Source organism: Staphylococcus coagulans (assembly GCF_002901995.1).
GTDB classification, from domain to species: domain Bacteria; phylum Bacillota; class Bacilli; order Staphylococcales; family Staphylococcaceae; genus Staphylococcus; species Staphylococcus coagulans.
On record NZ_PPQN01000047.1, the window covers coordinates 1 to 50,299 of the forward strand.

General features: G+C 35.7%; 43 protein-coding genes and 1 pseudogene. 42 read left to right on the top strand and 2 right to left on the bottom strand.

Annotation, left to right across the window (positions count from 1 at the left end; translation table 11 throughout):
- Window positions 1-404 precede the first annotated feature (404 nt).
- The 17 genes from rbfA to rny all read left to right on the top strand — a co-directional run bounded on the left by rbfA (window position 405) and on the right by rny (window position 20,323).
- Window positions 405-749 (top strand): 30S ribosome-binding factor RbfA, encoded by a 345-nt coding sequence (rbfA, locus tag CD118_RS09510; protein WP_050331176.1) that lies wholly within the window; start codon window positions 405-407, stop codon window positions 747-749.
- An 80-nt stretch (window positions 750-829) separates the two neighbouring features.
- Window positions 830-1,747, top strand: a complete 918-nt coding sequence (gene truB / locus CD118_RS09515; RefSeq protein WP_103356623.1) for a tRNA pseudouridine(55) synthase TruB — start codon at window positions 830-832, stop codon at window positions 1,745-1,747.
- 15 nt (window positions 1,748-1,762) lie between these two features.
- A complete protein-coding gene (gene ribF / locus CD118_RS09520; protein WP_016424927.1) occupies window positions 1,763-2,734 on the top strand; it encodes a riboflavin biosynthesis protein RibF in 972 nt (323 codons plus the stop codon).
- Between the two features lie 102 nt (window positions 2,735-2,836).
- Window positions 2,837-3,106 carry a 30S ribosomal protein S15 gene (rpsO, locus tag CD118_RS09525; protein WP_016424928.1) on the top strand — a complete coding sequence of 90 codons (270 nt, stop codon included), beginning with the start codon at window positions 2,837-2,839 and terminating at the stop codon, window positions 3,104-3,106.
- Window positions 3,107-3,255: 149 nt separating this feature from the next.
- Entirely contained in the window at window positions 3,256-5,355 is a 2,100-nt protein-coding gene (gene pnp / locus CD118_RS09530) for a polyribonucleotide nucleotidyltransferase (protein WP_060830015.1), read from the top strand.
- A 369-nt stretch (window positions 5,356-5,724) separates the two neighbouring features.
- Window positions 5,725-7,398, top strand: coding sequence for a ribonuclease J2 (gene rnjB, locus CD118_RS09540; RefSeq protein ID WP_016424930.1), 1,674 nt, complete (start codon window positions 5,725-5,727; stop codon window positions 7,396-7,398).
- 136 nt (window positions 7,399-7,534) lie between these two features.
- A complete protein-coding gene (locus CD118_RS09545; protein WP_060830014.1) occupies window positions 7,535-9,898 on the top strand; it encodes a DNA translocase FtsK in 2,364 nt (787 codons plus the stop codon).
- A gap of 3 nt (window positions 9,899-9,901) precedes the next feature.
- Entirely contained in the window at window positions 9,902-10,618 is a 717-nt protein-coding gene (locus CD118_RS09550; RefSeq protein WP_103356624.1) for a GntR family transcriptional regulator, read from the top strand.
- Window positions 10,619-10,654: 36 nt separating this feature from the next.
- The gene (gene yfmF / locus CD118_RS09555) at window positions 10,655-11,920 is read left to right on the top strand and encodes an EF-P 5-aminopentanol modification-associated protein YfmF (protein ID WP_103356625.1); all 1,266 of its coding nucleotides are present in this window, start codon (window positions 10,655-10,657) and stop codon (window positions 11,918-11,920) included.
- Between the two features lies 1 nt (window position 11,921).
- Window positions 11,922-13,211: an EF-P 5-aminopentanol modification-associated protein YfmH gene (gene yfmH / locus CD118_RS09560; RefSeq protein ID WP_060830011.1), complete on the top strand. Its 1,290-nt coding sequence runs from the start codon at window positions 11,922-11,924 to the stop codon at window positions 13,209-13,211.
- Window positions 13,208-13,912 (top strand): elongation factor P 5-aminopentanone reductase, encoded by a 705-nt coding sequence (gene ymfI / locus CD118_RS09565; protein WP_103356626.1) that lies wholly within the window; start codon window positions 13,208-13,210, stop codon window positions 13,910-13,912. Before yfmH ends, ymfI begins: the two co-directional genes overlap by 4 nt.
- Window positions 13,913-13,966: 54 nt before the next feature.
- Entirely contained in the window at window positions 13,967-14,812 is an 846-nt protein-coding gene (locus CD118_RS09570) for a DUF3388 domain-containing protein (RefSeq protein ID WP_050345715.1), read from the top strand.
- Between the two features lie 20 nt (window positions 14,813-14,832).
- Window positions 14,833-15,228: a helix-turn-helix domain-containing protein gene (locus tag CD118_RS09575; protein ID WP_050331159.1), complete on the top strand. Its 396-nt coding sequence runs from the start codon at window positions 14,833-14,835 to the stop codon at window positions 15,226-15,228.
- Between the two features lie 40 nt (window positions 15,229-15,268).
- Complete coding sequence (pgsA, locus tag CD118_RS09580) at window positions 15,269-15,856, top strand: CDP-diacylglycerol--glycerol-3-phosphate 3-phosphatidyltransferase (RefSeq protein ID WP_050345714.1); 588 nt, start codon at window positions 15,269-15,271, stop codon at window positions 15,854-15,856.
- A 258-nt stretch (window positions 15,857-16,114) separates the two neighbouring features.
- A complete protein-coding gene (locus CD118_RS09585) occupies window positions 16,115-17,263 on the top strand; it encodes a CinA family nicotinamide mononucleotide deamidase-related protein (protein WP_103356627.1) in 1,149 nt (382 codons plus the stop codon).
- Between the two features lie 165 nt (window positions 17,264-17,428).
- A complete protein-coding gene (gene recA / locus CD118_RS09590) occupies window positions 17,429-18,472 on the top strand; it encodes a recombinase RecA (RefSeq protein ID WP_037559108.1) in 1,044 nt (347 codons plus the stop codon).
- A gap of 291 nt (window positions 18,473-18,763) precedes the next feature.
- Window positions 18,764-20,323: a ribonuclease Y gene (gene rny, locus CD118_RS09595; RefSeq protein WP_060830007.1), complete on the top strand. Its 1,560-nt coding sequence runs from the start codon at window positions 18,764-18,766 to the stop codon at window positions 20,321-20,323.
- A gap of 121 nt (window positions 20,324-20,444) precedes the next feature.
- Here rny and CD118_RS09600 read toward each other — a convergent pair whose 3' ends face one another.
- Entirely contained in the window at window positions 20,445-20,663 is a 219-nt protein-coding gene (locus CD118_RS09600; RefSeq protein WP_050331152.1) for a hypothetical protein, read from the bottom strand.
- A gap of 198 nt (window positions 20,664-20,861) precedes the next feature.
- Here CD118_RS09600 and CD118_RS09605 point away from each other — a divergent pair, with 198 nt between their 5' ends.
- The 19 genes from CD118_RS09605 (at window position 20,862) to hfq (ending at window position 44,010) form a co-directional block, all read left to right on the top strand.
- On the top strand, window positions 20,862-21,245 hold the full coding sequence (locus CD118_RS09605; protein WP_103356628.1) for an ArsR/SmtB family transcription factor: 384 nt from the start codon (window positions 20,862-20,864) through the stop codon (window positions 21,243-21,245).
- Window positions 21,229-23,391: a heavy metal translocating P-type ATPase gene (locus tag CD118_RS09610; protein WP_060830005.1), complete on the top strand. Its 2,163-nt coding sequence runs from the start codon at window positions 21,229-21,231 to the stop codon at window positions 23,389-23,391. Before CD118_RS09605 ends, CD118_RS09610 begins: the two co-directional genes overlap by 17 nt.
- A 329-nt stretch (window positions 23,392-23,720) precedes the next feature.
- The gene (locus tag CD118_RS09615; protein WP_050331147.1) at window positions 23,721-24,515 is read left to right on the top strand and encodes a TIGR00282 family metallophosphoesterase; all 795 of its coding nucleotides are present in this window, start codon (window positions 23,721-23,723) and stop codon (window positions 24,513-24,515) included.
- Between the two features lie 149 nt (window positions 24,516-24,664).
- Window positions 24,665-26,425 carry a 2-oxoacid:acceptor oxidoreductase subunit alpha gene (locus CD118_RS09620; RefSeq protein WP_103356629.1) on the top strand — a complete coding sequence of 587 codons (1,761 nt, stop codon included), beginning with the start codon at window positions 24,665-24,667 and terminating at the stop codon, window positions 26,423-26,425.
- Complete coding sequence (locus CD118_RS09625; RefSeq protein ID WP_103356630.1) at window positions 26,426-27,292, top strand: 2-oxoacid:ferredoxin oxidoreductase subunit beta; 867 nt, start codon at window positions 26,426-26,428, stop codon at window positions 27,290-27,292.
- A gap of 357 nt (window positions 27,293-27,649) precedes the next feature.
- The gene (locus tag CD118_RS09630; RefSeq protein ID WP_016424948.1) at window positions 27,650-27,952 is read left to right on the top strand and encodes a thiamine-binding protein; all 303 of its coding nucleotides are present in this window, start codon (window positions 27,650-27,652) and stop codon (window positions 27,950-27,952) included.
- A gap of 99 nt (window positions 27,953-28,051) precedes the next feature.
- Complete coding sequence (miaB, locus tag CD118_RS09635) at window positions 28,052-29,599, top strand: tRNA (N6-isopentenyl adenosine(37)-C2)-methylthiotransferase MiaB (protein WP_060830001.1); 1,548 nt, start codon at window positions 28,052-28,054, stop codon at window positions 29,597-29,599.
- A 1-nt stretch (window position 29,600) separates the two neighbouring features.
- Window positions 29,601-29,954, top strand: a complete 354-nt coding sequence (locus CD118_RS09640; RefSeq protein ID WP_060830000.1) for a YlbF/YmcA family competence regulator — start codon at window positions 29,601-29,603, stop codon at window positions 29,952-29,954.
- Between the two features lie 139 nt (window positions 29,955-30,093).
- Window positions 30,094-30,609, top strand: a complete 516-nt coding sequence (gene thiW, locus CD118_RS09645) for an energy coupling factor transporter S component ThiW (protein ID WP_060829999.1) — start codon at window positions 30,094-30,096, stop codon at window positions 30,607-30,609.
- Between the two features lie 162 nt (window positions 30,610-30,771).
- On the top strand, window positions 30,772-33,372 hold the full coding sequence (gene mutS / locus CD118_RS09650; RefSeq protein ID WP_425353207.1) for a DNA mismatch repair protein MutS: 2,601 nt from the start codon (window positions 30,772-30,774) through the stop codon (window positions 33,370-33,372).
- 12 nt (window positions 33,373-33,384) lie between these two features.
- A complete protein-coding gene (gene mutL / locus CD118_RS09655) occupies window positions 33,385-35,328 on the top strand; it encodes a DNA mismatch repair endonuclease MutL (protein WP_103356631.1) in 1,944 nt (647 codons plus the stop codon).
- Between the two features lie 22 nt (window positions 35,329-35,350).
- Complete coding sequence (locus CD118_RS09660) at window positions 35,351-35,884, top strand: glycerol-3-phosphate responsive antiterminator (RefSeq protein ID WP_060829996.1); 534 nt, start codon at window positions 35,351-35,353, stop codon at window positions 35,882-35,884.
- A gap of 22 nt (window positions 35,885-35,906) precedes the next feature.
- Window positions 35,907-36,968, top strand: a complete 1,062-nt coding sequence (locus CD118_RS09665) for a S66 family peptidase (protein ID WP_342587137.1) — start codon at window positions 35,907-35,909, stop codon at window positions 36,966-36,968.
- Window positions 36,969-37,256: 288 nt separating this feature from the next.
- The gene (locus CD118_RS09670) at window positions 37,257-38,072 is read left to right on the top strand and encodes an MIP/aquaporin family protein (protein WP_060829994.1); all 816 of its coding nucleotides are present in this window, start codon (window positions 37,257-37,259) and stop codon (window positions 38,070-38,072) included.
- Between the two features lie 226 nt (window positions 38,073-38,298).
- Window positions 38,299-39,801 (top strand): glycerol kinase GlpK, encoded by a 1,503-nt coding sequence (gene glpK / locus CD118_RS09675; RefSeq protein ID WP_060829993.1) that lies wholly within the window; start codon window positions 38,299-38,301, stop codon window positions 39,799-39,801.
- 125 nt (window positions 39,802-39,926) lie between these two features.
- The gene (locus CD118_RS09680; RefSeq protein ID WP_103356633.1) at window positions 39,927-41,597 is read left to right on the top strand and encodes a glycerol-3-phosphate dehydrogenase/oxidase; all 1,671 of its coding nucleotides are present in this window, start codon (window positions 39,927-39,929) and stop codon (window positions 41,595-41,597) included.
- 317 nt (window positions 41,598-41,914) lie between these two features.
- Window positions 41,915-42,865: an alpha/beta hydrolase gene (locus CD118_RS09685; RefSeq protein WP_103356634.1), complete on the top strand. Its 951-nt coding sequence runs from the start codon at window positions 41,915-41,917 to the stop codon at window positions 42,863-42,865.
- On the top strand, window positions 42,855-43,811 hold the full coding sequence (gene miaA, locus CD118_RS09690) for a tRNA (adenosine(37)-N6)-dimethylallyltransferase MiaA (RefSeq protein WP_060829990.1): 957 nt from the start codon (window positions 42,855-42,857) through the stop codon (window positions 43,809-43,811). Before CD118_RS09685 ends, miaA begins: the two co-directional genes overlap by 11 nt.
- Window positions 43,804-44,010 carry an RNA chaperone Hfq gene (gene hfq, locus CD118_RS09695; protein ID WP_016424961.1) on the top strand — a complete coding sequence of 69 codons (207 nt, stop codon included), beginning with the start codon at window positions 43,804-43,806 and terminating at the stop codon, window positions 44,008-44,010. Before miaA ends, hfq begins: the two co-directional genes overlap by 8 nt.
- A 238-nt stretch (window positions 44,011-44,248) precedes the next feature.
- Here the strand turns inward: hfq and CD118_RS09700 are convergent, their stop codons facing one another.
- Window positions 44,249-44,722 carry a glutathione peroxidase gene (locus tag CD118_RS09700; RefSeq protein ID WP_050331124.1) on the bottom strand — a complete coding sequence of 158 codons (474 nt, stop codon included), beginning with the start codon at window positions 44,720-44,722 and terminating at the stop codon, window positions 44,249-44,251.
- A gap of 104 nt (window positions 44,723-44,826) precedes the next feature.
- Between CD118_RS09700 and hflX the strand changes: the two genes are divergently transcribed.
- The 6 genes and pseudogenes from hflX to CD118_RS12385 all read left to right on the top strand — a co-directional run bounded on the left by hflX (window position 44,827) and on the right by CD118_RS12385 (window position 50,282).
- Complete coding sequence (hflX, locus tag CD118_RS09705; protein WP_103356637.1) at window positions 44,827-46,056, top strand: GTPase HflX; 1,230 nt, start codon at window positions 44,827-44,829, stop codon at window positions 46,054-46,056.
- 17 nt (window positions 46,057-46,073) lie between these two features.
- Window positions 46,074-47,318, top strand: a complete 1,245-nt coding sequence (locus tag CD118_RS09710) for a methionine gamma-lyase family protein (RefSeq protein ID WP_103356635.1) — start codon at window positions 46,074-46,076, stop codon at window positions 47,316-47,318.
- A 177-nt stretch (window positions 47,319-47,495) separates the two neighbouring features.
- Complete coding sequence (locus CD118_RS09715) at window positions 47,496-47,864, top strand: MerR family transcriptional regulator (protein WP_060829988.1); 369 nt, start codon at window positions 47,496-47,498, stop codon at window positions 47,862-47,864.
- A gap of 23 nt (window positions 47,865-47,887) precedes the next feature.
- Window positions 47,888-49,228 (top strand): type I glutamate--ammonia ligase, encoded by a 1,341-nt coding sequence (gene glnA, locus CD118_RS09720; protein ID WP_016424966.1) that lies wholly within the window; start codon window positions 47,888-47,890, stop codon window positions 49,226-49,228.
- Between the two features lie 271 nt (window positions 49,229-49,499).
- The gene (locus tag CD118_RS09725; RefSeq protein ID WP_142380868.1) at window positions 49,500-49,715 is read left to right on the top strand and encodes a hypothetical protein; all 216 of its coding nucleotides are present in this window, start codon (window positions 49,500-49,502) and stop codon (window positions 49,713-49,715) included.
- Between the two features lie 379 nt (window positions 49,716-50,094).
- Window positions 50,095-50,282 (top strand): annotated as a pseudogene (locus CD118_RS12385) (hypothetical protein).
- Window positions 50,283-50,299 lie beyond the last annotated feature (17 nt).

The window sequence follows — 50,299 nt, forward strand, 5'->3', positions numbered from 1 at the left end:
AGATGTGTATAAGAGACAGAGTATATACTGCGCTTATGGTTAAGTAAGTGCAGTTTTTACGTGAGAAAATAAATTAAAACAAAGACTAACAAGCTGAAAGGATAAATGTAAAATAAATTATAATAAATGAAGGAAGTAAAAACGACGAACAAATAGCATGATAATGTATAAATGAGTTATAGCAATACACTTTTCTGTTTGTTTAATATGTTTACAATACAGGAAAGTGTATTTTTTAATGTGAAAGTTCAAGTCTGACTTTAGTGCAGAATATAAAAGATGAGCTACTATCTATTTCAAGGCAGACTAGGGCGATGGTAAACTAGATTGACGCATATTTAGGATGTCCTTTATAATGTGTAAATGAGGAAAACGCTACGAATAAAGTGAAAGGAGGCATAACTATGAATATGAGAGCAGAACGTGTTGGTGAACAGATGAAAAAAGAGTTAATGGACATTATCAATAACAAATTGAAAGATCCAAGAGTTGGATTTTTAACAATTACTGATGTTCAACCTACAAATGATTTATCATTAGCAAAAGTTTATTTGACTGTTTTAGGCAATGATAAAGAACGTGAAGATACTTTTAAAGGTCTTGAAAAAGCAAAAGGTTTTATTAAATCAGAAATTGGTCAACGTATGCGACTTAGAATTGTACCCGATTTGCAATTTGAATATGACGCATCCATTGAATACGGTAATCGTATTGAGCAGTTGATTCAAGATTTAAACAAGAGAGATTAACAACATGCGCTAGAATACGTAGCCTGATTCTCTGAAGGAATCAACGTATTCTAGTTTTTTTGTGAAAAGGAGTAGATGAAATGTACCACGGCATTTTACCAGTAAATAAGCCACGCGGATTAACCAGTCACGATGTCGTTTTTAAGTTGCGTAAAATTCTAAATACAAAGAAAATCGGCCATACTGGCACATTAGATCCTGAAGTGGATGGTGTTTTGCCCGTTTGTATTGGACAAGCCACAAAGGTCAGTGACTATGTCATGGAAATGGGTAAAACGTATCATGCTGAGGTCACACTCGGTTTATCCACAACGACTGAAGATCAAACTGGTGATGTATTAGAGCAAGTTAGATTACAACCATCCGATATTAATGCTAAGCAAATTGATAAAGTTTTGCAAAAATTTGAAGGTTGGACGACACAGATTCCTCCGATGTATTCTTCAGTAAAAGTAAACGGAAAAAAACTCTATGAGTATGCAAGAAAAGGTGAAACCGTAGCGCGACCGGAAAGAAAAATTTATATTGAACACATTGCACGGTTGTCAGAGTTGCATTTTGAAGATGCAATGATACGTTTTGAAATTGAAGTGACATGTGGTAAAGGAACGTATATCCGTACACTAGCTACAGATATTGGAAAAGCATTAAATGTCCCAGCACATATGTCACGTCTGACCCGAACGGTGAGTGGTGGTTTATCTTTAGAACAAGCCTTAAGTTTGAGTGAAATTGAAATGCTACATGAAGAAGAACGTTTACAAGAAAAACTGTTGCCGATCATCTATGGTCTGAAAGCTTTACCTATATATCAAGTCATGGATGAAGTTTTAAAATTAAAAATTAAAAATGGACAGAAGTTTTTAAAAAATGCATTTGATGTTTCTTTTGACTCCCAAATTGTTATGATAGATGGTGAAACAGGTCGTGTTATGGCCATTTATGAAAGACATCCATCTCGTCAAGAGGAAATAAAGCCTAAAAAGGTTTTTAATTAAAGGAGATTATCGATTATGGAAGTTATTGAAATTACACATCCCATCCAACCCAACCAATATATACAAGAAGATATTGCGTTGGCTTTGGGATTTTTTGATGGCCTACACCGTGGTCATCAAGCACTTTTAGAACAATTAGAAGCGACTGCAAAAGAAAAGGGACTCAAAAAAGCGGTTATGACATTTGATCCACATCCATCAGTTGTATTGAATCCAAAACAAAAAAGAACTACTTATTTAACCCCTTTAGATGACAAAGTTGCTTTATTGGGCGAATATGATATTGATTACTGTCTCGTGGTTAACTTTTCATCTCGTTTTGCAGAAGTATCGCCTGATGAATTTGTTCAGTCTTATTTAGTAAAAAATCATGCACGCGCAATTATTGCAGGCTTTGACTTTACATTTGGTAAATATGGCAAAGGGAACATGGCGATGATGCAAGAATATCAATCGCAATTCGAATGTATTACAGTAGGAAAAAAAGAATTGAATGATGAGAAAATATCAACGACTGCTATACGAAACGCGTTAAAATCAGGTGATTTAGCAAAGGCCAATGAACAACTTGGATATCGTTATCGTATTAAAGGAACAGTTGTTCAAGGAGAAAAACGAGGCAGAACGATTGGTTTCCCAACTGCTAATATTGAACCGAGTGATGATTACGTTCTTCCTACAAAAGGCGTTTACGCAGTGAGTCTAGTCATTGGTTCGAAAGAAAAAGTGTATAGAGGGGTATGCAATATTGGTGTGAAACCTACATTTCACGAAGATTTGCCTCAAGTCGTTATTGAAGTAAATATTTTTGATTTTGAAGAAAATATTTATGGCGAACGTGTCACTATTTATTGGCATCATTTTATTCGACCAGAGCTGAAATTTGATGGCATAGACCCGCTTGTTGCCCAAATGAATCAGGATAAAGAACGTGCAAAATATTTATTGGCTGTTGATTTTGACGATGAAGTATCTTATAATAGTTAAGTCTATTGATATTAGGACAGAGACCTTTATCTTGGTAGGTTGAGACTCCGACGCCTGACTCAGATAGAGGCACAATTAACAATTAAAGGAGGAAATTGACAAATGGCAATTTCACAAGAACGTAAAAATGAATTAATTAAAGAATATCGTACACACGAAACAGATACAGGTTCACCTGAAGTACAAATCGCTGTATTAACTGCAGAAATCAGTGCATTAAACGATCACTTACGTATTCACAAAAAAGACCACCACTCACGTCGTGGTTTATTAAAAATGGTTGGTCGTCGTCGTCACTTATTAAACTACTTACGTGACAAAGACATCCAACGTTACCGTGAATTAATTAAATCATTAGGTATCCGTCGCTAATTTTAGAGAGTTAAATTAAGACGAATCAATGGGGCTGGGACAATTATCGTACCCGGCTCTTTTTTTTACTATTAAATGGCAAAAATGTAAGCTATAATATTGATAGTAAAAGGGTACGAAATGTAAAGAGGTAGGAGAGGAGATTTATCATGTCTCAAGAAAAAAAGGTTTTCAAGACGGAATGGGCAAACCAACCGTTAACAATAGAAACTGGACAATTGGCGAAACAAGCAAATGGTGCTGTACTCGTTCGATACGGTGATACCGTTGTACTATCTACAGCAACAGCTTCAAAAGAGCCACGTGATGGTGACTTTTTCCCGTTGACTGTTAATTATGAAGAAAAAATGTATGCGGCTGGGAAAATTCCGGGTGGATTTAAAAAGAGAGAAGGACGTCCAGGTGATGAAGCTACATTAACTGCACGTTTAATTGATCGTCCGATACGACCATTATTTCCTGATGGCTATCGTCATGATGTCCAAATCATTAACACAGTATTAAGTGCAGATCCAAATTGTTCTCCTGAAATGGCAGCAATGATTGGTTCTTCAATGGCACTGAGTGTTTCTGACATCCCATTTCAAGGTCCTATCGCAGGGGTAAATGTCGGATTAGTTGATGGCCAATATGTCATCAATCCAAACTTAGAGCAAAAAGCAGTATCACGTCTAGACTTAGAAGTTGCAGGCCATAAAGATGCTGTTAACATGGTTGAAGCAGGTGCAAGTGAGATTACTGAAGCTGAGATGCTAGAAGCGATATTATTTGGTCACGAAGAGATTAAACGCTTATGTGCATTTCAAGAAGAAATCATTGCACATTTACAACCAGAAAAACAAGAATTTATTCCAGAAGAAAAAAATCAAACGCTTATTGATTCTGTAACTGAAATGACTCAAAATGAAGGACTAAATCAAGCGATTCAAACGGTTGAAAAACAAGAGCGCGAAGAAAACCTTGATATGATTAAAGAACGTGTCCTTGCAAACTTTGAAGACGAAGAAGATCCTGAAAATGAGGCTTTATTAAAAGAAGTTAATGCGATTATTAATACGTTAATCAAAGAAGAGGTAAGAAGATTAATTGCGGACGAAAAAATCCGTCCAGATGGTCGTAAGCCAGATGAGATTCGACCTTTATCATCAGAAGTTGGTTTATTACCACGTGCCCATGGATCTGGCTTGTTTACACGAGGTCAAACACAAGCGTTATCTGTTTTAACACTAGGTTCAATTTCAGAATATCAAATCATTGATGGTTTGGGTGAAGAAGAGCATAAACGTTTTATGCATCATTATAACTTCCCGAACTTCTCTGTAGGTGAAACAGGTCCTGTTCGAGCACCGGGGAGACGTGAAATTGGTCATGGTGCTTTAGGTGAACGTGCATTGAGATATATCATTCCAGATGAAAAAGATTTCCCATACACTGTGCGTATTGTAAGTGAAGTTTTAGAATCTAATGGTTCTTCATCACAAGCTTCTATTTGTGGTTCTACTTTAGCTTTAATGGACGCAGGAGTGCCGATTAAAGCACCAGTTGCAGGTATTGCAATGGGTCTTGTCACACGTGATGATCAATATACGATTTTAACGGATATCCAAGGCATGGAAGATGCTTTAGGTGATATGGACTTCAAAGTAGCGGGAACGACTGAAGGTATCACAGCGATTCAAATGGATATTAAAATAGATGGTTTAACTAAAGAAGTGATTGAAGAAGCGCTTGAACAAGCACGTAAAGGACGTTTAGCGATTTTAGATCATATGATGCAAACCATCAATCAACCTAGAACAGAACTAAGTGCTTATGCACCTAAAGTTGAAACAATGCAAATTAAGCCTGAAAAAATTCGAGACGTAATTGGACCAGGCGGTAAACAAATCAATGAAATTATTGATGCGACGGGTGTTAAATTAGATATTGAACAGGATGGTACAGTATTTATAGGCTCAACGGAACAAGATATGATCAATCAAGCGCGTAGTTGGATTGAAAATATTGTCAGAGAAGCAGAAGTCGGACAAATTTACGATGCGAAAGTTAAACGTATTGAGAAATTTGGCGCTTTTGTTGAGTTATTCCCAGGTAAAGATGCTTTAGTTCATATTTCTCAAATTTCAAACGAGCGTATTAATAAAGTAGAAGATGTATTAAAAATCGGCGATACATTAAATGTAAAAGTGACTGAAATTGACAAGCAAGGCCGTGTGAATGCATCTCATAAAGTGTTAATTTCACAATAAGTTTTTAGAAATACATTGGTGTGTCAAACCACCAACGTCGTTTCTGTTTAGCGAACCCCTAAAGCTGAAGTGCATAATTTCAGCTTTAGGGGTATTTATATTACATCGAAAAAACAAATTAAAGTAACTATGGATGAAATCATTGATAGCGCTAACTTGATCAAAAGCAAATACAAACAACAACGCTGTAATGATTTTAAAAACATTTCGATGACAACATACGTTATGCTTGATGGGTTCAGCGGCAGAAAGCAAATCATTTTCTGTTCCACTCGTAACACTTTAATAGTGTACAGAGTTTGTATAATCAACTATAATAAAATATGAATGTAAAATGGACGGGCTATATATTGAGTAGGAGGTAAAATTTTGAATTTAGTAAAAAAGAAAAATAAAGATATACGAATCATACCGCTAGGTGGTGTAGGAGAAATTGCCAAAAACATGTATATCATTGAAGTTGATGATGAAATGTTTATGTTAGATGCAGGATTAAAGTTTCCTGAAGATGAAATGTTAGGTATCGATATAGTGATTCCTGATATTCAATATGTATTAGAAAATAAACATAAATTAAAAGGTATTTTTCTAACACATGGTCATGAACATGCGATTGGCGCGGTTTCATACGTATTAGAACAAGTAGACGCACCGGTATATGGTTCGAAATTAACAATAGGACTTGTAAAAGAAAACTTAAAAGCACGTCAAATTAATAAAAAAATTAGATATTATGTAGTTAATAATGAATCGGTGATGCGTTTTAAAGGTGTAAATGTGACATTTTTCAACACAACACATAGCATTCCGGATAGTTTAGGTGTATGTATCCATACATCTTACGGTGCAATTGTTTATACAGGTGAATTTAAGTTTGATCAGAGTTTACATGGCCAATATGCCCCGGATATGAAAAAGATGGCAGAAATCGGCGAAAATGGTGTCTTTGCACTTTTAAGTGACTCCACTGAAGCGGAAAAACCAGGTTATAATACGCCAGAAAATGTCATTGAAAGCCATATGTTTGATGCATTTGCAAAAGTAAAAGGGCGTTTAATTGTCTCATGTTATGCTTCTAACTTTATTCGTATACAACAAGTTTTAAATATTGCGAGCAAATTAAATAGAAAAGTATCATTTCTAGGCCGTTCATTAGAAAGTTCATTTAGCATTGCTCGTAAAATGGGATATTTTAATATTCCAAAAGACTTGTTAATACCGATGAGTGAAGTCGAAAACTATCCTAAAAACGAAGTCATAATTATTGCAACAGGTATGCAAGGTGAGCCAGTTGAAGCGTTGAGTCAGATGGCACGCCAAAAACATAAAATCATGAATATTGAAAAAGGCGATTCAGTCTTTTTAGCTATTACAGCTTCTGCCAATATGGAAGTGATTATCGCAAATACACTTAATGAGTTAGCGCGTGCAGGTGCATATGTGATTCCAAATAATAAAAAAATTCACGCTTCAAGTCATGGTTGCATGGAAGAATTAAAATTAATGTTAAACATGATGAAGCCGGAATATTTTATACCGATTCAAGGTGAGTTTAAAATGCAAATTAGTCACGCTAAACTCGCTAGTGAATCAGGCGTCAACCCAGAAAAGATATTTTTAGCTGAAGCTGGAGATGTTATTTATTTTGATGGGGAAGACATGGCATTAAATGAAAAAGTTAATGCTGGTAATGTTCTAATCGACGGTATCGGTGTTGGAGATGTCGGAAATATTGTTTTACGCGATAGACATTTGTTAGCAGAGGATGGTATTTTTATTGCTGTCGTAACACTTGATCCAAAGAAACGACGCATTGCAGCCGGTCCAGAAATTCAATCAAGAGGTTTCGTTTATGTTCGTGAAAGTGAAGCTTTATTAAAAGAAGCAGAAGATAAAGTGCGTGAAATTGTGGAAGCGGGATTACAAGAGAAACGTATTGAGTGGTCTGAAATGAAACAAAACATGAGAGATCAGGTAAGTAAACTGCTCTTTGAAAGCACACGAAGACGTCCAATGATTATTCCTGTGATTTCAGAAATATAAACGTTTAAACCAGTGTGATGTTCAAACAAGAAAACGAATCTTACTCTTTGAAATACTCGCATTTTAAAGAGTAGATTCGCTTTTTTCATCATACAGGTATTTTACATATTTAATAGAAAGTAGAAGGTGACGATGAATGCCGCAAACGAAAAAACGAAAATCACAAACGTCTCGCAGCAAGAAACGAACTTCTAAAAAAAAGCAAAACGATACACCACTCAGATTTATTTTGTCTATTGTTTTTGTAGTTATTTTAACTTTAGGTATTTTTCAATTAGGATTAGTGGGTATTGCAATTGATAGCTTTTTTAATTATCTGTTTGGCGTAACACGTTATCTGACCTATCTATTGTTATTACTAGGGACAGGTTTTTTTGCTTATAATGGAAAGTTACCTAAAACAAGAAGGCTAACGGGGTCAATCATTTTACAAATTGCACTATTATTTGTAGCCCAATTGCACTATATGATGATTGGGGATGCAGCAGCGAGACGTCAGCCTGTTTTATCTTATATATACCACACATATGAGAAGGATGGTTTTAACTATTTTGGTGGCGGTTTGCTTGGCTATATGTTTATTCATATTTTAACGCCATTGATTTCTATCGTAGGTATCGTCATACTCACATTAATATTATTAATTTCGAGTGTCATTTTGTTATTGAAAAAACGTCATAGAGATGTTGCAAAGATTGGATTAGAAAATATTAAGCAGACGACAACACATGTGTATGATCGTTATGGTCATCATCGAGAGCAACGACGCTTACAAAAGCAAGAGAAAAAAGAACAAAAACGACTTGCTGATGTACAATCCAAAAATGAACAAATCAAAGACGTATCTGATTTTCCAGAGGTTTCGTCAGCAGAAGATGAAATACAAACAGATTATCCTTCAATTCCAATTTTAGGACATAAAACGGCTTCGAATGTCGGGCATCAAACATCTAAAAATGAACAAGAAAACAACACAAAATCTAATCCAATTCAAAGGATTAATCAGGCAGATGAAAATGTTGACATCCCTTCAGACCAAACAGATGCTGAAGGCAGTATATCTGAAGCGGGCGAGGTGGCCAATCATGCGTATGAACTTCCGCCGCTTTCTTTATTAGATGCCCCAAAACAACAACAGACGACTTCAAAAGCAGAAGTCCAACGAAAAGGAAGATTGTTAGAAACAACTTTGAAAAATTTTGGTGTCAATGCGAAAGTGACGCAAATTAAAATCGGTCCAGCTGTGACACAATATGAGGTACAGCCTGCACAAGGTGTGAAAGTAAGTCGAATCGTTAATTTACATAACGATATCGCTCTAGCATTAGCGGCAAAAGATATTCGAATTGAGGCACCTATCCCAGGAAAATCAGCTGTCGGTATTGAAGTACCTAATAATAAAATTGCGTTGGTAACTTTAAAAGAAGTATTAGATGAAAAATTCCCAACACAAAATAAATTAGAAGTAGCATTAGGCCGTGATATATCTGGAGAACCGATTACTGCAGAACTTAATAAAATGCCACACTTATTAGTCGCAGGTTCAACAGGAAGTGGGAAATCGGTTTGTATCAATGGCATCATCACAAGTATTTTATTGAATGCAAAGCCACATGAAGTAAAACTTATGATGATTGATCCAAAAATGGTAGAATTAAATGTATACAATGGAATTCCACATTTATTAACTCCCGTTGTAACTAACCCACATAAAGCGGCACAAGCATTAGAAAAAGTGGTTGGAGAAATGGAAAGAAGATATGATTTATTCCAACATTCAGGTACACGTAATATTGAAGGTTACAACGCATTAATGAATCAAAAAAATAATGAGTTGGATGAAAAAGAACCATTATTACCCTATATTGTCGTAATTGTAGATGAACTTGCAGATTTGATGATGGTAGCAGGTAAAGATGTTGAAACGGCTATTACACGCATCACACAAATGGCGCGTGCAGCTGGTATTCATCTCATTATAGCGACACAACGACCTTCAGTAGATGTCATTACAGGTTTAATAAAAAATAACATTCCATCACGTATCGCGTTTGCGGTGAGCTCTCAAACGGACTCACGAACAATTATCGATAGTGGTGGCGCGGAAAAACTGCTCGGTAAAGGGGACATGTTATTTATTAAAAATGGTGGCTCTACGCGTACGCGCGTGCAAGGTGCATTTTTAAGTGACAATGAAGTGCAAAAAATCGTTTCATACGTCGTCGCACAACAAAAAGCGAATTACGTTAAAGAGATGGAGCCAGATGCACAAGTGGATGAAGCGGATATGGAAAGTGATGATCCATTATACAAAGATGCTTATTTATTTGTTATTGAGCAACAAAAAGCAAGTACCTCGTTATTACAACGCCAGTTTCGAATTGGTTATAATCGAGCATCGAGAATCATGGATGATCTAGAACGAAATCAGGTCATCGGACCACAAAAGGGGAGCAAGCCAAGACAAATTTTAGTTGATTTAAATGATGGAGAGGTGTAAGACATGTCGGTAAATCCTGACGTTAATATTGTGAAAGAATGGATACTTAAAGAAATTGAAGAAGAGCGCATTAAACCTGGTGAATCTTTACCGGGTTTATTGGCACTTGCACGCACATGTAATGTAAAGACAGATGACGTTCAGGTTGCGATTCATGAACTCGTCACTGAACAAATTGTCACACAAAATTTTGAAGAGGGCGCAAGAGTTAAAGTACCTCAGCCGTTCTTTTATCCTTTAGATGAATTAATGAGTATTGGACGCATGATATCTGATAAAGGTTATGAAAATGGTACCGTCTTTTTAAGCCTCGATGAAGAAGAAGCATCGCTTGATGATTGTAAAGTGATGAACCTCGAACCTAAATCACAAATTACTGTTGTTGAACGTATTCGAACGGCTAATGGTCACCCAGTTGTCTATTGTTTAGATAAAGTAGCGACCAATGTATTTGAACATTTTGGTACGCATCATCAACAGACTTCTATTTTGAAAGCGGTTGAGACAGTGAGTCAAAAGAAAATTGCTTATGCAGAAACTGAGATGGAAGCGATTAGTTACGAACCTTATATCTCAGATGCCCTTGAGTCAGACCCGCAAGATGGATTAATGCTTTTACGCCAAGTTCATTTCACTGAAGACGGCACACCTATTTTATACTCTTTAAACTATTTCAAGAGTAGCCTTGTGAAGTTTCGGACGATAAGAAAACGTCTATAACATAATAATTATAGTTTTTTAAAAGGAGGAGTTGCTTTGAAACAGCTTCAACAAGAACCATCAAATTCAATTTCTGTCATGTCAACGCACAAATTTAAAACGACGACAGTGACTTTTAAATTTATGGCGCCATTAGATGTTGAGACGATGACACAACGTGCATTATTGAGTAAATTATTAGTTCGCGCGACACAAAACTATCCTACTGATAAAGCATTTAACCAATATTTGTCAGAATTATACGGTGCTTATGTGAACAGCTATGTATCTAAATATAAAGATCGACATGTGATCACCATCAGTTTAGAAATCGTGAATGAACGTTACCTATTAGATGATGAGCCTTTATTTGAAAAAGGTGTCGCTTTATTAAAAGAGGTCATTTTAAATCCGTTTGTTTCTCATGAAGCTTTTAATGAAAACTTTCTAGCGCAAGAAAAGCGTTTATTAAAGAAAAAACTTAAAGCCATTGAGGACAATAAATCACAACTTGCATACTTGCAGTTACTTAAACATATGTTTGGTGATCATCCTTATCGTTATATGGCGGCAGGAGAGCTTGCAAATATTGATGACATATCAGTAACAGATATTTATCATACATATCAATCTATGCTAGAAAATGATTACTGCTCAGTTTACGTCGTAGGTAACGTAGATGAAGAAGCTACAGTACAACATATTCAATCTGAGTTCAATATTCAACCTTTTACATATGCGTCAACTTCATTTGGTCAAGATATAAACCAAGATCAACCTGTAAAGGAAATCGTTGAGACTGATCAAGTCGATCAAGCCAAATTAAATATAGGATTTAGATTTCCAACCCAATACGGTGAGCCTGATTATTACACGCTTATTGTTTTTAATATGATGTTTGGTGGCGATCCTTCGTCTGTATTATTCAATGAAGTGCGTGAACAAAAAAGTTTAGCCTATTCCATCCATTCGCAAATAGACGGTAAAAATGGCTTCTTATTTGTATTAAGTGGCGTTTCAGTTGATGATTATGAACTCGCAAAAGAAACGATTATCGAAGCATTCAATAGATTCAAGTCAGGAGATTTTACGGAAGATAAAATGGCATTGGCCAAAAAAATTATTTTATCGAATCGTAAAGAAGCAAAAGACCGACCTAAGCATATGATTGAAACGATGCATAACCAATTGTTACTTAAAGAACCGGAAAGTGAGTCTCAATTTGAATCTCGCATTCAAGCGGTGACACGTCAAGATGTTCAACGTCTATGTCAAAATGCACATTTAGATACCATTTATATTTTGACAAAGGGGGAAGCTTAATATGAACCATACGTATTATCAGCAAATTGATGAAACAGTTTATCATACAACATTAGAAAACGGACTCAACCTTTTTGTCATTCCAAAAAAAGATTTTCAAAAAACATTTGTGACGTATACAACACAATTTGGGTCGCTTGATCATCGATTCAAACCACATCAGTCAGACCAATTTGTTAGTGTACCCGATGGGGTTGCGCATTTTTTAGAACATAAATTATTTGAAAAAGAAGAAGGCGACTTGTTTACGGAATTTGCTGAGCACGATGCGCAAGTCAATGCATTTACGAGCTTTGATCGTACAAGTTACTTATTTAGTGCAACAAATCACATTGATGACAATATTTTGAGATTGTTGAAAATGGTGGAAACTCCTTATTTTACTGAAGAATCAGTGGAAAAAGAAAAAGGCATTATTGCTGAAGAAATAAAAATGTACCAAGAGCAGCCAGGTTATCGCCTAATGTTCAATACTTTACGCGCAATGTACCATGATCATCCTGTTAAAGTGGACATCGCAGGCTCAGTCGAAAGTATTTATCAAATTACTAAAGAAGATTTATATCTTTGTTATGAAACTTTTTATCATCCGTCAAATATGGTTTTATTTGTCGTTGGTGATGTTGAACCGACACATATAGGGCAATTGGTGAAACAACATGAAGATGCACGTGCAATTGAGGCACAGCCGGAAATTGAAAGAGATCCGCTCAATGAAAGTAATGAAGTCGTCCAGGCTAATGTCAGTGAGCGCATGCATATTCAATCACCTCGATTAATGATTGGACTTAAACACCCAGTTGATGATTTCACAGAACACCAACGTGTTAAAGAAGATATTGAAATGTCATTTTTCTTTGAGATGATTTATGGCGAAGAGACGAATTTCTACCAAGCCTTACTTAATCAAGACTTGATTGATGATACATTTAATTATCAAACGGTGATAGAACCCTCATATAGTTTTTCATTAATTACTTCTGCAACATCAAAACCTGAGCAATTAAAAAAATTATTGATTGATGAGTTAACAACAAATATGGGCCAAGTCAAAGATCAAAAAGCATTTGATTTATTGAAACGTCAATTTATAGGGGAGTATATTTCAAGTTTAAATGCCCCTGAATATATTGCGAATCAATCTACAAAGTTTTATTTTGATGGTGTTAGTTTATTTGAATTGTTGGAAATCATTGAAGGTATTACGCTAGAAACGATGAATGCGACTATTAAAAAACGTGTTCAATTAGATGCGATAGTCGATAGTCGATTGGAGATGGAAAAATCGTGAAAGCTTTAGTTGTTGGTGGATCGGGCAATATAGGTCGTGCAATTACGCATGACCTTCTTTCACGTGGCTATGAAGTTATAGTGACTTATCATAATACATCTATTGATGAGTTAGTCACAATGTACGAAAACCAGCCGGTTCAATTTGTGCAACTCGACTTGACAAAATCCATTCAACTTGAAGAAAAATTAAAATTTATTCAAAATTTAGATGTGTTAATTTATACGAGTGGACAAAGTTTATTTGGCATGCTCCAAGATATGACAGATCAGCAAATTCACGATGCTTATATGGTGCATGTATTTCATTTTATTAAAATGTCCCAATTTTTTGTAGATCAATTGCGACAAAGTGAGAATGGGCGTATTATCGTCATTTCATCTATTTGGGGTGAAATGGGGGCGAGTTTTGAAACCATATATTCCTCTATGAAAGCAGCGCAAATCGGATTTGTCAAAGCACTCGGACAGGAATTATCTCGAACGAACGTGACAGTGAATGCGATTGCGCCGGGCGTTGTTGCAGGACGTATGACGGATGCGTTATCAGAAGAAGCGCGTGAGGATTTACTCGAATCATTGCCACAGCACCGATGGATAGACCCAACAGAAATTGCACATGCAACGCAATACTTACTATCTTCTGAGGCGAAAAGCATTACGGGTACAGTTCAACGTATTAATGGTGGCTGGTATTGTTAATTTGCTATAATATGAATAAATAACGTATAGGCAAGCGTTGCAAGGGGGTTTTTTATGATTACACGTGAAAAGAGGGAATGGTATCTAGAGTATAGTATCAATATTAATAGAGCAGGTTTGTTAGGTGATATTTCAAGTTTACTTGGGATGATGGGAATTAATATTGGTGCAATTAACGGTATTGATAAGTCCATTCGTGCTTTTATTATTAGATCCGATAGTGAAGAGAAAGTAAAACGCTTTGAAACTTTACTTAAAGAAATTGATGACATTTCCCTGAGAGTCTTGCGTGAGCCAGAATTAAAAGACAGGCTTGCTGTGAGACATGGCCGTTTTGTAAAACAAGATGAGCATAATAAAAAAATATTTCGTTTTGAAAGAGACGATTTAGGTTTACTCGTTGATTTTATGGCTGAATTATTTAAAGAAGAAGGTCATAAATTAATTGGGATTCGAGGTATGCCACGTGTTGGTAAAACGGAATCTATTGTAGCTGGCAGTGTATCTGCGCATAAGAGATGGTTATTCATCAGTTCAACTTTAATTAAACAAACGGTTCGCAGTTCACTAATTAAAGGTGAATACGATAAAGATCATGTGTATATTATTGATGGTGCGGTTACTGCAAGAGAAACAAATCCAAAGCACCAAGAGCTTGTTAAAGAAGTCATGACGTTGCCATCAGTAAAAGTCGTTGAACATCCTGATTTATTTGTTGAAGCAAGCGATTATATTATGGATGATTTTGATTATATTATTGAATTAAGAACCGAAGAAAATCAGACCATCGAATATGAAGAAATGAAAAAGCAAACCGTTAGAAGTAAAAATAACTTAGATTTTGGAGATACATTTGGTGGTTTCGGAGACGGCTTTGGTGATGGTTTTGGTTCGTTCTAACGTTTGGAGGAGAGCACAAGTTGAAAACAATCGGTGAAGTACTGCAAAGTAAAAGAGAAGGTTTAGGAATGACTTTAGCTGAATTAGAAAAAAGAACACAAATTCAGCGACAAACATTAGTTGCCATTGAACGCAACCAATTTGAGCAATTTGAACATCCCAATCATATACGAGGTTTTATACAAAAATATGCGCAATCCGTGAATGTTGATGGTTCATTACTCATGGATAAGCATAAAGAAGAGTTGCCTTCCATGACACACCAAGCCCATGATATTTTACAACAAATCTCACAAAATCAAGATGCATTAGTATTTTCTAATACAGATGTGCAACCGAAAAAAGTTGCGATTATTATTGGTATGCTGATTGGTATCACAGCTGTACTTTGGGGGCTATTAACCATTGTGCTATAATAGTAATAAGAGAAACAGATAAGTGGAGAGAGGAATAATTATGAATATACCTAACCAGATCACATTGTTTCGAGTCATCTTAATTCCAATATTTATGTTGTTTGCACTTGTTGATTTTGGAATGGGAAATGTTTCTTTCATAGGGGGACACTCGATTCGAATTGAATTTTTAATTAGTGGAATCATTTTTATTATCGCATCATTAAGTGATTTTTTAGACGGCTATTTAGCACGTAAATGGCAAATTGTAACAAATATGGGGAAATTTCTAGATCCACTTGCTGATAAACTTCTTGTTTCTGCAGCTTTAGTTGTTTTAGTAGAACTTGGATTGACGAATTCTGTCGTTGCCATCATCGTTATTGCACGTGAGTTTGCGGTGACAGGATTGAGACTCTTACAAATTGAACAGGGCTTTGTTAGTGCGGCAGGTCAACTTGGAAAAATTAAAACGGCAGTAACGATGGTTGCCTTAGTTTTCATTTTACTAGGTGAACCTTTGAGCCAGTGGATTGGTTTTTCTTTAGGTCAAATATTATTGTATATTGGTGTCTTTTTTACAATTTTATCAGGTATTGAGTATTTCTATAAAGGTAGAGATGTTTTTTTGCAAGATAAAAAAGCTTAATTTTATGATTACCTCAAGGATGAATAAACTTTTAAGAGTGAAACAAAGAGAACAATGTTGAATTGGGCTGTTTGTTTTACTCTTCTTTTATTTTGCTTGTAACAACAAGCTCATATATGGATCAAGTCTTCTGTAATGAAGACTTAGTTGAAAAGGATTATTCTGTAAAACAAAAAACGGTTTAGTTCCATTTCAAAGGGATATCAAGCTATAATAAAGTTGTGAATAAGATTTTGTAGGCAGAAAGAAGGCAATATTATGAAAGTCTGTATTATCGCAGTAGGGTCAGAGTTACTTTTAGGCCAAATTACAAATACGAATGCTCAATTTTTATCACAAAAGTTGAATGAAGCAGGTCATCATGTCTTGGAGCATATCGTGGTCGGTGACAATGAAAAAAGACTTGAAACTGTCATAAAAAGAGCGATAGAGCAATATGATGCACTAATTTTCACGGGTGGTTTAGGACCCACAAAAGATGATTTAACAAAACAAACGGTTGCAACTGTTTTAAATAAAAAACTCGTAACAGATCAAGAAGCGCTCAATTACATTGAAGATTATTTCAAGCAACATGAAAAAGAAATGACGCCGAATAATAAGCAGCAAGCACTTGTGATTGAAGGTGCAAAAGTGTTACCCAATCGTGTAGGGATGGCGCCTGGTATTTATTTGAATGAAAATAATAAGCACATTGTTATGCTACCAGGACCACCGAAAGAAATGCAACCGATGGTCGTGAATGAACTCATGCCTTACTTTTCACAAGGTGGAAAAACAATTTTCTCTGAAGTGTTACGTTTTTGTGGGATAGGTGAATCACAAGTTGAAACAGAATTACTTGACTTAATCGATGCGCAAACAAACCCAACAATTGCACCACTTGCAGGTACGCACGAAGTCACAATCAGATTGACAGCAAGCGCGGATGATGAAAAAGCGAGTCAACAGTTAATAGCGCCGATAAAAGATGAAATATTAAGTCGAATGGGTCGTTATTATTATGGTTCCAATGACACGACACCTGAGCGCGCTGTTATGGCGTTACAAAAGAAATCATTTGCGATATATGATCAAGTGACAGAAGGTTTACTTTACTCTAGATTAAAAAAAGAGGATCAAACACATCTATTAAAAGGGTATATGATGCATCATCCTCAATTTGTAGATGAAACAGCTACAATTGAGAACCAATTATATGCATCAGCAGTATTTGTGCAATCTTTATATGACACTGAACAGGCGATGAGCCTTCTTTCACATGGCAATACAATCTATATTGGTTTTCTAGATCATGATCGCTTCCGAGTTGAAACATTTAAAATGAGTCATCACAGAAATTTACAACGTGATCGAAGTCAAAATTATGTACTGATTGCATGGCTAAATGAACTAAAACAGCACTAATATTATATGGTTTTGAGCAAAACACAAGCACATGCGTTCTATTTTGTTGGTATTTAAATCACAAAATAGCGAACAAATATTCGTAAAATGCTTGTAATTTTAATTGAAAGCATGTATAGTAGAATTAAATTAAAAGGAAATTTTTATTTATTAGGGGGTCCTATATTGGATAATGAACGTCAAAAAGCACTCGACACAGTAATAAAAAATATGGAAAAGTCATTCGGTAAAGGTGCCGTTATGAAACTAGGTGAAAATAAAGATCGCCGTGTTTCTAGTGTTTCAACAGGTTCTGTTACATTGGATCATGCATTAGGGGTTGGCGGCTATCCAAAAGGTCGTATTATTGAAGTTTATGGCCCTGAAAGTTCTGGTAAAACGACTGTAGCGTTGCACGCGATTGCTGAAGTGCAAAAAAATGGCGGTATTGCTGCGTTTATCGATGCTGAACATGCGTTGGATCCTGTCTATGCTGAAGCGCTCGGTGTGGATATCGATAATCTATACCTTTCTCAACCTGACCACGGTGAACAAGGTTTAGAAATTGCTGAAGCGTTCGTTAGAAGTGGCGCCGTGGACATTGTTATTGTGGACTCTGTTGCAGCCTTAACACCTAAAGCAGAAATCGAAGGTGAAATGGGTGATACACATGTAGGTTTACAAGCGCGTCTTATGTCTCAAGCATTACGTAAACTTTCAGCAGCCATTTCAAAATCAAATACGACTGCAATTTTCATTAACCAAATTCGTGAAAAAGTAGGTGTTATGTTCGGTAATCCTGAAACGACGCCAGGTGGTCGTGCGTTGAAATTCTACAGTTCTGTCCGCTTAGAAGTAAGACGTGCAGAACAATTGAAACAAGGCCAAGACATCGTAGGTAACCGTACGAAAATCAAAGTCGTGAAGAATAAAGTAGCACCACCATTTAAAGTTGCTGAAGTCGATATCATGTATGGTCAAGGTATCTCTCGTGAAGGTGAATTAATTGATTTAGGTGTGCAATATGACATTGTAGACAAATCTGGTGCATGGTATTCTTATAACGGCGAACGTATGGGCCAAGGTAAAGAGAATGTAAAACAATTCTTAAAAGAAAACCCACAATTAGAAGATGAAATCGATCGAAAACTCCGTGAAAAATTAGGTATTTTTGACGGTGATGTGGAAGAAAAAGAGCAAGAAGAGCCACAAACATTATTTGATGAATAATCGTATTTCGATATAAAATTAAAAGTGAAACATGGATCTAAATCAAAATGAGATTCGGTTTCACTTTTTGTTTTGGAAAGGCTAATTGCAACAAAATTTCAAATAGAATATGATATCATGATGATTTTTCGTTTTGAAATGTATCATCTTTTTTATTCAATAGTGTTGGATACCTTGATTTTTCATTGTTCAAAACGTACAATTGAACTTGTATGATTCTTATTTTTAGTCATATAATCATATAGATTGGTTAACATACAGAACGAAATCCTAGAAAAAGGAGGTGTTTGTGTGAATTTATTAAGCCTCTTACTCATTTTGCTGGGTATAATTCTAGGAGTTGTTGTAGGGTATTTAATCGCCCAGAATTTAATATATCAAAAGCAGTCACAAGCCAAACGTACTGCTAAAGATATTATTGAACAAGCAAACAAAGAAGCAGAGAATCTTAAAAAAGAGAAATTAATCGAAGCTAAAGAAGAAAACCAAGTTCTAAGAGAGCGCATCGAAAGCGAACTAAGGGAACGACGTGGAGAGCTTCAAAGGCAAGAATCCCGACTTCTTCAAAAAGAGGAGAACTTGGAGCGAAAATCTGATCTACTCGATAAAAAGGATGAGATTTTAGAGCAAAAAGAATCTAAACTTGAAGAAAGACAACAACAAGTAGACGCAAAAGAGAGTAGTGTTCAATCAATAATAATGAAGCACGAACAAGAATTAGAACGCATCTCCGGTCTCACACAAGAAGAAGCACGTAAAGAGCAATTGGAACGTGTAGAAGAAGAGTTGTCACAAGATATTGCAGTACTTGTTAAAGAAAAAGAGCGTGAAGCTAAAGAAAAAGTAAACCAAAAAGCAAAAGAATTACTCGCTACGACAGTGCAACGTTTTGCTGCTGATCATACTTCAGAGTCAACAGTGTCAGTTGTTAACTTACCTAATGACGAGATGAAAGGACGTATCATCGGTCGTGAAGGTAGAAATATTCGTACATTAGAAACATTAACGGGTATTGATTTAATCATTGATGATACACCTGAAGCGGTAATTTTATCAGGTTTTGATCCTATTCGAAGAGAAATCGCCAAAACAGCGTTAATCAACCTTGTTTCTGACGGTCGTATTCATCCAGGGCGTATTGAAGATATGGTAGAAAAATCAAGACGAGAAGTCGATGAAATTATTCGTGATGCAGGTGAACATGCAACATTTGAATTAAATATTCATAATATGCATCCTGATCTCGTTAAAATTTTAGGGCGTATGCATTATCGAACAAGTTATGGACAAAATGTGCTTAAACATTCTATTGAAGTAGCATATTTATCTGGAATGCTCGCTGCAGAATTGAACGAAGATGTAACACTGGCTAAAAGAGCTGGTTTATTACACGATATTGGTAAAGCGATTGATCACGAAGTTGAAGGAAGCCATGTTGAAATTGGTGTCGAATTAGCTAAAAAATATGGCGAACCTGAGACGGTCATCAATGCAATTCATTCACACCATGGAGAGGTTGAGCCGACATCGATTATATCTATTTTAGTCGCTGCTGCAGATGCTTTATCAGCTGCAAGACCTGGCGCTAGAAAAGAAACGTTAGAGAATTATATTAAACGTTTAGAACGATTAGAGGACATCTCTGAAAGTTATGATGGCGTGGAAAAAGCTTTTGCTATACAAGCAGGTCGTGAAATACGCGTGATTGTATCACCAGAAGAAATAGATGATTTAAAATCTCATCGCTTAGCGAGAGATATTAAAAATCAGATTGAGGATGAACTACAATATCCGGGTCATATCAAAGTGACAGTTGTTCGTGAGACGAGAGCAATTGAATATGCGAAGTAACAGTGTATGAAATAAAAACAGGTTTCCTAATGTCATGGACATTACGAAACCTGTTTTTTTGTTTATATTCATATCCTAAATGATTAATTTTTCCATTTGAACTTTCAGTCATCAATCAAAGTTATTTACAGAGATGAAGTTCAGTTTCTTTTAATTCTTCTAAAGCACTAGATGTGTCATAACTACTTGAGGAAATATTTGCATAACGTTCTGCCATTCGATACGCATTGATGTATAACTCGATACTTTCTTTTGCAATATCTTCAGGGTTTTCTTTTTTAGATGGATTCGCGCTCAAAACAAGTTCTGCAAATTTTTCAGGATCAATATTAATTGACATAAGTTAATAAACAACTCCTAATGTTTTTATGAAAATCCATACTTATTGATTATTAAACAATAAGCATTCCTAATTTTTTCAATACCCCAACTGATAATATTTAATCATATGTTTTTACATTCAAATATATACTTGAATAAAGAAATGAACCGAGTTATAATTTATTCAAACGAATACTTGAATGAAAGTGTGAGATAAATGACAAAACAACAAATTCCAACATGTGACACATTTAGTATAGATGCTGAAGTCGTACGCGAAGCCAAGCAGGAAATTGAAAATTCTAATATTGAACATGTGAGTCAAATGTTTAAAAGTATTGCTGATGTCAATCGTGCAAAAATTACATTTGCTTTGTGTGAACATGAAGAGCTGTGTGTTTGTGATATCGCAGAAATACTCAATATTACTGTTGCAAATGCGTCGCACCATTTAAGATCTTTGTACAAAAATGGTATCGTGACCTATCGGAAAGAAGGTAAACGTGCTTTTTATCGCTTATATGACGAACATATCCGTCAAATTATGACAATATCTATTGAGCATAAGAAAGAAGTGGATGAAGATGGTACAAAATCATAAAACATATCGAATCGAAGGGTTATCGTGTGCCAATTGTGCGGGTAAATTTGAAAAGAATGTGAACAAGTTGACTTCAGTGGAAAAGGCACAAGTTAATTTTGGCGCTTCGAAAATTTATGTAACGGGACAACCTACTTTAGATGAATTAGAACATGCGGGTTCATTTGAAAATCTAAAAATTATTCCTGACGATCAGCAAGTGAATGCTCAATCTCGTACGATGCATTCACCTGTCAAAGAGAAGCACTTTTTAGATAAAATCAAAACATTTTATCATCAACATGAAACGATTATCTTTGCTGCGATTCTTGTTATTCTCGGTTATATTTCACAATGGATAAACAGTGCGAACAATGCTATGACGCTCATATTGTTTACGCTATCTATCGTCTTAAGTGGGAGCCAGTTGATTATTCAAGGGGTCAAAAATCTCCTACATTTTGAATTTGATATGCGCACTTTGATGACGATTGCGATTACCGGGGGCGTATTAATCGGTCAATGGGGAGAAGTTGCTGTTGTAGTCATATTGTTTGCAATCAGTGAAGCGTTAGAACAATTTTCTATGGATAAAGCCCGTCAATCTATGGCTTCTTTAATGGAAATTGCGCCTGATGAGGCGACAATACTTAGACAGGGTCAATTATTACGCTTAGCTACAGAAGAAGTTGAAGTTAATGATACTTTGTATGTTAAGCCGGGTCAAAAAATCGCTTTAGATGGTATTGTTATTTCAGGTCATGCTTCAGTCAATCAAGCTGCCATTACTGGTGAATCAATGCCAGTTGATAAACGAGAAAGCGATGAAGTCTATGCAGGGACTTTAAACGAAGATGGCGTTCTTGAAGTCAAAGTAACAAAAGCATCCAAAGATACGGCATTAGCAAAAATGATTCAATTGGTAGAAGCGGCTCAAGTTGAAAAAGCACCCGCCCAAGCCTTTGTAGAGAAATTCGCAAAATATTATACGCCTTGTATTATGATGATTGCTTTCTTAGTAGCCATCCTTCCACCCTTATTATTAAATGATGCTTTTTTACCATGGATATATCAAGGGCTTTCTGTTTTAGTCGTAGGCTGTCCTTGTGCTTTAGTTATTGCGACTCCGATTTCTATTGTTTCAAGTATAGGAAATGCTGCTAAAAATGGCGTTCTTATTAAAGGCGGGATTTACCTTGAGCAATTGAGCAAAGTTCAAACACTCGCGTTTGATAAAACAGGCACATTAACAGTGGGTCATCCAGTTGTTACAGAGGTCATCCATTTAAATCAAAACCAAAAAGAAAAAATAGATACATTAGGTTATCTTTCTGCTGTTGAAAACCTATCAAATCATCCTATCGCGAGAGCAGTGATCGCATACGCAACAGAAAAGCATATTGACTATCAACAATATCAGGTTAAAGGTTTTCTATCTAAAACAGGACAAGGGGTTCATGCTATTATTGAAGGGAACGATATTTTAATCGGTCAACCCCAATTATTTCATATCAATACCAATGAGGAACTTGTTGAACAAATCAATGATATGCAAAAGCAAGGCGACACCGTTATTTTAATGTCGATTAACCATACTTTAACCACTTTAATTACTGTTCGAGATCAAGTACGTGAACAATCTCAAAAAGCCATTGAAGCACTTCAAAAATTAGGGATTCAACACACAGTTATGCTGACAGGCGATAATTTAAATAGTGCGCAAGCGATTAATCGAAAATTGAAATTGACAAATGTTGAAGCAGATTTAATGCCAGAAGATAAATTAAAGCATATAGAAAAATTAGAAGCTTTAAATGGTCCAGTAGGAATGGTTGGTGATGGTGTGAATGATGCACCCGCTCTAGCGCGAGCTTCTATCGGTATTGCAATGGGCGGGGCAAGTACAGATACAGCACTTGAAACTGCTGACATCGCTTTACTCGGTGATGATATGTCTAAATTGCCATTTACTTACCGGTTAAGTCGAAAAACGATGAATGTGATCAAAGCCAATATTGTCTTTGCGATTGGTATTAAATTAATTGCCTTACTCTTAGTTATACCTGGTTGGTTAACGTTATGGATTGCTATTTTTTCAGATATGGGTGCAACTTTGATTGTGGCATTAAATGCGATTCGTTTGCTCTATGTGAAAGATGAGGTCTAATCATGTAGAACGGTTGACATCTCTATTGAGAAAGATACAATAATAGATAAATCAACATCGTTAAATACTATACAATCTTTTCAAATAGAAATAACTTTTCGCGAATGCACCACAATCGTTATGTCTAGCATTGATGAATGAAATGCATACTTTTAATATATCATTATGAGACGAGATGAGAATGAACAATGCCAAGAGTTTGTATGGAAGGTTGTTCTTTTCATAGCTCGTCTTTTTTATATGTTGCGTATGCTTTCTATATAGAATTTTTAAATAATGATACAGTTGAAATATACATAAATGCCCATTTTTAGAGAGGACGAAACATAATGAGAATTTTATTTATAGGAGATATTGTCGGAAAAGTTGGACGCCAAGCGATATCAGAATGGTTGCCAAAATTGAAACAACGTTATCATCCGACCGTGACGATAGTGAATGCAGAAAATGCGGCGCACGGTAAAGGCTTAACTGAAAAAATATATAAAGAACTATTACGTAATGGCGTTGATTTTATGACTATGGGAAACCATACTTATGGCCAACGAGAAATTTACGATTTTATACAAGATGCAACACGCCTTGTGAGACCTGCAAACTTTCCTGATGAAGCACCAGGGATTGGTATGCGTATTATTAATTTAAATAATAAAAAGCTAGCAGTTATCAATTTGCAAGGACGTAGTTTTATGCCAGATATTGATGATCCTTTTAAAAAAGCCAATCAATTAATTGAAGAAGCTCAAAAAGAAACGGACTATATTTTTATTGATTTTCATGCTGAAACCACTTCTGAGAAAAATGCAATGGCTTGGTTTTTAGATGGACGTGCGAGTGCTGTAGTTGGAACGCATACTCATATTCAAACATCAGATAATCGCATTTTACCTCAAGGGACTGCTTTTATTACCGATGTAGGTATGACAGGCTATTATGATGGTATTCTTGGCATTAATCGCGATGAAATTATTAAGCGATTTCTTACTAGTTTACCTCAACGTCATGTTGTTCCTGATGAAGGACGAAGTGTGTTGTCGGGCGTTATAGTTGATTTAAAAGAAGATGGAACAGCTAAAAATATTGAACGCATTTTAATCAATGATGATCATCCGTTCGAAGCGTAATTTCATTTAACGTTAATAGACCTAATAAAGGATATAAGCCTTATCCGCCATTAGTATGAATTTTTTTAAAACCCATTATTTAATAGAGCAAATAATGGGTTATTTTGATATGATAAATAGTGAATTTAATCGTGTAGGAGGCTAAATCTATGAAAGCTCAATTGTCATGGAAAGTAGGAGGTCAGCAAGGCGAAGGAATTGAATCAACGGGAGAAATTTTCGCCACTGCAATGAATCGAAAAGGCTATTATTTGTATGGGTATCGTCATTTTTCAAGCCGAATTAAAGGAGGCCATACCAATAATAAAATCCGTGTCTCTACAACACCTGTTCACGCAATTAGTGATGACTTAGATATTCTTGTTGCATTTGATCAAGAAACAATTGTTTTAAATCATCATGAAATGCGAGAAGACAGTGTCATCCTAGCAGATAGCAAGGCTAAGCCTGAAAAACCAGAAAACTGTAAAGCGCAATTGATTGTGCTGCCCTTTACAGAAACAGCAAAATCATTAGGGACTACATTAATGAAAAATATGGTGGCCATTGGTGCAACAGCAGCGTTAATGGATTTAAATACTGACACATTTGAAGCGCTCATTACAAATATGTTTGAGAAAAAGGGAGAAAAAGTCGTTGAACTTAATATTCAAGCATTGAATGAAGGTTATCGTATTATGCAAGATGAGTTGGCTGGTATTCATGGGGATTTTATGCTTGAAGAAAGCGCAGGTACGCCTCACCTTTATATGATAGGGAATGATGCCATTGGCTTAGGAGCAATCTCAGGAGGCTCTAGATTTATGGCTGCTTATCCGATAACGCCGGCTTCTGAAATTATGGAATATATGATTGAAAATTTACCGAAAGTGGGCGGAACAGTCATTCAAACCGAAGATGAAATCGCAGCCGCAACGATGGCAATTGGTGCGAACTATGGTGGTGTTCGTGCTTTTACTGCTTCTGCTGGTCCAGGTCTATCGTTAATGATGGAGGCGATAGGTTTGTCTGGGATGACTGAAACACCATTAGTCATCATGAATACGCAACGTGGTGGACCTTCTACAGGTTTACCGACAAAGCAAGAACAATCTGACTTAATGCAGATGATATATGGAACACACGGAGATATTCCTAAAATTGTCGTTGCGCCAACGGATGCAGAAGATGCTTTTTACCTTACAGTAGAAGCATTTAACTTAGCGGAAGAATATCAATGCCCGGTTATTTTATTAAGTGACTTACAACTTTCCTTAGGTAAGCAAACAGTCAAAAACTTAGATCATTCAAAAATTGAGATTCGACGTGGTTCAACGATTACAGAGGATATCGAGCGCGATCCAGAAGATAAAGAGTACTTCAAACGCTATGCCTTAACAGAATCAGGTGTCTCACCACGACCTATTCCTGGTGTAAAAGGTGGTATTCATCATGTTACGGGCGTTGAACATAACGAAGAAGGAAAACCTAGTGAAGCCGCTCAAAACCGTCAAGATCAAATGGAAAAACGTATGCGTAAGACGGAACATTTATTGATTGAAAAACCTGTAGAAGGTCAATTGAAATATGAAGATGCGGATATTTTATTCCTTGGTTTCATTTCAACGAAGGGCGCAATTCAAGAAGGTGTTGCTAGACTTGAAGCGCAAGGAGCTAAAGTAAACCATCTCCAAATTCGTCAACTTCATCCATTTCCAACTCAAACGATTCAAGCAGCTGCTGATAAAGCGCAAAAAGTTGTTGTTGTTGAACATAACTATCAAGGCCAGCTTGCAAGCATTATCAAAATGAATGTTAACTTAGGCGATAAACTTGTTAAGCAAACGAAATATGACGGAACACCGTTTTTACCTTATGAGATTGAAGAAAAAGGTTTAGAAATCGTAAATGCATTAAAGGAGAGAGTGTAATTGGCTACTTTTAAAGATTTTAGAAATAATGTAAAACCGAATTGGTGTCCAGGTTGTGGTGATTTCTCTGTACAAGCGGCGATTCAAAAAGCAGCTGCAAATGTGGGACTTGAGCCTGATGAGGTTGCTCTAATCACTGGGATTGGTTGTTCAGGGCGACTTTCTGGTTACGTAAATTCATACGGTGTGCATTCGATTCACGGTCGTGCATTACCTCTCGCACAAGGTGTTAAAATGGCCAATCGTGATTTAACTGTCATTGCATCAGGTGGAGATGGAGATGGCTATGCTATTGGTATGGGACATACTATTCATGCGTTACGCCGAAACATGAACATTACTTATATTGTTATGGATAATCAAATTTATGGTTTAACAAAAGGGCAAACTTCTCCGTCTTCAGCACCAGGATTTGTTACAAAAACGACACCAAAAGGGAATATCGAACAAAATGTTGCACCTCTTGAATTAGCTTTATCATCAGGAGCAACGTTTGTAGCGCAAGGTTTTTCAAGCGATATTAAAGCTTTAACAAAAATGATTGAAGATGCGATTAATCATGATGGCTTCTCATTTGTAAATGTTTTTTCTCCATGTGTGACGTACAATAAAGTGAATACGTACGATTGGTTCAAAGAGAATTTAACAGCAATTGAGGATATAGAGGGCTATGATGTGACAGATAAACAAGGCGCTATTCAAACCGTGCTACAATATGATTCATTAATTAAAGGTATTGTTTATCAAGATACTGAAACGCCATCATATGAATCTCAAATTGAAGCGTTAGGCGATACACCTTTAGCAAAACATGATTTAAGTTTAAGTGAAGCACAGTTCAAATCTTTTACAAAACAATTTGTATAAAGCTTTATCTATAAAGTTTGCTGATTTGATTATAAAATATATTCTGCATAAGCAACGGCACATTGAGGTGTCGTTGTTTTTTGTTTTTTTCAATTAAAGTATAAGTATAAAGATTCAATTTCATCATTAAAGGTTGAACAGTCTTATCAAGATGACAAAAAATGCTTTGATATTTATAAATCTAAAAGTTTGCAGAAAAATTGATAGTTAAGAAAGAGCATGTTTATTAAAAGGCTACAATCAAGATTAGATTATAAAATGTATTTTGAGTGCAGGTTGATTTTCACCACAAACTTAGGGATATTTTTTATTTTAATTGTAATCAGGTATAATATAAAAAAAGAGGAGGTTTTGTCATTGGTTGATACATTGATGAGTATACAAATCATTCCGCAGACACCTCACGGAGAGGATGTCATTCCTTTTGTTGATGAAGCAATTAAAGTGATTGAGGCATCGGGGTTGAAATATCGTGTTGGTGCATTAGAAACAAATGTCGAAGGCGATATGAATGCCTTGCTTATTTTGATCCAAAAAATGAATGATCGGATGGTTGAATTAGAAGCACCTAGTGTTATTCATCAAATAAAGTTTTATCACGTTCCTGAAGGTATCAGTATTGAAACACTAACTGGTAAATATGACGATACTGAAAAATAGTGTAACGATTTATATTGACTTCGAAAAATATCATTTTGCACTTTGTCTAGAATTTTAATATAATGAACTAATGATATATGGGCAGAAAGGGTTTTGTATGTGAACGAAGAACAAAGAAAAGCTGGGACGATTGATGTTTTAGCACAACGTAATAATAAAGAAAAAGATTATAGTAAATATTTTGATTTTGAGCATGTTTATCAACCGCCAAGCTTAAAAGAAGCCAAAAAGCGTGGAAAAGAATCAGTTCAATATAATCGTGATTTTCAAATCGATGAAAAGTATCGCGGTATGGGGAAAGGACGCACTTTCCTAATTAAAACATATGGTTGTCAAATGAACGCACATGATACAGAGGTAATGGCGGGAATTTTTACTGCCTTAGGTTATACACCTACTGAGGATATCAATTTGGCAGACGTCATTCTATTGAACACATGTGCGATTAGAGAAAATGCTGAAAATAAAGTGTTTGGAGAAATTGGGAATCTAAAACACATTAAACAAGAACGCCCAGATTGTTTAATCGGTGTGTGTGGCTGTATGTCACAAGAAGAGTCTGTGGTAAATAAAATTTTGAAATCATATCAAAATGTGGATATGATTTTTGGAACACATAACATTCATCGTTTACCTCAAATTTTGGAAGAAGCCTATCTTTCTAAAGCAATGGTTGTGGAAGTATGGTCAAAAGAAGGCGACGTTATCGAAAACCTTCCTAAAGTAAGAGACGGCAAAATTAAAGCATGGGTCAATATCATGTATGGATGTGACAAGTTCTGTACATACTGTATCGTGCCATTTACACGAGGAAAAGAACGTAGTCGACGTCCAGAAGACATCATTGAAGAAGTACGTGATTTAGCACGTCAAGGTTATCAAGAAATTACGTTATTAGGTCAAAACGTGAATGCTTACGGTAAAGATTTAGAAGGTATCACTTATGGTTTAGGTGATTTAATGGCTGATATTTCGAAAATAGATATCCCGCGTGTCCGTTTTACAACAAGTCATCCTTGGGACTTTACAGATCGTATGATAGAAGTCATTGCTGAAGGCGGAAATATCGTGCCGCATATCCACTTACCTGTTCAATCTGGTAATAATGACGTATTGAAAATTATGGGGCGTAAATATACAAGAGAAAGCTATTTAGATTTAGTGGATAGAATTAAGGCTGCCATTCCAGATGTTGCGCTTACAACAGATATTATCGTAGGGTATCCAAATGAAACAGAAGCACAATTTGAAGAAACTTTATCCTTATATGAAGCGGTTGGATTCGAGCATGCCTACACATATATTTATTCTCAACGTGACGGTACACCTGCTGCTAAAATGAAGGATAATGTACCGAATGAAGTGAAAAAAGCGCGTTTACAACGTTTGAATCGTTTAGTAAGCGAATATTCTTCACGTACGTTAGCGGCTTATGAGGGACAAACTGTTCGTGTATTATGTGAAGGCGCAAGTAAAAAAGATGATGAAGTATTAGCAGGTTATACAGAAAAAAATAAACTTGTTAACTTCCGAGCACCTAAATCAGTTATCGGTAAAATTGTAGATGTTAAGATTGTTGAAGCAAAACAATTCTCACTTAATGGTGAATTTGTAGGTGTCAGTGAAGCAGCTGTGGTGACACCATAAGATGTATTCAAAAGAGTCGATTTTGGAAGCTGCTAAAGCATTGGGTCAGGCATTTCAATCTTTAGATACGATTCAAGATTATAGACGCATTGAAACACAAATTCATCAAAATGAACAGATTGCACAACACATGTCAGAGTTGAAACAGAATCAAAAGCAATCTGTAAATCTACAGAACTATAATAAGCCGAATGCCTATGCACGTTCTGAAGCAAAGATAGATCAAATCAGAACGACAATAGATGGTATTCCTATTGTCAATGAATTTAGAACAGCACAGCAAGAGGCAAATGAGTTGCTCCATCTCGTTGTAGACACAATATCAACGCGAATTGAAAGTTCAACTGATGACTGAGATTTCTAGACGTTTAACATTGTGTAGCTAAATGAGAAGTTGTGAATGAGGACATAGGTTTTTAAAGTAAAATTGAGTTTCTAATCTAAAAATATGGTAGAGCACATAATTGTTTCAACCGTGGTGGAGAGTGATATGTGTGAATACACGTAAATTGACACTGACTGCATTATTTATAGCCGTTAATGTAGTGTTGAGTTCAGTGATTGTCATCCCCATTGGTCCGATTAAAGCAGCGCCAGTGCAGCACTTTATCAATGTTTTAAGCGTTGTTTTAGTTGGACCGTGGTATGGGCTGGCCCAAGCGTTCCTTTCTTCAATCATTCGTGTATTGTTTGGAACAGGTACGCCGTTTGCGTTTCCTGGGAGTATGATTGGCGTTTTGCTAGCGAGCTTGTTTTATTATGTAAATCGGCACTTATTTGTTGCGGCGATAGGAGAAGTGATTGGTACAGGCATTATTGGGAGTTTGTTCTGTATTCCAATTGCGTGGATACTCCACTTAGAGCATTTTCTTATTAAACCGTTAATGGCTGCATTTATTACATCGAGTTTGATTGGTGCAAGTATTAGTTACATTCTTTTACTTGTACTTAAGCGGCGAGGTTTATTAGCATACTTAAAGTTAGATAAAAATAAAAGAAGATTAAAATAATTATTAAATCATTGAGGGGCTGGGGGTTTAAACAGAAGTTTATACTCTCAGCCTTGATACATATTTAAATCGCATACATAAAATACCTTCAAAAAGTAAATGAAATATAGAAAATTTTGTACAAAAGGATTGTGAAAGTATATGGCAAATGTTACACCAATGATGAAACAATATTTAAATATTAAGGCGCAACATCAAGATGCGTTGCTCTTTTTTCGACTTGGTGATTTTTATGAGATGTTTTATGATGATGCAATTACTGCTTCTCGCGTCCTTGAAATCACGTTAACGAAACGTGATGCTAAAAAAGAAAATCCTATTCCTATGGCAGGTGTCCCATATCATTCTGCGGATAGTTATATAGAAACTTTAATACAAAATGGTTTTAAAGTGGCCATATGTGAACAAATGGAAGATCCAAGACAAGTCAAAGGCATGGTTAAAAGAGAAGTTGTACGAGTGATTACACCAGGTACAGTGATGGAAAAAGGTGGCGTGGAGGATACACGTAACAACTATATTTTAAGCTTTATCCATAATGAAGATGGCTATGGGCTCAGTTATTGTGATGTTTCGACTGGTGAGTTAAAAGTGACACACTTTGAAGATGAAAGCACACTTGTAAATGAAGTGACGACCATTCAACCTAACGAAATTGTTGTCACACAACCGTTATCAGAGACACTTAAACGTCAATTTAGCATGATTACAGAAACAGTTACAGTTGTAGAACGTATTTCGGATACGCATTATGCCGTTAATCAGTTGTCCGATCCAAGCATGTTTCAGGCAGTGCAGGTGTTATTAGATTATATATTTGATACGCAAAAAAGAGATATGTCGCATATTGAGAATGTGATTGAATACCAAGCGTTAGATTATATGAAAATGGATTTTTATGCTAAAAGAAATCTCGAATTAACTGAAAGTATTCGACTTAAATCAAAAAAAGGCACATTGCTTTGGCTAATGGATAAGACCAAAACACCTATGGGGGCAAGACGGTTGAAACAATGGATTGATCGCCCCCTTATTCAACGAAATGAAATAACAAAGCGCCATGATGCCGTCGATCAATTTTTACAATATTTTATCGAGAGAGACACTTTGCGCAACTATTTAACAGAAGTTTACGATATCGAACGATTAGTCGGTCGAGTAAGTTTTGGAAATGTGAATGCAAAAGATTTAATACAACTCAAGCATTCGATTGCACAGATTCCTTCTATAAAAACACTCTTACAAACCATTGAACATGAAGCGATTGCACATTTTAATGCGTTAGAACCTTTAGATGACCTTTTACAATTGTTAGAGGATAGTTTAGTGAATGAACCTCCACAATCTGTCAAAGAAGGTGGCCTTTTTAAATCAGGATTTAACGAAGAATTAGATCAATATTTAGATGCTTCAAAAAATGGAAAACAGTGGTTAGCTGAATTACAAGCGAAAGAACGTGAGCGAACGGGGATTAAATCTTTGAAAATAAGCTTTAATAAAGTGTTTGGTTACTATATTGAAATTACACGTGCCAATTTGACGCAATTTGATCCAGCTGAATTTGGCTATGAACGAAAACAAACATTATCCAATGCTGAAAGATTTATTACGGATGAATTAAAAGAAAAAGAAGCTGTGATTTTGGGTGCTCAAGATAAAGCAATAGAGCTCGAATATCAATTATTCGTAGCGCTTCGTGAAAAAGTAAAAACATATACAGAACGCTTGCAACAACAAGCTAAAATTATATCTGAAATTGATTGCTTGCAAAGTTTTGCAGAGATAGCGCAACAATATAATTATGTCCGACCACAATTCAGCACAGACAAAACATTAGTATTAAAAGATTCACGTCATCCTGTTGTTGAGCGTGTGATGGATTATAATGATTATGTACCAAATGATTGTGAATTAAATCAATCACAATTTATCTACTTAATTACAGGACCTAATATGTCAGGTAAATCAACATACATGCGTCAAGTGGCGATTATAAGTATTATGGCACAAATGGGGGCTTTTGTACCTTGTGAATCTGCTGTACTCCCTATTTTCGATCAGATTTTCACAAGAATTGGTGCTGCAGATGATCTTGTATCTGGGAAAAGTACGTTCATGGTTGAAATGTTAGAGGCACAAAAAGCACTCAAATATGCCACGCCAGATAGCTTAATTATATTTGATGAAATCGGTAGAGGTACTTCAACTTATGACGGTCTTGCGTTAGCTCAAGCTATGATTGAATATGTTGCGGAAACATCTCAAGCGAAAACTTTATTTTCAACGCACTATCATGAACTGACAGAATTGGAACAAGCACTTCCAAGCTTAAAGAATGTGCATGTCGCTGCAGATGAATATCAAGGTGAGCTTATCTTCTTGCACAAAGTTAAAGATGGGGCTGTTGCTAATAGTTACGGCATTCAAGTTGCACAATTAGCCGAGTTACCTAAACAGGTGATTGACCGTGCGCAAGTCATTTTAGATGCATTTGAAGCGAAAGAACAAGCCGCGATTAACTCAGAAGCAAATGCTGAAAAAATGGCTGAATTCGCAAACCACAGTCTTGAAACACCTAAACAAGCAACATCAGCGCAACATTCAGATACAAAGCCCCAATTCGAACAGCCTGTTTTCGATTTATTTGAATCAGAAACACAAAATAGTGAAGTTGAACTTGAAATTAAACAGATGAATTTATCACAAATGACCCCAATTGAAGCATTAGTTAAGCTAAGTGAACTTCAAAATAGATTACAGTAGAGGGTGAAATTGATGGGAAGAATAAAAACGCTACAAACGTCTTTAGCGAATAAAATTGCTGCAGGTGAAGTAGTGGAACGTCCGAGCTCTGTTGTGAAAGAATTATTAGAAAACAGTATCGATGCAGGTGCAACTGAAATTAATATTGAAGTTTTAGAGTCAGGTGTATCTTCTATTCGAGTTGTAGATAATGGTTCGGGTATATTAGCAGATGATTTGGGACTTGTATTTCATCGACATGCAACAAGTAAATTACAAGAAGATGATGATTTATTCCATATTAGAACATTAGGTTTCCGTGGCGAAGCACTCGCGAGTATTGCTTCAGTTGCAAAAGTCACATTACAAACGTCTACGGATGGTATTGATGGTTACGAAGTGTATGCTGAAGAAGGAGCCATACTGAAAGAAAAACCAGCTAAAGCGCGTAAAGGTACAGATATTCGTGTAGATTCACTATTTTATAACACGCCTGCAAGATTAAAATATATTAAAAGTCTTTACACGGAATTAGGAAAAATTACAGATATTGTGAATCGAATGGCGATGAGCCACCCACATATCCGTCTTTCGCTTAAAAATGATGGTAAGACCGTTCTCCAAACGAATGGCTCGGGACGTACAAACGAAGTGATGGCAGAAATATACGGAATGAAAGTGGCACGTGATTTAGTGCATATTGAAGGTGAAACAAGTGACTATCGTATTTCAGGTTACGTAGCAAAACCTGAGCACTCAAGAAGTAATCGGCATTATATGTCTATATTTATCAACGGTAGATATATTAAAAACTTTCTATTAAATAAAGCTGTTCAAGAAGGTTATCATACATTAATGATGATCGGTCGATATCCAATTGTTTATATTAATATTGAAATGGATCCCGTTTTAGTCGATGTGAATGTTCACCCTACGAAATTGGAAGTGCGATTATCTAAAGAGGATCAGTTATTTGATCTCATTGTGAATAAAATACGTGAGGCTTTTAAAGATAAGGTACTCATACCTCAAAATGATTTGAAACAAAAATACGCACCTAAAAAGGTTCTTGAACAATTTGAGCAACAAAAAATGGCTTTTGATCAGCAAGCGCACCAACATGAGAAGCATGAAACAACAACAGATAAAGACGACGTACAACCGTCGCAACCAGATTTCGAGGTTCAAGAGGAAGCGGATTACTTTTCAACTTCAAACGAACCGTCATCAGCCAATCATTCAATACATTCTGATGACAATTTTGAAGTGGAACAAAGAGCGATTTTAAATGAACTTGATCGTCATCAAGATGTGGCGCGTCCCTTGTTCACTGAACCATCAACTCAAAGTCAAGATGATGCACGACCTCATAACAAACCTCAAAAACCTAAAAGACGTGTGCCTTATATGGAAGTTATAGGACAAGTACATGGCACATATATTATTGCCCAAAATGATCAAGGCATGTATTTAATTGATCAACATGCTGCTCAAGAACGTATAAAATACGAGTATTTTAGAGATAAAATTGGAGAAGTGGAAAATGAAAACCAAAACTTGCTCATTCCAATTACATTTAACTTTTCAAAAGATGAACAGTTAATTATTGAGCAATATCGTGATACATTAAAAGAGGCAGGCATCTTTTTAGAACCTTTTGGTGGATATGATTATATTGTGAATAGTTATCCGGTTTGGTTCCCAAGTGAGCAAGTTGAAGAAATCATTAAAGATATTATCGAATATGTGATTCAACACAAGAAGATTGATATTGCAAAGTTTAGAGAAGAAGCTGCGATAATGATGAGTTGTAAAAAATCGATTAAAGCCAATCATTATTTAAAAATAAATGAGATGGCAGATTTAATCCAACAATTAGGGGAAATGGAAGATCCATTTACATGCCCGCATGGAAGACCTGTGATTATCAACTTTAGTAATTATGAATTAGAGCGTCTGTTTAAGAGAATTCAATAATACGATGAAGAGGGAGAATGTTATGAAAAAACATATTTTACCAGCAATTCGTTCGATGAGAGATTTAGAAAGATTGTTTAAAACAGATTATAAAAAATGTGTCATACTTGATACGCATATTGGTCATTTGAAAGGCATGACGCAATTAATTAAAGAGCATGAATTACAACCTTTTATGCACATCGATCTCATTAAAGGGATGAGTCATGATGAGTTTGCTTGTGAATATATTATTCAAACTTATAAACCTAAAGGGATTGTATCAACTAAAACTAAAGTGATTAAAAAGGCAAAAGCGCTTGGTGTCGTTACGATTTTTAGAGTATTTGTTATTGATAGTCACGCTTTACAGAGAAGTATCGATCTCATTCAACGTATCGAGCCAGATTATGTTGAAGTCTTACCCGGTATCGCAGATAAAGTGATACAAGAAATACACGAGAAAACAGGTACAACGGTAATAGCGGGAGGTTTGATTAACACAGAGGAAGAAGTTGAAAACGCCATTAATAGTGGTGCTGCCTATGTGACAACAAGTGACGCATCATTATGGTAAGTAAAAAATAAAGGGGATTTAAATGATGAAAAAACCAGAGAAGTTACAAAAAGGGGATACAATCGCGATTGTTTCCCCGTCTTCTGGCCTTGCTGGTGAGCCGAATATTCAATGGCGTACACAACAAGGTATAGAGAATATCAAAAATTTAGGTTATCACGTTAAAGTTATGGAACAAGCGCTTAACACGATTGAATGGAACTACAATCATCCAAAAGAACGTGCAGAGACACTGACATCGGCGTTTAAAGATCCAGAAGTAAAAGCCATACTTTGCACGATTGGGGGTAAAGAATCAGCAAGAATTATCCCATACTTAGATGATGAAATCATTCAAGCGCATCCTAAGATTTTTATAGGTTACTCAGATATCACACCACTTCATTTGCATTTAAACCAATTAGGAATCGTTAGCTTTTATGGTCCAGCGCTGCTCACGGACTTTGCAGAAAATGTAGCGCTTGATGACTTTACACTTGATCATCTGTTTGGTGTCGTTTCTAAAGCGAAGCCATTTGGAAAGTTGACCACATCGGATTATGTGCGGATTTTTGGTTTGAGATGGGATGAAGAAAATAAAAATATCGCGCGTGAAACAAAGAAAAATGAAAGTTACATATTAGTAAACGGCGAGGGTAACGTTTCTGGAGAACTTATCGGCGGTTGTTTTGAATCATTAGACCACCTCAGAGGTTCACAGTATTTTCCAAAAGTTGAACAGTTTGACGGCAAAATTTTGTTTTTAGAAAACGCTGAAGTTAATATTGAACCGTGGTCTTTCGAAGATACTTTTCGTTCTTTTGGTTATATAGGGATTTTTGAACGCATTAAAGGGATTGTATTAGGGCGTCCTCAAAATGGCGTGTATCAAAATGAATATCACCAAATTATTCAAAGCATTTTAAAAGAGTTTAAGCAAGAGGATTTACCGGTCATCGGTAACGCTAGTTTTGGTCACAATGAACCTAAATGTACGATTCCATATGGTGTTAAAGCATCAATAAGTACATCCCCTTTAACATTTAGTATTGATGAAGCGGCTGTAAGTGAAAAAGAGGCACGTGAGAAACGTCAAAAAGAGTAATAATGATTAGGCGCTCAATATTCGTTTGATAGCAGTTTTTAAAACATTTTATCTTTAAAGTGATGGTTATTTAGATTTAAAAAATCAATTAAATAGATAGTTAATTCATTTTCACTAAAATTAAATTTTTATTTATTTATGAAAGCGTTTAAAATAATGGTTGACAACGCTTACATCAAACTGTAATATTAAGTCAAGTTGATAAATTATGAGAGACTGAGAGACTTCTGTTGGCGTATTTTTATTATGCGAAAGGAAGTCTCTTTTTCAATAAAGGGAGGAAAAAGCATGAATGTTTATTTAGCTGAATTTTTCGGTACTGCATTACTTCTACTCATGGGTGGTGGTGTATGTGCCAACGTCAATTTGAAAAAAACGAACGGTAATGGTGCCGACTGGATTGTCATTGCTATTGGATGGGGACTTGGTGTGACGCTAGGTGTCTATGCCGTTGGTCAATTTTCAAATGCACATCTTAACCCAGCAGTGACACTTGCATTTGCAATGAATGGTGATTTCCCATGGTCACAAGTGCCTGGATACATCATTGCGCAAATGCTTGGTGGTATTTTAGGTGGCGTATTGACATGGTTAATGTATTTACCACATTGGCGTGCAACTGAAGATAAAGCAACAAAATTAGGCGTCTTTTCAACTGCGCCAGCGCTTAAAAACTATACTGCAAACTTTATTTCAGAGATTATAGGTACTGCAGTTTTAACTTCAGGTCTTTTATTCATCGGGGCAAATAAGTTCTCTGAAGGATTAAATCCATTAATCGTTGGTGCTTTGATTGTAGCGATTGGTGTCAGCTTAGGTGGTACAACAGGATATGCAATTAATCCTGCTCGTGACTTAGGGCCACGTATCGCGCATGCTATTTTACCAATCCATGGCAAAGGTGGCAGTGGTTGGGGTTATGCGATTGTACCTGTATTAGGACCAATGGTTGGTGGTATGTTAGGTACGGTTGTATATCGCTTGATTTTTAAAGGCGCATTTGATGTTTGGACAATTGTAACGATTATCGTATTAGTTTTAACATTATTACTTGGTGTGGCATTAAATAAAAAATTGCCACAGGATGAGATTGCTAAAATATAATTCATATTACTGTTTTTGTCATAAGTATGAATGTTAAAGTAAGGCATGCAAAACTTTACAATACGTTGTGATCATAGAGGCATTAATAACATGGTGATGACGTATTGTTGTTTTTTAGTGCCTATGAGCTGTATTTGACATCTTATAACAGCATTTTAGGTTATAATAACCTTATCGTAATACTTTACAAGTTAATATCAGTGAAGAGTTGAGAGGAGACTATGTTATGGGAAACTATATCTTATCGATTGATCAGGGGACAACAAGTTCTAGAGCAATCTTATTTAACGAAAATGGGGAAATCGCAGGCGTAGCACAGCGTGAGTTTAAACAACATTTTCCTAAAGGCGGATGGGTAGAGCATGATGCCAACGAAATTTGGACATCAGTTTTATCAGTGATGGCATCTGTTTTAAACGAAAATAATGTATCGGCATCACAAATTAAAGGGATTGGTATCACAAACCAACGTGAAACAACTGTCGTTTGGGATAAAAACACAGGCCGTCCAATCTACAATGCGATTGTTTGGCAGTCACGTCAAACACAACATATTTGTGATGAATTAAAGAACGCTGGTCATGAAGAAACGTTTAGAAACAAAACTGGTTTATTATTAGACCCTTATTTTTCAGGAACTAAAGTCAAATGGATACTTGATAAAGTTGAAGGTGCACGTGAAAAAGCTGAAAAAGGCGATGTTTTGTTCGGAACAATTGATTCATGGTTAGTTTGGAAACTTTCTGGTGGTAGAACGCATGTAACAGACTATTCCAATGCAAGTCGTACATTAATGTATAACATCCATGATTTACAATGGGATGACGAATTGCTTGAAATTTTAGATGTACCAAAAGCAATGTTACCTGAAGTAAAACCATCAAGTGAAGTGTATTGCGAAACAATTGATTATCACTTCTTTGGTCAAAAAGTACCGATTGCTGGTATTGCGGGTGACCAACAGGCTGCTCTATTCGGACAAGCGTGTTTCGAACGCGGTGATGTGAAAAACACTTACGGCACAGGTGGTTTCATGCTTATGAATACAGGTGAGGAAGCAGTTGTATCTGATAATGGATTGTTAACAACGATTGCTTATGGAATTGATGGTAAAGTTAATTACGCATTAGAAGGTTCAATTTTCGTATCAGGTTCAGCCATTCAATGGTTAAGAGATGGTCTCCGAATGATTAACTCAGCACCTCAATCTGAAGATTATGCAAAGCGTGTTGACTCTACAGAAGGTGTTTATGTTGTACCTGCATTTGTTGGTTTAGGAACACCTTATTGGGATTCTGAAGCGCGTGGTGCGATTTTTGGTATTACGAGAGGAACAGAAAAAGAACACTTTATTCGAGCAACTTTAGAGTCTTTATGTTATCAAACACGCGATGTCATCGAAGCAATGGCTCAAGATTCTGGCATTGATGTTAACAATTTACGTGTTGATGGTGGCGCAGTTAAAAATAACTTCTTAATGCAGTTCCAAGCAGATTTAGTAAACATCAATGTTGAACGACCAGAAATAAATGAAACAACTGCACTAGGTGCAGCATACTTAGCTGGTATTGCTACAGGATTCTGGAAAGATAAATCAGAAATTAGTCGTCAATGGAAACTTGAAAAATCCTTTGAACCAGCGATGGATGAAAAAGAAAGCAGTCGTTTATATAAAGGCTGGAAAAAAGCAGTTGAAGCCACTCAAGTTTTCAAATTAGACGAAGAATAAGTGGTGTGATATACTGTAGTTAAGTTAATAGCATCATACGAGATTGTGAGAGACGTCGTTCGTACAACTTTATTTAAGCTGTGGGAGAAGTCTCTCTTTTTTTATGATATTAGGAGGCGGAATATATGAGTTTATCAACTTTTAAACGTGATTCAGTAAAGAACAAAATGAAAAATGAGGAATATGATTTAGTTGTTGTCGGTGGGGGTATCACTGGCGCAGGTATCGCATTAGATGCAAGTGCAAGAGGTATGAAAGTCGCTTTAGTTGAAATGCAAGACTTTGCACAAGGTACAAGCTCTCGTTCTACTAAATTGGTTCATGGTGGTTTACGTTACTTGAAACAATTCCAAGTTGGCGTTGTTGCTGAAACTGGTAAAGAACGTGCAATCGTTTACGAAAATGGTCCACATGTCACTACACCTGAGTGGATGTTATTACCAATGCATAAAGGTGGTACATTTGGTAAGTTTTCAACTTCAATCGGTTTAGGTATGTATGATCGCCTTGCTGGTGTTAAAAAATCAGAACGTAAAAAAATGTTAACTGTACAAGAAACTACTGACAAAGAACCATTAGTTAAACAAGACGGCCTTAAAGGTGGCGGTTACTACGTTGAATACCGTACAGATGACGCCCGTTTAACAATCGAAGTGATGAAAAAGGCAGCTGAGCAAGGTGCAGATATTTTAAACTATGCGAAAGTAAACAACTTCTTATATGATAACAATGAAAAAGTAAACGGTGTAACAGTGATCGATCGTTTAGCGAATGATACTTTTAAAATTAAAGGTAAAAAAGTCGTTAATGCAACAGGTCCATGGGTAGATGAAGTACGTAGCGCAGACTACTCTAAAAATAACAAACAATTGCGTTTAACAAAAGGTGTGCACGTTGTTATCGATCAATCAAAATTCCCATTACGTCAAGCCGTTTATTTTGATACAGAAAAAGACGGTCGTATGATTTTTGCTATTCCTCGTGAAGGCAAAGCTTATGTTGGTACAACTGATACATTCTATGATAATGAAAAATCAACACCACTTGTTAACCAAGAAGATAGAGATTATTTAATTGATGCCATTAATTATATGTTCCCGACTGTTCAAATTAAAGATGAAGATATCGAGTCTACATGGGCAGGTATTCGTCCGTTAATTTTAGAAGAAGGTAAAGACCCTTCTGAAATTTCACGAAAAGACGAAGTTTGGGAAGGTAAATCAGGATTATTAACAATCGCTGGTGGTAAATTAACAGGTTACCGTCATATGGCATTAGAAATTGTAAACTTAGTTGAAAAACGATTAAAACAAGAATATAAATTGAAATTCAATAAAGTTGATACAAAATACATTCCAATTTCTGGTGGGGATGTTGGTGGTAGTGCAAACTTCGATAAATTTGTCGAAGAAAAAGTACAAGCTGCGAAAGCATTCAATTTAGATGAAAAATTAGCACGTCACTTAGCTTCAAAATATGGTTCTAACGTTGATGATTTATTTGCGATTGCGCAAGCTGCACAACATCAAACAACAGGTTTACCATTAGAATTATATGTAGAACTTGTATACAGCGTTCAAAATGAATTAGTTGTAAAACCAACAGACTTCCTTGTACGGCGTACGGGTGCATTATACTTTGATATTAATCGTGTATTAGAATATAAAGATATTGTTGTCGATGTATTAGCTGACTTATTAGGTTACGATGCAAATACTAAAGCAGCTTATCATGCTGAATTAGATAAAGCGATCCAAGAAGCAAGACATGGTCAACACCAACCTGCTGAAAAATAAGACATTAGTAATCAATTTATGAGATATATAGTAACACAAGTTGTTTTTAGCTTGTGTTACTTTTTATTTTTATCATCAAATAAATCAGTGATTTCCACTTTATCTGCGTATTTCACCTTATCCAAACGAGCACCTGTTTTATATATTTTGTAGACGATGATTTTGAAGATGTTAAAATTTTCACTTGATAGTTTCTTGGTGACAAGTGAAAGGTATCCTCAATTTATAGTATGCAGTTTAATTTTAATTCGTGTGTGTTTATTCCGATGTTGTGGTAAAGTTGAATTAAGTGAAGAGATGCGGAAAGGTGGATAACAATGGTTAAATCAGAAGCTATGAAAATAGCAGTTACAGACGGCACAATATTAGAAGTAAAAGTAGATCGAACGGATTGTGAGCCCGTTGGTGTTGTGCATATTTTCCACGGAATGGCAGAACATTTAGAAAGGTACAATGCGCTTGTTGAAAAATTAAACCAACAAGGCTATCATGTGATTCGACATAACCATAGAGGTCATGGTATTGATATTGATAGTGAAAGAGGCCATTATGATTCAATGATACAAGTGGTTAAAGATGCACATGAAGTACAGACGACATTGAAAGCACAATTTGATGATACGTTACCTTTGATTGTACTTGGTCATTCAATGGGTTCAATTATTGCACGTCAGTATGTGCAAATCTACCCTAATGACTGTCAAGGACTCATATTAAGTGGTACAGGCTTGTTTCCATCGTTTTATAGATTCGCTATTGTACCATTATTAAAATGTATTACATTAATTTGTGGTAAAAGACGCCGTATGAAGTGGCTCAACAATGTGATGACGAATAGCTTTAATAAAACATTTAAGCCATTGCGTACTGAAAGCGATTGGATTAGTTCAAATGAAAGTGAAGTGGATGCTTATATCGCAGATCCATATTCAGGCTTTCTCGTATCTAATCAACTGATTTATAGTGTTGTAAACACAATGATGCAAACAGCACGTATTAAAAACATTGAAAAGATGAATCCACAATTACCAATTTTGTTAGTTTCAGGTAAAGATGATCCATTTGGTGATTTTGGAAATGCGATCAGAAACTTAGGTAAGTTATTAAAAAAAGGTGGTATTGAACACATCACTGTTCAATTATATAAAAACAAACGACATGAAGTGCTGTTTGAAATTGATAAAGAAACAGTCTGGAAACATATGTTAGAATGGATGAGTCGTCAAATTATTAAAAAACGAAAAGTAGGTGAACTCGGTGATAGGTAAGAAACCTTTCATTGTAGTAATTGTTGGTCCCACTGCGAGTGGTAAAACTGAATTAGGTGTGGAACTAGCGAAAGAAATTAATGGAGAAGTCATTAGTGGTGACTCAATGCAAGTTTATCGTGGTATGGACATCGGCACCGCGAAAGTGACAGAGTCTGAAATGCAAGGAGTCCCGCATCATTTAATTAATATTTTAAATCCAGACCAAACATATTCAGCTTATGTTTTTCAGCAACAGGCACGTACACTCATAACGGATATTACAAATCGAGGGAAAACACCTATCATTGTTGGAGGCACAGGTCTTTATATTCAATCTGTAATATATGATTATCAATTTGACAAAGAAGAAGTATCTTCAGAGGTTGCAGAAAAAGTTCAGCAAAAAATGGCAGAACTCCAATCATATTCAAATGAAGCGATCCATGAATACTTAGGAACATTTGACCCTCAATCATACGCTGATATCCATCCGAACAATCGTCAAAGAGTAGAACGTGCAATCTCTTACTATTTAACTACAAAAAAAGTTTTAAGTAATCGAAAGAAAAGTACCCAATTGACTGAAAATTATGATACATTATTAATAGGGATAGAAATGTCGCGCGATACATTATATGCAAGAATAAATAAACGCGTAGACATAATGTTGTCTCATGGTTTATTGGATGAAGTGCAAGAACTTATTGAATTAGGTTATGAATCGTGTCAAAGTATGCAAGCTATCGGCTACAAAGAAATCATACCGGTAGTTCATAATGAAATAGAACTTAACGAAGCCGTGGATCAACTTAAACAGCATTCACGTAATTACGCAAAAAGGCAAATGACTTGGTTTAAAAACAAACTTAATGTTCATTGGTTAGATAGAGAGAAGATGTCACTTACTTCAATGTTATCTGAGCTCAAAACCCTAATAAATAAAAGGAGAAATGAACATGATTGAGAAACGCAACATTCAAGATGAGTACCTAGAAACTTTTAAAAACGAGGGTAAGGAACTCACAGTATTTTTAACGAATGGTTTCCAATTACGTGGTACAATTGTTGATTTTGACCAATATGTAATTGATATACTCTCTCAAGGACGTCACCATTTAATTTACAAACATGCGATTAGTACTTTCTTAGAAGGCACAAACTAATTTATTAATCCACAATGGCGGAGTGGGGATGCATGTTAAATGTGCAATCTGAAAGGTTGACCATATGATGACCATCTTTTCAATACGCAATCATATTGAATAGACTGGTGTATTTAGCATACATCTCTACTATCATCCTTGATTGATCTGTTCATTTATAGGGTGTACTTCAATTTTAAATCATTAAATATAAAAACATCACCGCTTTCACTAGTAATATGAAAGGGTGATGTTTAATTTATAAAACATTTTCAATTTCTTTTGTAATACTTTCTGGTGTCTTTTGTGGTGAAAAGCGCTTAACCACATTTCCTTCGCGATCAACTAAGAACTTCGTGAAATTCCACTTAATTTTATCTCCAAATACACCTTTTTGTTGTGATTTGAGATAGTTGAAAAGTGGATGGGCATTTTCACCGTTAACTTCAATTTTTTCATGCATTGGAAAAGTAACGCCATAGTTTAGTTGGCAGTTTGTCGCTGCTTCTTCCCCGCTACCCGGTTCTTGTTTTCCAAATTGATTACATGGGAAACCAAGAATCGTAAATCCTTTTTCATGATAAGTATCATACAACTTTTGTAAACCTTCAAATTGTGGTGTTAGACCACACTCACTTGCAGTATTTACAATCAATAAAACATCGCCTTTATACTCAGATAAAGGGTAATTTGTTCCATCGATTTTTGTGACTTCTATATCATATAAATGCATTGTCCTCACCTCTAATAAAAATATAACATAATTATTCAATATAGTCTTAATTGAAACACTATGTTAGAATACGTGATGATATGTTTAAAGAAAATGGTGATGTAATGCAAAAAAATGAACTCCATTCTACCAAAAAAGTTAAAGAAAAAGCACTTTTAATTGGTGTAGATGTTTACCAATCAGATTATGATTTTGACAGTACGATGAGAGAATTACATGCACTGGCGTATACATGTGATCTTGAGGTGAAAGGTGAAGTCACACAAAATAAAAATCAAGTGGATCATAAATATTATGTTGGTAAAGGAAAATTAGATGAGATACAAGCTTTTGTCGAATCCCAAGAAATAGATGTCCTTGTGGCTAATGACGAATTAACGACAGCACAATCTAAACATTTAAATGAATATTTAGGCATTAAGATTATTGACCGTACACAATTGATTCTTGAAATTTTCGCTTTGAGAGCGAAAAGTAAAGAAGGTAAATTACAAGTAGAATATGCACAACTTAATTATCTTTTGCCTCGCTTAATGGGACATGGAAAAAGTTTATCTCGCTTAGGTGGCGGTATAGGTACACGGGGACCGGGTGAGACAAAACTAGAAACTGATCGTCGTCATATACGTACACGTATGAATGAAATTAAACGTAAATTAAAAGAAGTCGAAGCACATCGTGCACGTTATCGTCATCAAAGAGAAGAGAACCAATCTTTCCAAGTTGCACTCATTGGTTATACGAACGCAGGGAAATCTTCGTGGTTTAACACGTTGACCCATGCAGAAACTTATGAGCGCGATTTACTATTTGCAACGCTAGATCCGAAATCACGACGTCTTAAAATTAATAATGGCTTCGAGTTGGTCATTTCAGACACAGTTGGTTTTATTCAAAAATTACCCACAACGTTAATTGAAGCTTTTAAATCTACACTAGAAGAAGCAAGCGGTGCAGATTTGTTAATCCATGTGGTGGATGCGAGCCATAAAGAATATAAAATTCAATATGATACTGTCAATGAAATTATTAAAGAGTTAGATATGGCTGAAATTCCGCAAGTGGTTATTTTTAACAAAAAGGACTTGCATGAAGGCATAGAGCCGATTGTGGAACAGCCCTCTGTTTTTGTATCCGCTAAAAATCACGATGACATTCAAGTAGTGAAAGACTTATTAATAGAAGCAATTCAGAATCAACTTCATTTTTATGAAAGACGCATAGAGAGTCATGAAGCTGATACGTTATATTACTTAAAACAACACACATTAGTTACGAAATTAGAATTTGACGAAACAACAAACGAGTATCTTATAGAAGGTTATAAAAAATAATAGAAAGAAGCAGAAAAATGAAGCAATTAGAACTATTGATTAATGAAGTAGAAACAATATTAACCCCATATTTTAAAGAAATCGAAGCACGTGCACTTGAAAATCAAGCACGTGTCCTTGATGCATTTCATCATGTAAAAATCACTGAATCAGATTTATTAGGGTCTACGGGATACGGCTATGATGATTTTGGTCGTGATCATTTAGAAGCGGTTTATGCGCATACTTTCAAGGCTGAAGATGCACTCGTGCGCCCACAGTTAATTTCAGGGACCCATGCGATTACTGTTGCTTTACAAAGTATGTTAAAGCCTGGAGACAGTTTAATGTATATAACAGGCAAACCGTATGACACATTGCTCGAAGTCATCGGTGAAAACGGAAATGGCATTGAGAGTTTAAAAGAATATGGTATCCATTACCAAGAGGTTGATTTAAAAGAAGATCAAATTGATGTTGATCGTGTTTTACAAGCAATTAACGAAACAACAAAAGTGATTGCGATTCAACGTTCTAAAGGATATAGTCAAAGACCCTCTATAAGCGTTGATGAAATAGGTCGTGCGATTCAAAGTATAAAAAAAGAACACCCTCATATTATCGTTTTTGTCGATAATTGTTACGGAGAATTTGTAGAAACCAAAGAGCCTATCGAAGTGGGTGCAGATTTAATCGCAGGCTCTTTAATTAAAAATCCAGGAGGAGGCCTCGCGAAAATTGGCGGCTATATTGCTGGACGACGAGACTTAGTAGAACGCTGTGGTTATAGATTAACTGCCCCTGGAATTGGGAAGGAAGCGGGTGCTTCATTATATGCATTACAAGAAATGTATCAAGGCTTTTTTATGAGTCCCCATGTTGTCAGTCAAAGTCTTAAAGGTGCGCTATTTACAAGTTTGTTATTAGAACGTCTCAATATGCGTACGACGCCTCGATATGATGTGCAGCGTACGGATTTAATTCAGACTGTGTCATTTGATACACCTGAACAGATGATCCAATTTTGTCAAAGTATTCAACATGCTTCACCTATTAATGCCCATTTTAGTCCGGAACCTAGTTATATGCCGGGGTATGAAGACGACGTGATAATGGCTGCTGGCACTTTTGTACAAGGCTCATCTATTGAATTGTCAGCAGATGGACCAATTCGTCCACCATACGAAGCTTATGTTCAAGGTGGCCTCACATACGAACACGTCAAAATCGCAGTCATTCGTGCTGTTAAAACATTAATGCAAAAAGGATTAATTGCCATTTAAAATACAAAGTTTTACAATTTAAGTGAAATATGAAAATTTAACTGATTGTCTGACTTTTCTGATTACCTGATATGACAAGGCTTTGCGCTTTCATGTCAGGTTTTCTTACATATTTTTGAAATGCCTGAAATGATGTGCTATTGTTAATACAAGTTCAAAGTTAAGGAGATGCTGGATATGGACAACGATAGAATTCGACGTAACATGCCTGTATTTCCGATGAGTGTTGTCAGCCGTCTAACCGAATTAACTGCACGACAAATTCGTTATTATGAAACACATGAACTTGTAAAACCTTCACGAACTGAAGGTAATAAGCGTTTGTTTTCATTGAATGATTTGGAAACTTTACTTTCAATTAAGCATCTTTTAGAAAAAGGCTTTAATATGAAAGGAATTAAACAAATCATGTTGTCAGAAAGTACATACGCGCTAAACGAAGAGGAAGAACGGTTAAGAAAGCAAATGCTAGTGGATACAACACAAAAGCCACAGCGCGAGTCGATACCACTTAACCGTGGAGACTTATCACGATTTTTTAATTAATTAAAATTGGAGGACAATTATCCATGCCGAAACAAAATTTCACTAAAGATGACATCCGACGCTTTGCAGAAGAAGAAAACGTACGTTACTTACGTTTACAATTTACTGATATTTTAGGGACAATTAAAAATGTTGAAGTACCCGTGAGTCAATTAGAGAAAGTTTTAGATAATGAAATGATGTTTGACGGATCTTCAATCGAGGGGTTTGTTCGAATTGAAGAGTCAGATATGTATTTATATCCTGATTTAAACACTTGGGTGATTTTTCCATGGACAGCAGGACAAGGAAAAGTTGCACGTTTAATCTGTGATGTTTATACAACTGATCATCAACCATTTGCAGGGGATCCTCGTAATAATTTAAAACGTGTATTAAAAGAAATGGAAGAACTTGGATTTACAGATTTCAACCTAGGGCCTGAACCAGAATTTTTCTTATTCAAGTTAGATGAAAAAGGTGAGCCAACAATGGAATTAAATGACCATGGGGGTTACTTTGACTTAGCACCAACAGACCTTGGTGAAAACTGTCGTCGTGATATCGTACTTGAATTAGAAGACATGGGCTTTGATATTGAAGCTTCGCACCATGAAGTTGCACCAGGACAACATGAAATTGACTTTAAATATGCAGATGCAGTAACAGCTTGTGATAATATCCAAACATTTAAATTAGTTGTTAAAACAATTGCACGTAAACATAATTTACATGCAACATTTATGCCAAAACCATTATTTGGTGTGAACGGAAGCGGTATGCACTTTAACGTTTCATTATTTAAAGGAAAAGAAAATGCTTTTTATGATGAAAGCAGAGATATGCAATTAACTGAAGACGCTTGTCATTTTATTGCAGGTGTTTTAAAAAACGCACGCGGATTTACTGCAGTGTGTAACCCATTAGTTAACTCTTACAAACGTTTAGTACCGGGTTACGAAGCGCCGAGTTACATTGCATGGAGTGGTAAAAACCGTTCACCGTTAATCCGTGTCCCAAGCTCTCGTGGATTATCTACACGTATTGAAATTCGATCAGTAGATCCATCCGCAAACCCATATATGGCATTAGCAACAATTTTACAAGCTGGCTTAGACGGTATTAAAAACAAATTAACAGTTCCAGAGCCTGTAAATCAAAACATTTATGAAATGAATCGTGAAGAGCGCGAAGCCGTCGGTATCGAAGACTTACCTTCAACATTATACACTGCATTAAAAGCAATGCGCGAAAATCCAATTGTAAAAGACGCATTAGGAGATCACATTTATAATCAATTTATTAACTCTAAATCTATTGAATGGGACTACTATCGCACGCAAGTGTCTGAATGGGAAGTCGAGCAATATATGAAGCAGTATTAATAGAAGGAACCCTTGAAGCTATTGGCTTTGAGGGTTTTTGTTTTTGGGATTTGAAGTTGCCCAATAGGCTGAAAATTGATGCGTTGGGCAGAAAATGGGCAACTCCACACTAAGATATCTTCCTGTCATTAATAAATTTTTCAAAGTTCTCTTCTGCCTTATGATTCATTTCTAACAAAAATGTGGCATGTGTATGTGTTAATTTATAAGTATTCAACAATTTACGGTGTGCTACGATGTAAGTAATAGAGATTAAACTGTGCGACAAAATATGAATTATTATAGATATACTCATAATATCGGATGGGATACAACAGCTTCGGCGCACGTCTTAAAAGCATGCTATGTGATTTATGATACGCCAATCGATAATAATTGGTACTACGATGATACAAATGATATTGCATTTTCATCTGGCTTTGTTCTGGCTCTTGCTGAAGAGAAATTAGATTATTTTCAAGTGAAAGTTAAATATTTGAGTAATTAAGATTTGATTGTAGAGTTTGAGAAAAAGGTCATAATTTAAAAAATATATTTACAAAAGAAGAAATAAAAAGTATAAAGTTAAAGATCAATTAAGGTAGGGTAAAACTAAATAAACTGTAACAGAAGTAGATAAAATAACATTGTACTTTTCTTTTTCAGATACTAAAAAGATAGTTGCATTAGGTGCTGCTGCTATTAAAAAAAATTGCTGAATTGACTGGTGTTATACTTGGAGCAAGTGTAGGGAATTTCTTTGGTACTATAGCAGCATCAAATGTTGACACTAGTAAAAGCATATATATAATTTAAGTCTAAATAGAATTCTGAACGAGTATATGTTTTAACGCCGGTAAAATGAGGCTATCAGTATGGATGATTATATGGATAGGTTTAAATATTCTTTAAAAATTGGTATTTTAGCGTTCCTTCTATTCTGTACTTTGTTCCTATGCCTAGTGGTATTATCAAGATTGTTATTTATTCTTTTATTTTTGCTGTTTTGCTTATGATTTTAGTTCGTATATTTTTACCTTTAAAAATTACAAAACTGAAAAAGAACAGACTTTAAAGGTCTATCCTTTTTTA

What these genes read in the sequence shown, in the direction of transcription:
- rbfA (WP_050331176.1), top strand. Translation starts at nt 405, where the DNA reads ATGAATATGAGAGCAGAACGTGTTGGTGAACAGATGAAAAAAGAGTTA.
- truB (WP_103356623.1), top strand. Translation starts at nt 830, where the DNA reads ATGTACCACGGCATTTTACCAGTAAATAAGCCACGCGGATTAACCAGT.
- ribF (WP_016424927.1), top strand. Translation starts at nt 1,763, where the DNA reads ATGGAAGTTATTGAAATTACACATCCCATCCAACCCAACCAATATATA.
- rpsO (WP_016424928.1), top strand. Translation starts at nt 2,837, where the DNA reads ATGGCAATTTCACAAGAACGTAAAAATGAATTAATTAAAGAATATCGT.
- pnp (WP_060830015.1), top strand. Translation starts at nt 3,256, where the DNA reads ATGTCTCAAGAAAAAAAGGTTTTCAAGACGGAATGGGCAAACCAACCG.
- CD118_RS09545 (WP_060830014.1), top strand. Translation starts at nt 7,535, where the DNA reads ATGCCGCAAACGAAAAAACGAAAATCACAAACGTCTCGCAGCAAGAAA.
- CD118_RS09550 (WP_103356624.1), top strand. Translation starts at nt 9,902, where the DNA reads ATGTCGGTAAATCCTGACGTTAATATTGTGAAAGAATGGATACTTAAA.
- yfmH (WP_060830011.1), top strand. Translation starts at nt 11,922, where the DNA reads ATGAACCATACGTATTATCAGCAAATTGATGAAACAGTTTATCATACA.
- CD118_RS09570 (WP_050345715.1), top strand. Translation starts at nt 13,967, where the DNA reads ATGATTACACGTGAAAAGAGGGAATGGTATCTAGAGTATAGTATCAAT.
- pgsA (WP_050345714.1), top strand. Translation starts at nt 15,269, where the DNA reads ATGAATATACCTAACCAGATCACATTGTTTCGAGTCATCTTAATTCCA.
- CD118_RS09585 (WP_103356627.1), top strand. Translation starts at nt 16,115, where the DNA reads ATGAAAGTCTGTATTATCGCAGTAGGGTCAGAGTTACTTTTAGGCCAA.
- CD118_RS09600 (WP_050331152.1), bottom strand. Translation starts at nt 20,663, where the DNA reads ATGTCAATTAATATTGATCCTGAAAAATTTGCAGAACTTGTTTTGAGC.
- CD118_RS09605 (WP_103356628.1), top strand. Translation starts at nt 20,862, where the DNA reads ATGACAAAACAACAAATTCCAACATGTGACACATTTAGTATAGATGCT.
- CD118_RS09610 (WP_060830005.1), top strand. Translation starts at nt 21,229, where the DNA reads ATGGTACAAAATCATAAAACATATCGAATCGAAGGGTTATCGTGTGCC.
- CD118_RS09615 (WP_050331147.1), top strand. Translation starts at nt 23,721, where the DNA reads ATGAGAATTTTATTTATAGGAGATATTGTCGGAAAAGTTGGACGCCAA.
- CD118_RS09620 (WP_103356629.1), top strand. Translation starts at nt 24,665, where the DNA reads ATGAAAGCTCAATTGTCATGGAAAGTAGGAGGTCAGCAAGGCGAAGGA.
- CD118_RS09640 (WP_060830000.1), top strand. Translation starts at nt 29,601, where the DNA reads ATGTATTCAAAAGAGTCGATTTTGGAAGCTGCTAAAGCATTGGGTCAG.
- mutS (WP_425353207.1), top strand. Translation starts at nt 30,772, where the DNA reads ATGAAACAATATTTAAATATTAAGGCGCAACATCAAGATGCGTTGCTC.
- mutL (WP_103356631.1), top strand. Translation starts at nt 33,385, where the DNA reads ATGGGAAGAATAAAAACGCTACAAACGTCTTTAGCGAATAAAATTGCT.
- CD118_RS09660 (WP_060829996.1), top strand. Translation starts at nt 35,351, where the DNA reads ATGAAAAAACATATTTTACCAGCAATTCGTTCGATGAGAGATTTAGAA.
- CD118_RS09665 (WP_342587137.1), top strand. Translation starts at nt 35,907, where the DNA reads ATGATGAAAAAACCAGAGAAGTTACAAAAAGGGGATACAATCGCGATT.
- CD118_RS09670 (WP_060829994.1), top strand. Translation starts at nt 37,257, where the DNA reads ATGAATGTTTATTTAGCTGAATTTTTCGGTACTGCATTACTTCTACTC.
- glpK (WP_060829993.1), top strand. Translation starts at nt 38,299, where the DNA reads ATGGGAAACTATATCTTATCGATTGATCAGGGGACAACAAGTTCTAGA.
- CD118_RS09680 (WP_103356633.1), top strand. Translation starts at nt 39,927, where the DNA reads ATGAGTTTATCAACTTTTAAACGTGATTCAGTAAAGAACAAAATGAAA.
- CD118_RS09685 (WP_103356634.1), top strand. Translation starts at nt 41,915, where the DNA reads ATGGTTAAATCAGAAGCTATGAAAATAGCAGTTACAGACGGCACAATA.
- hfq (WP_016424961.1), top strand. Translation starts at nt 43,804, where the DNA reads ATGATTGAGAAACGCAACATTCAAGATGAGTACCTAGAAACTTTTAAA.
- CD118_RS09700 (WP_050331124.1), bottom strand. Translation starts at nt 44,722, where the DNA reads ATGCATTTATATGATATAGAAGTCACAAAAATCGATGGAACAAATTAC.
- hflX (WP_103356637.1), top strand. Translation starts at nt 44,827, where the DNA reads ATGCAAAAAAATGAACTCCATTCTACCAAAAAAGTTAAAGAAAAAGCA.
- CD118_RS09710 (WP_103356635.1), top strand. Translation starts at nt 46,074, where the DNA reads ATGAAGCAATTAGAACTATTGATTAATGAAGTAGAAACAATATTAACC.
- CD118_RS09715 (WP_060829988.1), top strand. Translation starts at nt 47,496, where the DNA reads ATGGACAACGATAGAATTCGACGTAACATGCCTGTATTTCCGATGAGT.
- glnA (WP_016424966.1), top strand. Translation starts at nt 47,888, where the DNA reads ATGCCGAAACAAAATTTCACTAAAGATGACATCCGACGCTTTGCAGAA.
- CD118_RS09725 (WP_142380868.1), top strand. Translation starts at nt 49,500, where the DNA reads ATGAATTATTATAGATATACTCATAATATCGGATGGGATACAACAGCT.